Origin of the sequence: Pseudoalteromonas sp. S16_S37 (genome assembly GCF_014694405.1) — a bacterium.
GTDB lineage: Bacteria > Pseudomonadota > Gammaproteobacteria > Enterobacterales > Alteromonadaceae > Pseudoalteromonas.
Genome location: NZ_JAAUWV010000009.1, coordinates 57,672 through 115,342 on the forward strand (window position 1 = coordinate 57,672; position 57,671 = coordinate 115,342).

Annotated in this window: 44 protein-coding genes and 2 CRISPR repeat arrays (2 of these 46 cut by a window edge); of the genes, 27 read left to right on the top strand and 17 right to left on the bottom strand. The window is 43.5% G+C overall.

Annotated elements, in window-relative coordinates; all coding sequences use genetic code 11:
• The 3 genes in view from HC733_RS06615 to HC733_RS06625 are tightly spaced (at most 53 nt apart) and all read right to left on the bottom strand, a layout consistent with a single transcriptional unit that may run on beyond the window.
• A protein-coding gene (locus HC733_RS06615) for an AAA family ATPase (protein ID WP_190364265.1) crosses the window boundary here: on the bottom strand, positions 1–3,230 show its 5' portion. Its footprint begins 433 nt before the window's first position; 3,230 of the gene's 3,663 nt are visible here — the first part of the coding sequence; it begins with the start codon at positions 3,228–3,230; the stop codon falls past the left edge of the window.
• Positions 3,227–4,438, bottom strand: a complete 1,212-nt coding sequence (sbcD, locus tag HC733_RS06620; protein ID WP_190364266.1) for an exonuclease subunit SbcD — start codon at positions 4,436–4,438, stop codon at positions 3,227–3,229. Before sbcD ends, HC733_RS06615 begins: the two co-directional genes overlap by 4 nt.
• Before the next feature lie 53 nt (positions 4,439–4,491).
• Entirely contained in the window at positions 4,492–4,731 is a 240-nt protein-coding gene (locus HC733_RS06625) for a hypothetical protein (RefSeq protein WP_190364267.1), read from the bottom strand.
• Between the two features lie 460 nt (positions 4,732–5,191).
• Here HC733_RS06625 and HC733_RS06630 point away from each other — a divergent pair, with 460 nt between their 5' ends.
• The 3 genes from HC733_RS06630 (at position 5,192) to HC733_RS06640 (ending at position 7,064) form a co-directional block, all read left to right on the top strand.
• On the top strand, positions 5,192–5,827 hold the full coding sequence (locus HC733_RS06630) for an HAD family hydrolase (protein WP_446727618.1): 636 nt from the start codon (positions 5,192–5,194) through the stop codon (positions 5,825–5,827).
• Positions 5,828–5,918: 91 nt separating this feature from the next.
• On the top strand, positions 5,919–6,644 hold the full coding sequence (locus HC733_RS06635) for a YebC/PmpR family DNA-binding transcriptional regulator (protein ID WP_190364268.1): 726 nt from the start codon (positions 5,919–5,921) through the stop codon (positions 6,642–6,644).
• Positions 6,645–6,713: 69 nt separating this feature from the next.
• On the top strand, positions 6,714–7,064 hold the full coding sequence (locus HC733_RS06640; protein WP_190364269.1) for a cupin domain-containing protein: 351 nt from the start codon (positions 6,714–6,716) through the stop codon (positions 7,062–7,064).
• 8 nt (positions 7,065–7,072) lie between these two features.
• On the opposite strand, the gene HC733_RS06645 is transcribed toward HC733_RS06640, so the two are convergent.
• The 7 genes from HC733_RS06645 to HC733_RS06675 form a co-directional block, all read right to left on the bottom strand.
• On the bottom strand, positions 7,073–7,807 hold the full coding sequence (locus HC733_RS06645) for a 5-oxoprolinase subunit PxpA (protein WP_190364270.1): 735 nt from the start codon (positions 7,805–7,807) through the stop codon (positions 7,073–7,075).
• Between the two features lie 8 nt (positions 7,808–7,815).
• Entirely contained in the window at positions 7,816–9,609 is a 1,794-nt protein-coding gene (locus HC733_RS06650) for a glycoside hydrolase family 3 N-terminal domain-containing protein (RefSeq protein ID WP_446727621.1), read from the bottom strand.
• A gap of 128 nt (positions 9,610–9,737) precedes the next feature.
• The gene (locus HC733_RS06655) at positions 9,738–11,066 is read right to left on the bottom strand and encodes a sensor histidine kinase (protein WP_190364271.1); all 1,329 of its coding nucleotides are present in this window, start codon (positions 11,064–11,066) and stop codon (positions 9,738–9,740) included.
• A gap of 22 nt (positions 11,067–11,088) precedes the next feature.
• The gene (locus HC733_RS06660; RefSeq protein WP_190364272.1) at positions 11,089–12,468 is read right to left on the bottom strand and encodes a sigma-54-dependent transcriptional regulator; all 1,380 of its coding nucleotides are present in this window, start codon (positions 12,466–12,468) and stop codon (positions 11,089–11,091) included.
• 99 nt (positions 12,469–12,567) lie between these two features.
• Positions 12,568–15,003 carry an ABC transporter permease gene (locus tag HC733_RS06665; RefSeq protein ID WP_190364273.1) on the bottom strand — a complete coding sequence of 812 codons (2,436 nt, stop codon included), beginning with the start codon at positions 15,001–15,003 and terminating at the stop codon, positions 12,568–12,570.
• Between the two features lie 10 nt (positions 15,004–15,013).
• Entirely contained in the window at positions 15,014–15,742 is a 729-nt protein-coding gene (locus tag HC733_RS06670) for an ABC transporter ATP-binding protein (protein ID WP_190364274.1), read from the bottom strand.
• Positions 15,743–15,751: 9 nt separating this feature from the next.
• Complete coding sequence (locus HC733_RS06675; RefSeq protein WP_190364275.1) at positions 15,752–17,002, bottom strand: efflux RND transporter periplasmic adaptor subunit; 1,251 nt, start codon at positions 17,000–17,002, stop codon at positions 15,752–15,754.
• Between the two features lie 264 nt (positions 17,003–17,266).
• Here HC733_RS06675 and HC733_RS06680 point away from each other — a divergent pair, with 264 nt between their 5' ends.
• Complete coding sequence (locus HC733_RS06680) at positions 17,267–18,157, top strand: hypothetical protein (protein WP_190364276.1); 891 nt, start codon at positions 17,267–17,269, stop codon at positions 18,155–18,157.
• A 30-nt stretch (positions 18,158–18,187) separates the two neighbouring features.
• Here the strand turns inward: HC733_RS06680 and HC733_RS06685 are convergent, their stop codons facing one another.
• The gene (locus HC733_RS06685) at positions 18,188–18,628 is read right to left on the bottom strand and encodes a DoxX family protein (RefSeq protein WP_190364277.1); all 441 of its coding nucleotides are present in this window, start codon (positions 18,626–18,628) and stop codon (positions 18,188–18,190) included.
• A 216-nt stretch (positions 18,629–18,844) separates the two neighbouring features.
• Between HC733_RS06685 and HC733_RS06690 the strand changes: the two genes are divergently transcribed.
• The 11 genes from HC733_RS06690 to cas2e all read left to right on the top strand — a co-directional run bounded on the left by HC733_RS06690 (position 18,845) and on the right by cas2e (position 30,946).
• Positions 18,845–19,711 carry a GyrI-like domain-containing protein gene (locus HC733_RS06690; protein ID WP_190364278.1) on the top strand — a complete coding sequence of 289 codons (867 nt, stop codon included), beginning with the start codon at positions 18,845–18,847 and terminating at the stop codon, positions 19,709–19,711.
• Positions 19,712–19,920: 209 nt separating this feature from the next.
• Positions 19,921–20,194: a CRISPR direct-repeat array (repeat unit 29 nt; unit sequence GTGTTCCCCGTACACACGGGGCTGAACCG).
• Positions 20,195–20,285: 91 nt separating this feature from the next.
• Positions 20,286–20,876: a Uma2 family endonuclease gene (locus tag HC733_RS06695; RefSeq protein ID WP_190364279.1), complete on the top strand. Its 591-nt coding sequence runs from the start codon at positions 20,286–20,288 to the stop codon at positions 20,874–20,876.
• Between the two features lie 140 nt (positions 20,877–21,016).
• The gene (locus tag HC733_RS06700; RefSeq protein WP_190364280.1) at positions 21,017–21,850 is read left to right on the top strand and encodes a helix-turn-helix transcriptional regulator; all 834 of its coding nucleotides are present in this window, start codon (positions 21,017–21,019) and stop codon (positions 21,848–21,850) included.
• Between the two features lie 112 nt (positions 21,851–21,962).
• Positions 21,963–24,815, top strand: coding sequence for a CRISPR-associated helicase Cas3' (cas3, locus tag HC733_RS06705; RefSeq protein WP_190364281.1), 2,853 nt, complete (start codon positions 21,963–21,965; stop codon positions 24,813–24,815).
• A 43-nt stretch (positions 24,816–24,858) separates the two neighbouring features.
• Positions 24,859–26,448, top strand: a complete 1,590-nt coding sequence (gene casA, locus HC733_RS06710) for a type I-E CRISPR-associated protein Cse1/CasA (RefSeq protein ID WP_190364282.1) — start codon at positions 24,859–24,861, stop codon at positions 26,446–26,448.
• Positions 26,432–27,040 carry a type I-E CRISPR-associated protein Cse2/CasB gene (casB, locus tag HC733_RS06715; RefSeq protein ID WP_190364283.1) on the top strand — a complete coding sequence of 203 codons (609 nt, stop codon included), beginning with the start codon at positions 26,432–26,434 and terminating at the stop codon, positions 27,038–27,040. Before casA ends, casB begins: the two co-directional genes overlap by 17 nt.
• Before the next feature lie 14 nt (positions 27,041–27,054).
• The gene (gene cas7e / locus HC733_RS06720; protein WP_190364284.1) at positions 27,055–28,101 is read left to right on the top strand and encodes a type I-E CRISPR-associated protein Cas7/Cse4/CasC; all 1,047 of its coding nucleotides are present in this window, start codon (positions 27,055–27,057) and stop codon (positions 28,099–28,101) included.
• 10 nt (positions 28,102–28,111) lie between these two features.
• Positions 28,112–28,861, top strand: a complete 750-nt coding sequence (gene cas5e, locus HC733_RS06725) for a type I-E CRISPR-associated protein Cas5/CasD (protein WP_190364285.1) — start codon at positions 28,112–28,114, stop codon at positions 28,859–28,861.
• A gap of 10 nt (positions 28,862–28,871) precedes the next feature.
• Positions 28,872–29,654: a type I-E CRISPR-associated protein Cas6/Cse3/CasE gene (gene cas6e / locus HC733_RS06730; protein ID WP_190364286.1), complete on the top strand. Its 783-nt coding sequence runs from the start codon at positions 28,872–28,874 to the stop codon at positions 29,652–29,654.
• A 60-nt stretch (positions 29,655–29,714) separates the two neighbouring features.
• Positions 29,715–30,641: a type I-E CRISPR-associated endonuclease Cas1e gene (gene cas1e / locus HC733_RS06735; protein WP_190364287.1), complete on the top strand. Its 927-nt coding sequence runs from the start codon at positions 29,715–29,717 to the stop codon at positions 30,639–30,641.
• On the top strand, positions 30,638–30,946 hold the full coding sequence (gene cas2e, locus HC733_RS06740) for a type I-E CRISPR-associated endoribonuclease Cas2e (protein WP_446727619.1): 309 nt from the start codon (positions 30,638–30,640) through the stop codon (positions 30,944–30,946). The genes cas1e and cas2e overlap by 4 nt, the downstream gene beginning before the upstream one ends.
• A gap of 148 nt (positions 30,947–31,094) precedes the next feature.
• Positions 31,095–33,806: direct repeats of the CRISPR family, unit length 29 nt; unit sequence GTGTTCCCCGTACCCACGGGGCTAAACCG.
• A gap of 40 nt (positions 33,807–33,846) precedes the next feature.
• Here the strand turns inward: cas2e and HC733_RS06745 are convergent.
• Positions 33,847–34,656 (bottom strand): sulfite exporter TauE/SafE family protein, encoded by an 810-nt coding sequence (locus HC733_RS06745; RefSeq protein WP_190364288.1) that lies wholly within the window; start codon positions 34,654–34,656, stop codon positions 33,847–33,849.
• Positions 34,657–35,115: 459 nt separating this feature from the next.
• On the opposite strand from HC733_RS06745, the gene HC733_RS06750 reads away from it, so the two are divergent.
• Complete coding sequence (locus HC733_RS06750) at positions 35,116–36,093, top strand: DUF1852 domain-containing protein (RefSeq protein ID WP_190364289.1); 978 nt, start codon at positions 35,116–35,118, stop codon at positions 36,091–36,093.
• Positions 36,094–36,119: 26 nt separating this feature from the next.
• Positions 36,120–37,148, top strand: a complete 1,029-nt coding sequence (locus HC733_RS06755; protein WP_190364290.1) for a methionine synthase — start codon at positions 36,120–36,122, stop codon at positions 37,146–37,148.
• Positions 37,149–37,260: 112 nt separating this feature from the next.
• Here the strand turns inward: HC733_RS06755 and HC733_RS06760 are convergent, their stop codons facing one another.
• The 3 genes from HC733_RS06760 to HC733_RS06770 form a co-directional block, all read right to left on the bottom strand.
• Entirely contained in the window at positions 37,261–38,838 is a 1,578-nt protein-coding gene (locus HC733_RS06760; protein WP_190364291.1) for an ATP-binding cassette domain-containing protein, read from the bottom strand.
• A gap of 273 nt (positions 38,839–39,111) precedes the next feature.
• The gene (locus HC733_RS06765; RefSeq protein WP_190364292.1) at positions 39,112–40,134 is read right to left on the bottom strand and encodes a hypothetical protein; all 1,023 of its coding nucleotides are present in this window, start codon (positions 40,132–40,134) and stop codon (positions 39,112–39,114) included.
• 291 nt (positions 40,135–40,425) lie between these two features.
• Positions 40,426–40,815: a hypothetical protein gene (locus HC733_RS06770; protein WP_190364293.1), complete on the bottom strand. Its 390-nt coding sequence runs from the start codon at positions 40,813–40,815 to the stop codon at positions 40,426–40,428.
• Between the two features lie 541 nt (positions 40,816–41,356).
• Between HC733_RS06770 and HC733_RS06775 the strand changes: the two genes are divergently transcribed.
• The 9 genes from HC733_RS06775 to HC733_RS06815 all read left to right on the top strand — a co-directional run bounded on the left by HC733_RS06775 (position 41,357) and on the right by HC733_RS06815 (position 54,157).
• A complete protein-coding gene (locus HC733_RS06775; protein ID WP_190364294.1) occupies positions 41,357–41,809 on the top strand; it encodes a DUF3293 domain-containing protein in 453 nt (150 codons plus the stop codon).
• Positions 41,810–42,028: 219 nt separating this feature from the next.
• The gene (locus HC733_RS06780; RefSeq protein ID WP_190364295.1) at positions 42,029–44,419 is read left to right on the top strand and encodes a response regulator; all 2,391 of its coding nucleotides are present in this window, start codon (positions 42,029–42,031) and stop codon (positions 44,417–44,419) included.
• A 99-nt stretch (positions 44,420–44,518) separates the two neighbouring features.
• Positions 44,519–45,238, top strand: coding sequence for a glycoside hydrolase family 25 protein (locus tag HC733_RS06785; RefSeq protein ID WP_190364296.1), 720 nt, complete (start codon positions 44,519–44,521; stop codon positions 45,236–45,238).
• Complete coding sequence (locus HC733_RS06790) at positions 45,226–46,137, top strand: hypothetical protein (RefSeq protein WP_190364297.1); 912 nt, start codon at positions 45,226–45,228, stop codon at positions 46,135–46,137. Before HC733_RS06785 ends, HC733_RS06790 begins: the two co-directional genes overlap by 13 nt.
• 333 nt (positions 46,138–46,470) lie before the next feature.
• The gene (locus tag HC733_RS06795) at positions 46,471–49,092 is read left to right on the top strand and encodes a TonB-dependent receptor plug domain-containing protein (RefSeq protein ID WP_190364298.1); all 2,622 of its coding nucleotides are present in this window, start codon (positions 46,471–46,473) and stop codon (positions 49,090–49,092) included.
• A gap of 46 nt (positions 49,093–49,138) precedes the next feature.
• Positions 49,139–50,002 (top strand): substrate-binding periplasmic protein, encoded by an 864-nt coding sequence (locus HC733_RS06800; protein ID WP_190364299.1) that lies wholly within the window; start codon positions 49,139–49,141, stop codon positions 50,000–50,002.
• On the top strand, positions 49,999–51,663 hold the full coding sequence (locus HC733_RS06805; RefSeq protein WP_190364300.1) for a methyl-accepting chemotaxis protein: 1,665 nt from the start codon (positions 49,999–50,001) through the stop codon (positions 51,661–51,663). Before HC733_RS06800 ends, HC733_RS06805 begins: the two co-directional genes overlap by 4 nt.
• A 67-nt stretch (positions 51,664–51,730) precedes the next feature.
• On the top strand, positions 51,731–52,948 hold the full coding sequence (locus HC733_RS06810; RefSeq protein WP_190364301.1) for an Nramp family divalent metal transporter: 1,218 nt from the start codon (positions 51,731–51,733) through the stop codon (positions 52,946–52,948).
• Positions 52,949–53,047: 99 nt separating this feature from the next.
• Positions 53,048–54,157 (top strand): type 1 glutamine amidotransferase domain-containing protein, encoded by a 1,110-nt coding sequence (locus tag HC733_RS06815; protein WP_190364302.1) that lies wholly within the window; start codon positions 53,048–53,050, stop codon positions 54,155–54,157.
• A gap of 219 nt (positions 54,158–54,376) precedes the next feature.
• Here the strand turns inward: HC733_RS06815 and HC733_RS06820 are convergent, their stop codons facing one another.
• Positions 54,377–54,874 carry a pyridoxamine 5'-phosphate oxidase family protein gene (locus HC733_RS06820; protein ID WP_190364303.1) on the bottom strand — a complete coding sequence of 166 codons (498 nt, stop codon included), beginning with the start codon at positions 54,872–54,874 and terminating at the stop codon, positions 54,377–54,379.
• Positions 54,875–55,253: 379 nt separating this feature from the next.
• Complete coding sequence (locus tag HC733_RS06825) at positions 55,254–56,033, bottom strand: thioesterase II family protein (protein ID WP_190364304.1); 780 nt, start codon at positions 56,031–56,033, stop codon at positions 55,254–55,256.
• A 226-nt stretch (positions 56,034–56,259) separates the two neighbouring features.
• Between HC733_RS06825 and HC733_RS06830 the strand changes: the two genes are divergently transcribed.
• Positions 56,260–57,671 carry the 5' portion of a bifunctional 2',3'-cyclic-nucleotide 2'-phosphodiesterase/3'-nucleotidase gene (locus HC733_RS06830; RefSeq protein ID WP_190364305.1) on the top strand. Its footprint extends 631 nt past the window's final position, so 1,412 of the gene's 2,043 nt are visible here — the first part of the coding sequence; the start codon lies at positions 56,260–56,262; its stop codon lies beyond the right edge, outside the window.

Sequence of the window (57,671 nt, forward strand, 5' to 3'; positions counted from 1 at the left end):
TGGGTTTGGGCAATGTTACGCAGCTTCTTACCTGTTGCATCGCCAAGTAGTTTGTCTAGCAAATACCAATGTTCATACTTCGCTTGTAGTTGAGTGAGCTGCGTTTGTTGTTGCGCTCGCGAAGCAACGTTTTGCTGATGCTGCTTTAATTGACTGCTAAGCTCTAGCCATTGTGATTGGGTCAATTCAATTTGAGCATTCACTTTATCTAGTGACTCAACGAGCGCTTGTTTTGAAGCGCTGATGCGACAGAGCGCTTCATGCTGTTCAATCTCTTCAAGCAGGTGACTGTGTCGTGCTTGAGCTTGTGCATGGTGTTGTTGCAGCAAAAGGTGTGCATCTAGCACTTGTTTATACTGCTCAAACGGCACTGAGAGCAACTCACTGACTCGCTCAGCAGTGAGTTCAGGGTGATGCAGTTGTTGTACCTGCAGCCAGTTATCAAAGCGCTCAGTAACGTTATTTTGTAGCGTTTCATTTTCGCTTAACTGTGTTTGTAAGTGACTGAGTTTAAGAGCTTGCTGATGTTTTTCATGCTCTAGTTGAGCAAGTTTTTGCTTGGCCTCATTGAACTGTTGGTTGGCATGCTCTTGCTGGCGTTGTAGTGAGGTAAACCACTCATCTACATCCACTTCAAGTGCAAGTAGCTTACTGCGTTGCTGGTCTAAATCAGCTAAGGTACTGTGCAACTGTGTAAGCTGAGCCTGTTGTTGAGCAAACTGGTTGTTTTGCATAACAAGATTGTGCTCACAATTGGCTAGTGTTGATTGTAGTTGGCTTTGCGTTTGTGCCAGCTCTTGCGCTGTTTTTTGCCAAGTATCGTATTGCGCAACATCATCACGTAACGCATCAACAGCAGCTTGCGGGCTTTGTGCAAAGTTCAACCACCAGGCTTCATCATGATACAGCTGTTGTGCTTTTTGCTTGAGCTGTAATATGTTTTGCTGAATATCTCGTTGCTGCTGTTGGCTTGTTTCAATATTGCTTGATAAATGTTGCAGCTGTTGCTGCGCCTGCGCATATTGCTGCTCAGATTTACTAAGCGATTGCTGCGATGACTTTATTTGCGACCACAGTGTTTGCTGTTGTCTACTTAGCTCACTATAAAGTTTTAAATCTTGCTCAATAGTGCTTAATTGTTGTTGCGCAGCGTCTGCATTAGGTGGATTATCGTAGCCTAATGCACGTAATTGTGAGTCAATTTGAGCATGTTGCTCTTTAAGCTGAGCTTGGCGTTGCAAGGCGACCTGAAGCTGCGCGTTGACTTGTTCATGAGCAACCATCTGTTCATTGTGGCGCTGTTGTGATTGTTGCTGAGCTTGCATAGCGCTTTGCTGCTGTGCTGAAAAGTCGGCAATTAAAGTTTGCCAATGACTGTCAATGTGCTTAACCCCATATGGGTGCTCGGTTGCACCACATACCATGCATTCTTCACCCTCTTTAAGTTGCGCACGCAAGGCGCTAATGCTGTCACTGGCACGCAGCTTTACTTGTGTCAGATTCTCCTGAGTTACCAGTGCGCGTTGTTTGTGTAACTCCACTTGCTTGGCGGTATCTTGTAACTGAAGTTTGAGGGTCTGTTGCTGATGGCGGTGTTTGTCAATACCAGCACTAAGTTGCAGCAATTCATGCTCGCACTTCTGTGCTTCTAATGACAATTTAACGGCCGACTTTAAATCATAATGCTGTTTTTGTAGTGCCTCATAGTCTAATGGCGTAAGTTGCTTCTCAAGTTCTTGTTGGCGTAATTCAAGCGCTGCGAAGGACTGCTTTTGCTGCTGGATCTGTGTTTGCAACGGTACTATCTTTTGAATTAACTCACTATGCTGTGTTTGTTGTTCAATATGTTGCCGTTGGTATTGCTCAATACGCTGCGCATAGTCGTTGAGATTGTCGAATATGTTATCAAGGTGTGACCAGTGCTCATGGGCACCTGCAAGCTTACTGCCCTGCTCTAGCTGCAACCTAATATCTTGTTGCGCGGTTTTGTTGTCATTGAGCTTGCCAGCTGCGGCGTTAAGCTGTGATTGCAACTCATCAATGGCTTGCTGAATGATTAGCTGTTGTTTTTGGTTATCAGAAATTTGTTGTTGTGTAACGCTGCGCTGATTATCTAAGCTGCGTATTTGCTTAACCTTTGGTTCTTGCTCTTTTAGCTGCAAAGTGGCCTGTTGTTGCGCTTGCTGCGCAGATGACACGAGGCTTTGTTGGTTACTAAGTTGTAGATCGTAATCTTGTTTTGCCAGTTCAGTCTGTTGCGCATGGAGCTGACTGTGCTGCGCTTTTAGCGTATTTTCTTGGTGTCGGTTATCTGCAATTTGTTGTGTGAGTTGAGCGAGTTGCGCTTGTTTTACCGCAGATGCTTGGTCACTTAGTTGTGTCTCTATTTCAAGTAACTGCTGTTGATATTGTTGAAGTTTTTGTTGTTGCTGCTCACTGGTATTCAGCCATTGAATATCCCGCTGATATTGATCACTTTGCGTCTTAAGTTGTTTAAGCTCACTATCAAGGTTCGTTATTTGCAAGTTCAAAGCGGCTAGTTCATCATCCGATAGTATGCGATAGTGAGTTAGGCTCTGCTGCACTTGTTCAAGTTCAGTTTTTTTCTCTTTATGACGCTCAAAAATGGCTTGCCCTAAGCGGCTAAATTTGTCGGTGCCAGTTAAGCACTCAAGCAATTGTGCTCGTTCGTCAGCGCTGGCTTTCAAAAATGCTGCAAATTCGTGCTGGGCCAGTAATACGGCGCGAGTAAATTGTTCAAAGCTCAAACCAATTAACTGCTCGATTTTGCTAACGGTTGTGTTGCTTGATTGCGTCAGAATTGACTCGTCACTGACACGAATGAGTTGATGTTCAGGGCGTTTTAACTTGCCATCAGTTTTTTTTCGAGCGCGTTCTATCTTCCAACGTGCAATGTAACGCTCACCATCTTGGCCAACAAATACTACTTCGGCTTGCCCGTGAGCACATCCTCTGCGCAGTAAATTACGCGGATCATTAAGTTTTATATCGTCGCCATTAAATGCCACCGTGTTCTTCAAGTCATTTTTTAATCGCGCGGTTTTGCCATATAAAGCCAAACAGATACCATCGAGCAACGTACTCTTGCCCGCGCCCGTATCACCGGTTATCGCAAATAAGCCACTATGGCTAAGCGGAGGGGCTTCAAAGTCTACTTCTGCGTGAGTCAACGAAGCGAGGTTTTTGATCGACAAACTAAGTAATTTCATGAGTGTGATTCTTCATCCATTGAATTAATGACTTGTGCTAAGCATTCTTTTACTTGTTCGGGAAGCTCATCATCGGCACTCACTTGTTCGGCAAATGCTAACGAAAGTAGCGTCATCGGATCGAGTTGTTCGACTTTACCAAGGTCTTCAAAATAACTATCTTTGGTTTGTACAGCCGAGCTTACCCTTTCAATACCGCAAAAAAGTAGTGGTTTATCACTTATCGCTTCATCAATTGCTGAACGAAACTGGCTGCTTGTTTCACTGCTATTTAAGCGCAGACGAACATAACTAGGTGGCGCATCTGTATCAAGCTCTAGTGCATCGATAAGCTCGCATAAAGTAGTTAAATCGGCACCGCCTTGCTCCGGCAATAAAATAAGCTGCTGGTACCTTGGAACGTAAAGGGGCTTTACACTACTGAGTTGCTTACCTGAAAATTCAGCGATCAGCACTTGATGCTGATAATTTCTTTCTGAAAATGACATTGGCAATGGCGTACCGCTATAACGAATGTGCTCACTTTTTGCGACCGTTTGCGCTTTATGTAAATGTCCAAGCGCAACATAATCCGCATGCTGTTTGAAAATATTGGCATTAATGGCCTCAAAGCCACCGATGGAAATATTTCTTTCTGAATCACTAGAAATGTCGCCACCTTTGGCGTGTAGATGGCCGAGTAAAATAAGGGGCTCATGTTCGCTTAGTGGTAGCGCGTGTTCAAGTGCTTGCTGGTATGCCTCAGACACGGCTTGCTGGTAACTAATATCTGAGGTTATGGTGATATCCGCAGCCCTCAAAAATGGCATTGCTACAACGTGGGCTGTTCCGTTTTTTGTTACAATAGACTTTACAACGTTTTCTGGCGCATTTTTGTCGAAACGGCCAACAACGTGGGTATCAAAGAGTTGTAAAAGCGGCTTTGCGGTTTCTATGCGATTAGCGGAGTCATGATTGCCAGCAATAAGGACTATATGTAAGTCAGGGCAAAGTTGTTTTGCATGCTTGATGAAAGAATACAGCTGTTGCTCAGCACTGGCTGGCGGAGTTGCAGTATGGTAAATGTCGCCTGCAACAACAAGTAAATCAATAGCTTGTGTTTTAAGCGTGTTGGCAAGCCACTCCAAAAATACTTGCTGTTCTTGCGCACGACTATGTTCATAAAACTGTTGGCCCAAATGCCAATCAGAGGAATGCAATACTCTCATTCAGCGTTTCCTTGACGATAGAAACGCTAATATATCATTGTCAGTGTGCTTGGTTAACGGCTTATTTGCATCCAAGCGAAAAGAATTATAGGTAAAACAAGCAATAACAATAAAGCTGGTGTCTTGAATGCTTTTACTTGCTTAGCCTGAAGCCTTTTTAAAGCTGACTTTTCGTTACATGCCGCTACTTTATCGATATAAAAGTAGCCATCATCTAAATACTCTTTGCAATTTTGCTCATCCGCAGGAATGGCAACAAGCTTCTCTTGTTTTTTTAGGATGTAAAAATCCATACTGCTCACCACATTTTTTCTTGCTAAACGGGTTTATTTATACGAGCAAAAGTGAGGCCAACTTTTTGGGACATTTTTGCACGAAATAAAAAAGTGCGGGATTTTAAAGATAATTTCGGGTAAAGATCAATAAAAAAATTTGTTTTTTTAATTTATTTCCCAAATAGAGACAATAATTTCAAAAAATACAAGTTGGCATGCCGTTTTATTGGCGTCTGCGGAGGTTTGTTTGCAATTATGTATATAAATTATTTTATATCGTTATAAGAACAAACGTGCTTCAATGCAATAGATGCGAGATAATCTGCCGCCTATTCGGCTACAATTGTCATCACTATTGTTTTTATCAGTGCAATTAAATAACGTGAAAACTTTGAAGGGATGGTAACTTAGCGCTTTGCAAGATAGTGCTTGGTGGCCTATGGTTAAACAACATTCGCCACTAATGGCAGGGATAATAATGTTACAATTAAATGCACAGGCGTGCTCATACAGTAGTGCCATGATCCAACAGACAATAAAAGGTGTGATCTTTGACCTAGACGGCACCCTAGTTAGCTCCGATTTAGACTTTCAGTTGATCAAAGCACAAGTCGGTTGCTCGCCAGAGCAAGATTTGCTCGATTTTATCGCTCAACTTCCTTCACCCTACATGCGCCAAGAAGCAATGAACATCGTTCATCAACACGAAATGCTAGATGCGCAAAATGCGCAGCTTTTACCCGGCGTTGCCGATAGCATAAAGCGCTTAGAGCAAATGCAAATTCCAATGGCTATTGTGACCCGCAACTTTGGCCGCGCCGCAAAATTAAAGCTAGAACAATGTAATTTGCCTATCTCGTTGATATTGACTCGGGATGATGCCCCGGCAAAGCCAAATCCAAGCGCCCTTTTGCATATTGCGAAGCAATGGCAATTTTCAACACCTCATTGTATGTATGTGGGTGATTATTTGTATGATATACAAGCTGCGCACAATGCCAAAATGCGATCTTGCCTATATGCGCCAAACGATATGCCGCATTATGCAAGTCAAGCACACCATATACTCCGTCATTTTCAAGAGCTGCCTGAGCTTGTAAAAGCCTTTGCTTAGGTTTGCGTGTGACAATGCCTATCAAACACTAGCCCAATGGCGAGAGTCTTGTTAAAATCTCGCCAATTTAATCTATAAAACGAGAATTAAGATGGGCAGAGCATTTGAAGTCCGCAAGAACGCCATGGCAAAAACGGCGGCGGTAAAAACCAAAGTAAACTCAAAATATGGTAAAGAAATTTACGTTGTAGCAAAAAACGGCGGCCCTGATCCTGAAACCAACCTGTCATTACGTCGCCTAATTGATAAAGCTAAAAAAGACCAAGTACCTGCTCACGTTATTGAAAAAGCAATCGAAAAAGCAGCAGGCGGTGCAGGTGAAGATTACGCAGCAGCACGTTACGAAGGTTATGGTCCTGGTAACTGTATGGTGATTGTTGACTGTTTAACAGATAACCCAAACCGTACAATTAAAGATGTACGTTTACCATTTACTAAAACAGACTCAAAAATCGGTAGCCCTGGCTGTGTTGCGCACATGTTCGATCACTTAGCTATTCTAGGCTTTGATGGCGACGACGATGAAGCGGTATTAGAAGCGCTGATGATGGCTGATGTGGATGTGACAGACGTTGAAGTAGAAGATGGTAAAGTGTCGGTATTTGCACCACACACAGAGTACTACAAAGCGAAGACAGCATTGACAGAAACATTTGATGGTATCAATTTCGAGATTGATGAAATCACGTTTGTGCCACAAACGCATATCGAAATCACAGATCCAGATGATATCGCAAACTTCGAAAAGTTCATGGGTATGCTTGAAGATTGTGATGATGTGCAAAACATTTATCACAATGCAATCGTTAAAAACTAATTGCTGCAACCTGTTTAATAAAAGCCGAGCCTCTTGCTCGGCTTTTTAATATGTCATTTGGAATGAGCTATGAACAAAGTTATAAGTACCGAAAATGCTAAACACTACACCTGGGGCGAAGTGTGCGATGGCTGGCATCTAGCTGCAACCAAAGGGTTGAGCGTGATCCAAGAGCGAGTTCCTCCCGGTGCACAAGAGGTAAAGCATTTTCACCACGTTGCCGAGCAGTTTTTTTATATTCTACAAGGGCAAGCGTGCTTAGATGTGGATGGTGAGATATTAACACTACATAGCGGGCAGGGCGTCCATGTCAGTGCTAACACCCCACATCAGTTGAAGAACATCAGCTCTGAGGTGTTAACCATGCTGGTCATTTCAACCCCGCCAAGCCATGGCGACCGCACCCTCGTTAGCGAGTAATGGGCGATTTACGCTGATTGAGTTAGTAAAATACTGATCTCATTGATTTGTGCAATGCTGGCTTCATTATCACCATGGACACATAGCGTATCGGCTGTTAAAGCGAGCTGTTTGCCCGATTCTGTTGTTACACAACCGTGCGTTGCTAATTGACGAACCTGTGCCATCAGCGCCGTTTTGTCATGCACTGCGTTGGCCTGAGTGCGGGGGGTGAGCATGCCATTATCGGTGTAAAGCCTATCCGCAAATGCTTCAAACATAAGCTTAACGCCAAATGTATCTGCTAAAGCCTGATGCTCCTTTTGACGAGCGGTAGCTAGCACCATCAGTTTTAATTCTTTCGGGTAACTTGCAATCGCTTGGATCACGATATTAAGTAGTGGCTCATCGGCCATCATATCGTTGTAAAGAGCGCCGTGGGGCTTCACATACGCAAGCGTTAAGCCTTGGCATTGCGCCATGCCATCAAGCGCCGAAATTTGATAGTGCAGTGTATCGGTTAACTCCTGAGCACTCATTTTCATTGAACGGCGACCAAATCCTTGTAAATCAGGGTAGCTTGGGTGTGCACCAATCATCACTTGATGCTGTTTTGCTAATTTAAGCGTTTTGGCTATCACTGTAGGGTCGCCTGCATGAAACCCACAGGCAATATTGGCACAGTCTATTACAGCCATTGCTTGCTCATCTAAGCCCATTTTCCAAGCGCCAAAGCTCTCTCCTAAATCACAATTTAATAGCATAACGAGTCCTATTTAATGGTTACAGGCAATACGCCGTTTGCTGGTGCGACACCGAGTATCACTTTTGCCAGTGCGGTAAAAGCGGGGCCTGACACTTGCCTATCAGTCTCAACATCTATGTTATAAGCATAGCTTGCTAATACGGCGTCGCTTAGTGGCGCAAATTGTTTGATTTCATAAGGTGCACGCAAACTAATAAACACCGTGGGTTTATTTTGCTTTTTGGCCCAACGGAGCAGGGCTTCTAGTGCTTGTGGTTGTTGTTGACGAGACAGAGCATATTTCTCTAACTTCGCGACATCTTCCATCCCGCCAATTTCTACAGCACTTTGTTGAGGGCTTGCATGGCCTGCAATGACAACGTCAGCGTCTGAAATTTGCTGCTCAGCTAAGTTTGGAGCAAACCCTTGCAAGCTATTACAGGTGATCTGTAAAGGGGCTTTACTAAATGCCCTTAGTGCTTGTTGCATGGCTTCACACTTACGCATATCGGGCATGATAACGTGAATTTTTTTCTTAGTGTCTACATTTAAAGGCAATAACTGTTCATTTTTTACTTGCGTGATGGCCGCCAGAGCAAGCTCTGCTTCAAGTTTTCGATGTCCGGGGTTACCTAATGTCGCTTTTGCAATCGCACTAGAAGCAGGCGCGATATTTGATAAATAACGCTGTTTGAGTGTAATGATCCTGTTGGCTGATGCGCTTATCTCATCATGATTGAGAGTTTTATTTTTAACAGCTTGGGTAAGCGACTCAAGCAGCTGCTCTAGTTGCTTGATATCATCAGGTGTGCGAATCGCAAGGGGCATCAGGGCGATATCTACTCCCGCATTAAAGGTTTCAATGACCGCTGATGTACTATCAAAAAAGTCACTGATCCCCGCCATGTCTAAAGCATCTGTGATCACCACACCTTGGTAGCCAAGTTTGCTGCGCAGCAAGTCATGCATAATAGTACGCGACATGGTGGCGGGCTTTAGCATCTGTTGTCCATGCTTGTTTTTAAGCGTACTGCTATCAAGCGCTGGGTATTGAATATGGGCAGTCATGATCATACCCGGTGGGTTGCTATCAATCACAGATTTAAACGGGGCTAAGTCATTTTGCCAAATGGTGTCTGTATCATGGTCGACTCTTGGCAGCCCCGTGTGGCTATCAACGTGGGTATCGCCATGACCCGGAAAATGCTTTAGTGCTGAGATCACGCCTTGTTGTTCAAAGGCTTTGACTTGCGCAGCTCCTAGTTTGGCGACCAATTCAGGGTTTTCGGAAAAAGAACGGACATTGATCACCGGATTTTCGGCATTCATATTAACATCAACAGTGGGAGCAAAGTTGACGTTAATACCAAGGCTTGTAAGCTCCTTAGCGATAACTTCAGCAACTGCGCTGGCGTAATGCGTTCCATGCTTAGGGTAGGTGGCACCAATGCTCATATTACCGGTAAATGATGTTGCTTGCTCGCGGTTGATACGTGCTACGCGCCCACCTTCTTGGTCTATTGCGATAAACAGTGGAAGAGGGTATTTCGCCTTTTGAGCTGCAGCCTGCAGTTGGTTGTTTAGATTTACTATTTGCTGTGTGTCGTGGGTGTTCTCTGAAAACAGAATAACACCACCGATATGATAATTGGCGATCACTTGGGCGAGCTGTTCGGGCAACTGTGTCATTGGCTCTCGGCACGTCTTACTCTGCCCTTGAGCGCAAAAATAGCGAAAATCTAGCATTAACTTTTGCCCTAGTTGTACCTCAATCGGCAGCTCTGGCTTTGCAAAAACGGTTGATGGATTGCTCATGGTCATGGCGAAAATGATACCTAATGGTTTAATAAGCCTAGAAAACGTCATAAAAAATGAATAGTTATTTTCGTTATGATGGCTAATTTAGCATTAACCAAAGGTGATTGATAACTTAAGGCGATGATCTTTACTTAAGCTGCGGTGTAGGGCAAATCGAGTAGGGCACAACAGCCTGTTTTATCTACTCTGTTATGCAACGACAATCGGCCTTGATGGGCTTCGGCAATTTGTTGGCATAATACCAAGCCGATACCCGAGCCATGCTGTTTAGTGCTGTAAAAGGGCACAAATAGATTATCGCTGTTTTTAATGCCGCCTCCGTTGTCACAAATATGTACTCTTATTCGCTTGTTGCTGATTTGCCAATCAATATCAATTTGGCAGGTATGCTTGAGCTGTGCAGAGGCATCTTGTGCATTTTTGAATAGGTTGATAAATAACTGCTCAAATTGCCATGAATCAATAAGTAAGATGACATCGTCTTTTGGAATTATGTTAAATAAGCAGTCATTAAATGGCTTTTGACAGTTAGCTATTAATTCTTTGAGTGAGTGAGCTTGGCAGTTTGGTTCGGGTAATCTTGCTAATTGATGGTAGCTTTCAATAAATTTGCCTAAATCGCTGGCGCGTTTTTGAATGAACTCTAAGTTATCGGTGATGCTATTTTTTATCGGTGAATCAATTTGCTTATTCACTATTTTGACCAAGGTTTGTGAAATAGAGGCAATAGGCGACAAAGAGTTATTTATCTCATGACTCATCACCTTAATAAGTCGCTGCCATGCATGCCTTTGTTCACTGCGTAGTAAAGAATGAACGTCGGTAATAAATACCAGCTTATATGTTTTGCCCTCACGCATGTATTGTTCAACATGCAAGTTATAGCGCTTTGTTTGTAAAGCAATTGGCAGTTCTATGACCTGACTTTGGCCTTCTTCAAGCTGATTGACGATATGTAGCTCTTTGGGTAACGCATTAGCGATTTTGTGTGGGCTTAGAGAAAACAGCGTTTGTGCTGCTGGGTTAAAAAGGGCAATTTGCTGATTGTCGTCAATGGCTAAAATGGCAACATCAATGTGCTCTAATACCGTTTGTACTAGTTGTTGAGACTCTGCTGATTGCCAGCGCTGCGCACTAAGTTGTTGTGCTAAGCGGTTTATGGCGTTAAACAAGGGGGCGAGCTCTTGTTCGCCTTTTCCTGCACGTGCTCTTAAGGTGTAATCTCCTTGTGCAAGCGCCTCAATTAAATTAGTTTGCGTGCGTAATTGGTAGACTACTTTTTGCTTAACTCGAATGCAGCTCCATGTGATCACAATTGCGCCAAGTAGAGCGCATAATGCAATCAGCCACACCGAAACTTGGCTGTAGAGCATGGCGATGATAAGCATTAGCAGCAAAGGCAATGCGGTTGCCAAATATATGATGCTGAGTTGTTTTTCATACGGTGTGTGTTTTGGCATCTATATTCATCACTTTGATTACTTAGTTAGTTTTGTTTAAACGGCGGTAAAAGGTACTTCGGCTGAGACCAAGCGATTGTGCGGCAGTGACGGCATCGCCATTAAAGTGAGCAAGCCGCTGCGCTAAGGTTTGCTGTTCTATCTCACTTAAAGTTAGTAAGTGGGCACTATTTGTTTGTCCTTCGTTACTTATAGCCTGTACTTGCGGTGTCGGCGCTAAATTGAGGTGCTCAATATCAATATGTTCACTCGGTGCGAGAATATGTGCACGTTCCATTAAGTGCCCAAGCTCTCTAACATTACCCGGCCATTGATAATGCTGTAGTGCATGTTGTGCCTGAGGGGTTAACACCCGTCCTTGCGCTGCGTACTTTTCAATGGCGCGCTGCAAAAAATAATGGGCTAAAGGCAAAATGTCAGCAATACGTTCGCGCAAAGGAGGGATATGTATTTGCACGGTATTAATACGATATAGAAGGTCTTTTCGAAATGCGCCGCTTGCCACAGCATGATTAAGATCTGCATTGGTGGCACTGACCAAGCGCACATCCACCGATTGAGTTTTACTGGCACCGACCTTTTCAAACTGCTTTTCTTCTAACACTCTTAATAACTTAGCTTGTTGTGAGTAGGGGGTGTTGGCGATTTCGTCTAAAAATAACGTCCCTTCATCGGCCAGTTCAAAACGACCGATACGTTGCGACTTGGCATCGGTAAAGGCCCCTTTTACATGACCAAACATTTCGCTTTCAAACAAGCTCTCGCTGACCGCCCCCATATTAACACTGATCAACTGCTCATCTTTTCGCGCGGAAAGATCATGTAAATAACGCGCAAATAGGCTTTTTCCTGTGCCATTTTCGCCCGTAAGCAATACGCTAACATCACTTTTTGCAACTTGTGATAATGTGGCCAACACGCTTTTTATTTGCTCTGAATGGGCAATCAAGCCCGATACAAACCCCAGCTCGTTTTGCAGTAACTGGTTATGAATCGCCAGTTTTTGGGTGCGCTGCTTGGCTTTAGCCAGCTGTAATTGTGTGCGAATAATGTTCAAGAGCCGTTCGTTTTCCCATGGCTTTTGCACAAAATCATTGGCACCAAGCTGCATGGCTTTGACCGCAATTTCAATGCTGCCCCAACCTGTAATCGCTATGATGGGAGTTTGCTCATCATCAGCTCTTACGTGCTGGATAAAGGCCAAACCCTCTTCAGCGGATGTGGTGTCTTGGGTAAAGTTGAGATCGGTGATCACCAAGCCTATAGTATTACTTTTTAATAACTGTTTAGCCTCAGTAGGGCTATTGGCTTGTAAACACATATAACCCTCAGCCAGCAGCAATAGGCTCAGAGCATGTCTTATGCCCTCATCATCATCAATGATTAATATCGGATCGCTCATAAATATTTGTTAATCACACGCTTAAGTAAGTTCAGTGTACGACAAAGCGTAGTAAATATAAAAACTACGCTTTGTTATTGAGTGTTACTGCATTGGCCGTTACTGATTGTGCAGTGCGTATGCTGGCTCGTTGACCAAAGCTCGTTTGGTGGGCAAATAAGTTGCCAGTAATACCACCGCCGACAGTAACAGCGTTAATATTACGGCCGCAATGGCCACATCCATAAATTCCACCCCAATGGGGACCGACATTGTATATCCTAAGGCCAAACCAATGGCTAACCCCGGTACAGCACCTAGCAATAACTGCTTAGTACCTGAAGCAATAAATTCAGCGGTGATCCTTTGCTCACTCGCGCCTAACGCGCGTTTTACACCAATTTCTTGTGTGCGTTGAGAAATCGTATTTGCCATTACGCCATAGATCCCACTGGCGGCCAACAAGAATGAAGCTAAGCCAAACAACATCAATACACCACCCACAAATCTCAGTGGTGCAACACGTTGTGATAAACGCTCATCTAAGCTGCCAACGTCAAAAATAGGCAGTTCTGGGGCGATGTCATTAACCGCTTTGGTGAGCGCCATCTTAGCACTGGCCATATCGCTATTGATGTTTGCCGCAACGAACAAGGATGAACGTGGCGCTTGCGCAAATGGTAAATAAACTGAAGGCATTTTTATCTCTTTATCTCTGTTAGGCATATTCTGAACAATATGCTTAATTACCCCCACAATGGTAAACCAAGGACCTTTTGTGCCATTTTCACTGATGAACTGTATTCTTTGGCCGATTGGCTGGGTTGTTGTCATATATTGCTCTACAAAGCTGTCGGTCACAATTACGGTATGATTTTCGGCTTTGTTGTCAGAGTCGCTAAAGAAACGCCCCTCAACCAATTGTGCATCTAAATTACTTAAAGAGCCCGGTAATACCGCAATTTGGTTAGCTCGCGGGTAGCTAGATAAGTTCTGTTGGCTATATTCTTGAGTGGCAACGGCGATGGCTGGGCGTTGGTCGCTAAAGCCAGGAAGCCTCGACATAACCACCGTATCGTGCAGAGCATTTTGAGTGCTTAACTTAGTTTTAAGGGCCTGTACAAACTGTACCTTTTGCTCGTCTGTCGCATAGCTTTCTTGCGGCAGAGCAATCTGACCAATCAGTTTATTGCTGGTGTTTACGCCATAGTCGGCATACGTCGCTTTAAAGCTTGCTGTGATCATCACCGCAGCAACGATTAAAATCGTGATAGACAAAAACACCTCACCCACCACCAGTGCTTTATTGAGCTTACCGGCGTTTTTACCAAGTGCACCACGTGTGCCATCGCGCAGTACCGCATTAAAGTCGCCATTGATATTGCGCCAAGCGGGTAAAAATCCAGTAACAAAAATAGTCCCCACTAAAAAGGCAAAAAAGATTTTTAGCGTATACGCATCAATGCCAAAGTCCCACCAAAATGGTGGTCTATCGGTAAAAAACTGGTTTGTGACCGTTTGAGTTACTTCTAATCCCCAGCCCATCACAAGTAAGCCAATTAGGCCTCCTAGGCCACAGATAAAAATGCTTTCCCATAACAATTGACTTAATAAACGCCCAGTTGGTGCACCTAATGCCACTCTAATGGCAGTTTCTTGCGAGCGTTCTACAGCTCTTGATAGTAATAAATTGCCGACGTTAACAGAGGCGAGCACCAAAATTAAAACCGCGGCCAAATGCATCACATACACAACGGGCATGCCACCATCTGCGGTAGACATATGCATGGTTAACGCATAGGCGCTTAAGCCCGAATTGGTTTTAGGATAGCGCTCCGCGAGGCGCTGCATGATTAAGTTCAACTCTTGGTCTATCTGCTCAATGCTAACGCCTGGTTTTCGCAGTGCAAGCCCCGTTACCAAGCTATTTTGCTCTCTGGTGACTTGTTCAGTATTATCACGCAAAGGGCGCCATAACTGCGCACGACGCGGAAAATAATACCCCTCTGGCATAACCCCAATTACGCGATGGTTTAGACCATTAATTTTAATGCTTTGTGATAATACATCAGCTTGCCCAGCAAATTGGTTTTGCCATAAATCGTAGCCAATAACCGCGACATTCTCACCACCCACTTTGTCTTCTTCAGTGCTAAATGTTCTGCCCAGAATCGGCGCTGTGCGCGTAAGTGAGAAGATGTTTGCGCGCGCATCTGTGGCGCTGTATCTGCGAGCACCATCTCTACCTGATACGCTCACTGTTTCATTGCGATATGCACTAAATTCGCTGACACTGGTTAGATTAGCTTTAACCTGTGCAAAATCATGCAGATTAAACTCTCCAAAATGACGTTTGCCATTAATCGAAGTTGTTATTTCAATGATATGTTCACCGTCTTCAAACGGCAGGGGTTTAAACAGCATGGTGTTCATAAATGAAAATAAATAAACACTTAAACCAATGCCGGTTGCCATTACAAACACGGTTAAAGCGCTAAAGCTGGGCTTTTTGGCCAATAAACGCATGGCATATTTAATATCGTTGCGAATACTCATAACTTAGCCCTTATACATTGATGGCTTCAGCATCATGTGCTTTAGCAGTGTGGGTTTTGTGATCAGAGATAATCCGGCCGTCTAACACTTCGATATTACGCTGTGCACGCTCCGCTGAACGTGGATCGTGCGTAACCATACAAATGGTGGCACCTTCGCGATGCAGCTGATCAAGCAAGGCCAATACATCGTGAGCATTTTTAGAGTCGAGGTTACCAGTTGGCTCGTCCGCTAGAATTAGGCTGGGAGAGCCTGCAATTGCCCGCGCAATTGCGACACGTTGCTGCTGACCACCAGATAACTGAGACGGATAATGGTTAACTCTGTGGCTCATGTTAACTTTGGCTAAGGCTTCGGCAGCCATTTGCTTGATTTGCGATTTAGTTAAGTCTTTACGGTAGGTAAGTGGTAACTCCACATTTTCCATCACATCTAAATCGCTGATCAGATTAAACGACTGAAAGATAAAACCTATCTGTTTATTTCTGATCTGAGCACGCTGTGCTTTGCTGAGCTGACTCACCTCGTGGCCTGCTAACTGGTAGCTGCCTGACGTTGGCGTATCTAATAACCCCAACAAAGACAGCAAGGTTGACTTACCCGAGCCTGAAGGCCCTGATATCGCAATATATTCTTGTTTAAATACTTGCAGTGATATGTCGTTCAGCGCATGGGTTTCTAAGTCGTCAGAATAAAATACTTTGCTTAGGTTTTTCAGTTGTAATACACATTGAGTCATGATGCTTTCCTAATTGATTCTAAATTGAGTGTAGCTTTCAAAGCGGCTTGGATCAGAGGTGACAACCTGATCGCCCTCTTGAAGGCCTTGAATGATTTGTACATAACTGACAGACCCTAAACCTAGCTGTACTGCTGTGCGCTCAGCCATTAAACCATCTGAACTTAGTTTGTAAATACTGGATTGGGTCTGACTTTGTGAAAACAGGGGGCGTGACACGTATAAGGTATCGCTTAGCTGTGCAATGACTATCTCGCCGTTAACACTGAGCGCTGGACGTGCATCACTGGGCAGTGGTTGGGTAAACGCAACATCAACTTGAACATTGCCTTGCACAACCTCGGGGTCAATACGGGTAATGTGGCCAAGCACTTGATTGTTTTGAGTATCAATGGTGACCTTTTGGCCTACTGCGATTTGTTGAATTTGAATTTCTGGAATTTGTAGCTCAGCAATTAACGCATTTTGGTTGGCAAGCTTGGCAATATTACTGCCCATGCTCACGTGCTGACCGACCTCTACGGGGAGCGCTAAAATAATGCTATCGATAGAAGCGCGTACGGTGAGTTCGTTCACTTGTGTTTGAATGCGCGATACTCGGTTTTTTAATTGATTTAGCCGAGCAAAGCGGGCGTGTTGTTGTGCTTGCCAGCTTTTGGTTGATTCGGTCATTTGCACTTTGGCAGAGCGTAAAGCTTGCTGTGCTTGTTCAAGCGCAATTTTAGCGCGCTGAAAATCCAGTTTAGACACCGCACCTGTTGCAATTAACTCTTGGTGCGCTTGATATTCGTGCTCTGCGCCAGCGAGTGCCATTTGTGCGTTAAGTATGTCTGAGCGCTGCTTTGCGATTGCTGCTTGCTCTGCTAAGTCACTGGCTTTGTGCTCGGCTTCTAATGCAGAAAGTTCCCACTTGGCTTCACCCAGTTCTTGCTCTAAACGCGGGTTAGTGAGGCGTACTATCTCATCACCTTGGCGTACTTGTTGGCCTGGTTTGTATAGCAGTGCTTCAACCTTGGCGTCACCGCTGGCCGATAGCCACTGTACTTTTTCGGGCACTAATACACCGTTGCCACGTACAGTAACGGTAAAGTCACCTCGTTGAACTTGGCTGATCACCAAAGAGTCGGCTTTTAGCGTCAGCTCGGCGCGACCAAACTGCCAAAGCTGGTATGCAGCAAAAAGCATTATTACGATTGCGACACATGCCAAGATATATTTATGCATAGGCGTGGTCTTTTTTGCTGATATAGCAATGTCCATGAAAGCTCCTAATAAAATTCATGATGATGAGCTTTGATTGCAGACACTGTGCCAAACTTCAAGATATTGAAATTTAATGATTTATTTTTGTTTTTGTTTTTTGAATCCCAAAAGTGGGACTGGGAATGAGACAGATCCCAAAGTTGAGACTGATATCATGACCACGAGTAATGCCAAATAGGGTAGAGATCACTTGGCTTTCACGGTACAGTTGCGCTCATATGTATTAAGCATAAAAATTAGTGGCTCAGATAAGGGATTTTGGTGCGTTACCTCACTGTATTAAGTTATGTTCTAGTTGGGCTTTTTTGCTCATTGGCGAAAGCCACTGACACGGTGCGTTACAATATTGCACAGCATATGTACGACCCAAAGCAAGCGTACTACCTATCTGTGTTGCAATTAGCGTTAGAAAAAAGCGCGCATAAATATGGTGATTACCAACTTATACCGCTATCACTTGATGAGGCGCCTCAGGGCAGAACACTGGACTTGCTCGCAAACAAAGATATTTTAGATGTGCATTGGAGTGTTACTTCAATTGAGCGAGAACAACAGCTTGGTACGGTATATGTTCCTCTCATGCGTGGTTTAATGGGCGCGCGCTTGTTTTTGATCCACAAAGACAATGTACAGATTTTTGCCAACATACAGAACGCTCAGAAGCTAAAGCAATATTCGTTTGGTAGTGGTATTGATTGGCCCGACACCAAAATATATGAAAGGAACGATATTGATGTTGCCACCAGTGACGGCTCTCATTTGCATGACATGTTGGCACATAAGCGCTTTGATTTGTTTCCGCGTGCTTTGCACGAACCATGGAGCGAAATAGCCAATAGAGCAGATTTGGTTGTAGAAGCCAACTTTGCACTGTGTTATCCCACTGTGATGTATTTTTTTGTTAATAAAGACAATCATAGATTAAGAAAACGCCTTACCTATGGACTAGAAAAAGCGATAGAAGATGGCAGCTTTGAAAAGCGTTGGCAGGCTAACCCTATCATTGCACAGGCACTGTTGAAGAGTCATTTATCTGATCGCAAAGTGCTCAAAATCAACAATCCTTTTATGAGTATACGCACCCGAGACACCTTGCAAGTTGCCCGCTACCTCTACCAGCCGCTGCAACAATGCGTAATGCCCTCATTATGAGGGCTCTACTCTACACAACTCGGATAAACGTTAAGCAGCTTGTTTTTGTGTGCTTACTTTGTTGCTTAGCACCTGATCGATACTCCATTGACCCGCCCCATGCGCTGCTAGCATTAAAAAACCGCCCGCCATGGCAATATTTTTAAAGAACATAATAAATTGCATTTGGTCGGCCAAATTTGCATGAAATAGCACCGCGCTTACTACACTAAAACCTGCAAATGCCAGCGCCGTTACTCTGCTCAGTAGCCCTGTAAGAATAAACACACCACCAATAAGCTCAAAAGCAATCACTAATGGTAATAGCTCTGCAGGCAACCCTGCTGATGCCATGTATTGGGCATTGCCATCAAAATATTGGATTTTGTTTAAGCCAGCCAAAATGAAAATGGCCGATAAACCAAAACGTGCCAATAATACCGATGCGTTAGCAAAAAGGGTGTTGTTTACAAATGGATTAATGATGTTCATAGTCGTTCCTCAATAAGTAAGTTGTTAAGTCAGTTTTAGGTGACTGATGAAATAAGTTTATATTCTTATTGGTGGATTAAAATTAGTATATTCAGCAGTTATCATTCTTTTAAATAGAATTTTTATTTGAAAAAAGTATTACAGCAATTTCAATCAAGACATTTACAATCAACCTAACCATACTATGCGTTTTTGAAGAGCAGTGGGGGAAACAAAGTGTGTAAAGAGTCTTTAGAGCGCCGAATTAAAAGAGTATGCGATTACATTGCTCATCACTTAGATGGCCAGCTTGACTTAGCGCAACTCAGTGAGGTGGCGGCATTGTCTCGATACCACTTTCATCGCGTATTTTTAGCCTATACCGGTGTAAGCGTGATTAAGTTCTTACAATTAGCTCGGTTAAAAAGAGCCTCCTTTCAACTGGCGTTTGAGCTGGATATGAAAATTATCGACATCGCCTTAGAGGCGCAATTTGATAGCAGTGAAGCGTTCTCTCGCGCATTTAAACGCACCTTTTCGCAAACGCCAAGTCAGTTTAGACAAAATCCAGATTGGCCAAACTGGTATCGAGTCTATGAACTCACTTTGCCAGATAGCAAAGGTAGTTTAGATGTGTCGATAGTCGAATTTTCCCACACGCCCATTGCATACTTAACCCACTGTGGCGGTCCTCAACGCGTATACGAAAGTGCAGGCCAGTTTGTTGCTTGGCGTAGACAAAGCCAGTGCTCACCTATTGTGCACTGTCGTACCTTTGGCATTCCCAATGGCGACCCAAATACCATGGCTGAATCGGATTTTAGATTTAAAATATGCGGCTCTCTGCCCCATAACAGTACCACCATACCCGACAACGCATTTGGCGTAAAAGCAGGTGCCATCCCCGCCATGCGCTGCGCAAAAGCCACCCACATTGGTAGTCACGACTCTTTAGAAAACACCATTTACGCTTTATACGAAAAATGGTTACCGCAAAGCCAAGAAGCGCTTGGCGACCACCCCGTATTTTTTGAATACCTAAATCTTATTCATGAAGTAGACGAATGTGATTTACGCACCGAGGTGTATCTGCCATTGGTGTGATAAATAGGCTGGTTGTAAGTGGAGATAAGTGTAAAGGGGGGTTACAGTGTTTGTATTGCTACAATTTGTGGGTTTTAAATTTACACTTTATTTCCTTATTGATAAGGTTGAGTTTTAGGTTTTATAAAAACCTTAAATATGTTCTTTAAGAAGTTGGTACATTTCACAGACATATTTTTTACTATATAAAACAATCATGTATATTTAGAGTGTTCCCCGTACACACGGGGCTGAACCGAAAAATATTGCAATATAGATAATTATGGGAGGGTGTTCCCCGTACACACGGGGCTGAACCGTTTCGATCTGTTCTTCTAAATCCATATATTCTGTGTTCCCCGTACACACGGGGCTGAACCGACTCAACATCAAAGGCAGAGGTGTTTGCGCAAGTGTTCCCCGTACACACGGGGCTGAACCGCGGTAACGTTGAGCGCTATAGAGACGGACTAAAGTGTTCCCCGTACCCACGGGGTTAAATCGTTTCCAATGGGAACGCTATGGGTATAATATAAACGTATCGTAAGTACAGGGTTTAATCGCAATAACTCATAACAGAACCTTAGGAGTTTGCATGCCAATTGCTAAAAATAATGATGCTTTGTCCCCAGAAGCCTACTTACTTGGAGAACTGAAGAGCGCTGTTAAACATGAGCTGATCGATGGGCAAGTGTATGCAATGGCAGGTGCCAGTGCTAATCATGAGCGGATTTGTCAAAATATGGCAAGAAAGCTGGGTAATCACCTTGAAGGGTCACCGTGTGAACCTTTCGGTTCAGATATGAAAGTGCGCGTACGTGATAATTTTTACTACCCCGATGTGTCGGTGGATTGTCATTTTGATGAATCAGAGCCTTATTTCACAACCACTCCGATTGTTATTGTGGAAGTAATTTCCCGTTCAACCCGAAAAATGGACGAAAAAGTTAAATTACTTGAGTACATCAATATTCCCACGTTAGAAGAATACGTAGTGATCGAACAAGATGTTGCAGATATCACCGTATATAGAAAGAGTGATGACTGGCGCTCTACACACTATTTTTTAGGTGAAGTGTTTACCTTAAACTCAATAGACTGCGAAATCTCTGTAGCCGATCTATATCGCCGTGTTCAAAATGAGGACGTTTTATTATTTTTAGAGCAGCAGAAAACGAGCTCCTAACTAGGTTACAAGTTCAATATTTAGCTTGTCATTCAAAGCCTCACCAGAACATTTCAAACCCCTAAAACCCTAAAGTGATATAAATCAAGAAAACAAAATACGTTTATGCTACATTAAATTAACTTTTGATGGAGCATAGTATGGCAACCAAGGAAGACGACTATTTTCGCTATTTCGAAGCGCTATTGCTTTGGGAAGGGCAGATTCAAACAGGATTATTTCAACATAAATTTGGACTTTCTCGCCCTAGTGCGAGTAAATATTTAAATCGGTTTATAGATGAACAAGCGCTAGATCTATATTACGATGAGTCTGAAAAAGCACATTGTTTGGCAAGCCCCTTTACACCCCAATTAATTTCCGAAAACTTTACCGAGTACACGCAGCGCGTTGCTGAACCACATGTGCATCAACTTACGCAAAATCATTTAAGCGTATTACCCCTGCCAAATCGCAAACTTGAGCCACAGTTACTGCGGCCAATCCTCACTGCGTGCCGTAAACTATCCGCCCTTGATATACGCTATCAATCAATTAAGCATAATAGCGAAACCGAGCGCATCATTCGCCCGCACAGTCTGGTCAATACAGGATTGCGTTTTCATTTACGTGCTTATTGTGAGGCTTCAGACTCATATAGAGATTTTTCGTTATCGCGTATTTTATCAGCTGAATTGGATTACAAGTGTAAAGCTAAAATGAGCCAGCAAGACGATGTGAGTTGGCAAACACCTGTTGAATTAGTAATTATGCCAGATCCGCGTTTATCGCATTATGCACAGCAAGTGATTGCCCGCGATTTTAATATGCAAAACCAACGAGCCACCATTGTCACCAATGCAGCACTTATCAACTATTTAATCTCCATCTTACGTCTTGATTTTCAACACCCAAATCCAGAAGCACAGCAAATCGTGATAGTCCCAGAATGCTACCGAGAATTAAGCGCAAGGGGGCATTTGTGGAATGGGTGAAAAATTAGAAATGGGCGAACCTGCTAAATTTTTTACTGGTTGTAATCGCAGGATTGTCGGTAAGTTATTCAAAGCGTAATCTGAGTTTATTGGAAGCAAGGACTAGAGCAACATGACAGATTTAAACAGTTTAATGTTCAAATACTGGGGTAAAGCCAGAAAGCCACTCGAAGTTGATTACTGTATGAGTGAGATAAATGGTGAACCGTTACAAAATATCGTTGAGCGGTATAAAGGCGTTAAATCTGTCGAACACCTACAGGCGCTTGCAAACAAAAAAAGTTGGCAAATTGTCAGGCCGAGCGAAACTTTTCACCGTTATCATCTACTTGTATTTCATAGCCTTGATGTAGCAGCGGTTGCGTTGACCTATTTAGACCTAAACAAACAATTTACTCAAGATTTGTCCGAGTTTCTGGGGTTATCTATTCCACAGCTTAAGTCACTCGTTGGTTTCTTTGTTTCCATTCATGATTTAGGTAAGTTTTCTGCTGCATTTCAAAATTTGGCTGAGTTTCAAGGCAGTGAATTGAGCCAGAAAAAGTCGAAAGAACCCTACTGTGCAAAGGACGCCCGACATGATGGTTTGGGACATCATTTTTGGAAAACCTGCGCCAAGCAAATTAAAGGCGCAGCGGACGAGGTAACGCAAGCCTTTAAAAAGATAGATTCGCTTCGCGTTATGCTAAATTGCGTTTTTGGTCATCACGGTGAGCCGGTTGTTGCCAACAAGTTTGGCAGCAAAGTTGAAGACTACTGTGTCGAAGAAAATTACCTAGCTTGTACAGAGTTTATCGCGTGTTGCATTGAGCTATTCGCTATTGATCTGCCAACAGAAAAGTTTTCGGATAGAGTGTGGCGTGATCACCTAAGATATGCCAGTTGGCACCTTGCTGGTTTGTGTACTCTGGCTGACTGGCTGGGTTCTGACACGCAGTATTTTGCATATCACTCTGAGCCGATGGCTTTACAAACTTACTGGTTTGAAGCTACAAAACAGGCGCATAAAGCTCTTTCAGACAGGCAGCTGACTGGGCAAGTTGAGGTTTTCCCTTATGAGTCAACCGCTAAACATTTTGGCTTCAGTACACCAACTCCGTTGCAGTCGTTTGCTGAGCAAGTGCCTGTTGGCTCTTCACCACAGTTATTTATTCTGGAAGATGTAACAGGCGCGGGCAAAACCGAGGCGGCGCTTATCTTGCTACATCGTTTAATGCAGGCAAAGGCCGCAGATGGTTTCTATTTTGGCTTACCGACTATGGCTACCTCTAGCGCCATGTACCATCGTATTGCACAGCATTACGGGCAAATGATGTCCGTTGACGGCAAAAAAGCCAGTCTGGTATTAGCGCATGGCGCGAGCATGATGGACGATACCTATCAGGATTCGCTGGTCACAGAGCAATTACCCGATCTTGAGTATGGCCAAGCCGATGAAACGGCAAGTCAGGCTTGCCATGCTTGGTATGCTGACTCTAAAAAGAAGGCGTTGCTCGCTCATGCTGGCGTTGGCACGATTGATCAGCCTTTGCTGTCAGTTTTAGCCTCTAAACACAGCACGCTACGTTTTCATGGCTTGTTTCGTAAAGTATTGATACTGGATGAAGTGCATGCCGCAGATCAGTATATGTTCACTCTGCTGGAAGATTTGCTACGTATTCATTTACGATTTGGAGGCAGTGTGATCCTGCTTACCGCAACCTTGCCGCTGGAAAGGCGCAACAGACTCTGTCAGATCTGGCAAGAAGAGCTTGGTCTTGAATCTCCCGAGTACACTCAACAAACAGGCTTTCCATTAGCAACTTGGATAAATGAACAAGGCAAATTAAACGAGCAACTAGTTGCAAGTTTGCCAAGAAATCACAAATCTGTGCAGGTTGAGTTTATCCACTGCGAGCAGGCCTGTATTGAAGAGATACTGTTGAGAGCATCACGCGGCGAGACCGTTGTTTGGGTGCGTAATACGGTTGCAGATGCGCAGCAAGCATATGCTTTACTCGCAGAACGCTACCCGCAAACACATATTACTTTGTTTCATAGTCGCTTTACTTTATACGACAGAAAGCAAAAGGAAAAAGAGGTACTTGGCAGGCTAGGTAAGCAAAGCTCTACGCAGCAAAGGCAGGGGCAAATATTAATTTCCACTCAGGTATTCCAAGAATCAATCGATGCGGACTGTGATTTTATGCTCAGTGATATTTGCCCCATTGACGATTTAATTCAGCGTGCAGGCCGACTTAGACGCCATATCCGCGATGAACACGGCAATTACCAACCCGCGCTGTCAGAAGATAAACGTTCCCCAGCTGTTTTGAAGGTGTTTTGCCCTGAGTGGCAAAACGAGCCCGAAAAGGACTGGCTACACAAAACCCATTCCGGGACGGCTGCTGTTTATCGAAGCCCTGCCATTATTTGGTTAACGCAAAAAGTACTAAAAGAGAAAGGCGGGTTGTATTTGCCGGGCGATGCGCGTGATCTTGTTGAAAGTGTCTACAGTCAGGCAGCGCTAAAAACTCGGCCAGCCAACCTTGACTGTTACCACAGTGAATATCAAGCGCAAACACGAGCGATGGAAAATCAGGCGACTTTGCAGAAACAGGATTGGCAAAAGGGGTATTGTCGCCAAGCTGGTAATGTTTGGATGGGTGAAGAACTAGAGATCAACACCAGATACAGTGACAGAGTGAGCGTTCAAATTGTGGTGTTAAAGCGCACAAGCGATGGACGACTTGCATTTTATGCAGAGGGTTTAACTAAGAAGCACCTGCTACAGCATAGTGAAATTCGGGTCGATCAAAACAGCATCGCAAAAAAGCTGGTGCCTGTACCGAGTGAGTATGATGAACAGTTGGTAGAGTTGATAGAGAGCAACCCTTCACTCAAATACAAGCAATGTTGGTTGCAAGGAAGTGATGAGAAGTTTTTGTACGATAATTTCAAAGGACTTATCGAGGTTAGTGAGTGACACCTTTCAGGTGCTTCCCTCCATTTCAATTAGGGAAAGTGATATGAATAATTTAGTACAGGACCCCTGGCTATATTACCGGCTTAGGGATAATTCCGTTAAGCAGTTACCTTTGTCGGCGATAGCCAATCCAGATGTGGTTGACTTTGCTTTGCCACGCGCCGATTTTTATGGAGCCGCGTATCAGTTTGCTATTGGTTTATTACAGACCTGCTGCTCTCCGAAGGAGAGTGAAGACTGGTACAACTGGTATGAATCGCCACCTTCGGAGCAAGAGCTTGCCCAGTCATTCGATAAAGCAGTACATGCGTTTAATTTGTTTGGTGACGGTCCACTATTTATGCAGGACTTAGATCCGCTACAAAGTGCAGGCACACAGAACATCAATACATTGTTGATAGAAACACCGGGTGACAACACGCTTAAGAATAATGTGGATCATTTTATAAAACGAGGTCAGGTTGAAGCAATGAGCCCTGAAATGGCGGCGCTTGCATTATTCACCTTACAAATTAACGCCCCTACAGGTGGTCAGGGCTATAGGACTGGACTTCGAGGTGGTGGACCACTGACAACCTTGTTGTTGCCCAATGAAGAGTCAGCGAGTTTGTGGCACAAACTATGGCTTAATGTTTGTATTGAGCCTCAAGTGAGTGATGCACAGTTGCAATCAGGGATTATTTTCCCTTGGCTTGAAGGCACCAAAGTCAGTAAAGAAAAAGGAACAGAAGTGCTCTTTAAAGATGCACACTTTCTTACGCACTTTTGGGCAATGCCCAGACGCATACGCTTGCTGCCAGAGAAGTTAGCTGGCACTTGCTCACTGACGGGGCATCAAAGTGAGGTGCTGGTTAAATCTTTTGCCACCACGAACTATGGCAACAACTATGCGGGGAGTTGGTGGCATCCACTCACACATTATCGTAATGACCCGAAAAAACCTAATGAAGACAATTTGTCCAGTAAAGGGCAGCCTGGTGGTATTCAATACAAGCAGTGGCATGCATTGTGTTTCGCTAATGAAAGTGAAGGAAACCACCCAGCCCAAGTCATTCAAGAATTTTACGACATAAAAATGGAATACCTTGAGCAGCAGCCAAGACTATGGGCGTTCGGCTTTGATATGGACAATATGAAAGCCCGCTGCTGGTATGACAGCCAATTTCCAGTATTTTTGTTGGACGAAAGTAAACGTAAAAATGTTATCCATGACTTAAATCAAGCGCTGCAAATTGCGATGGAGTTTAGCAGCATGATGCGTACGTTGATTAAAGAGGCGCTGTTTGACAGGCCCAAAGATGTTAAAGCTGATTTGGCGCAACATGTATTAAGTTACTGGCAGCGCACAGAGCGTGATTACTTTATTGCAGCTCAGGCCATTTGTCTTCAAGGTGAGCTACGCAGTGAGGATGCAAAGCGCTGGTTCTATCAGGCCCTCAATACGGCGTTAGATATTTTCGACGAGGTGGTATTGAGCACTTCGATGGACAATAAAGCAATCGCTAGGAAAGTTGCAGCGAGGCAAAAATTGACTGCTTGGTTGCATAGTAAGAAGACCAGCAAAGACTTTAAACATCGCTATGACATAAAGATACAAAACAAGGAGGCACAAGCCAATGAAGCTGGAGTATAAACCGCAAAGCCAGTTGTTTAAATCAGTAAGCTGGGATGCATTTCACACGCTGTTTCGCTGGTGGATAGCCATGTCGGATGATGAAGTCACACAAGCTGAGCTGAATATTCGACCTGCACCTACGGTGTTTCGTGCTCAGCTCAAACGAGCTGCAAGGTTGGATGATGTCTACCTGACACAAGGTTTTTCTGCATTGTGGCAGGCGCTACCGAGTGAAATACACGCTAACCGAAAACCATGGCTTATGCCTTGTTTTGCAGTGATTGCAAAAAGCCTTAGTTTGGTGAGAAGTCATCATGAGCATGGCTCTTTTGCTCGTGATCTAGGTCACCTTGAAGAGGGTACTGATAAACCTGTGGTGAGTGAATTAAGATTTCAAAACCTTCAGGCAGCAAAAAATGAGCAGGAGTTTGTTACACAACTCAGTCGTCTTCTGGCCCAACTAAAGCATAAAACCAATATCTTAAGTTTGGCGGATGACATCGCCTGTTGGTTTGAAGAGCATTACCATCAAGCTCCGAGACGAGCAGACAAGCGGATCGCCGTACGCTGGGCGATGGACTATTACAAAGATGCAGCGAGCAAGGCATAAATAAGGAAAATATCATGAGCAAATTTATTCAGATCCACACATTGACTTCATACGCACCTGCAAATCTGAACAGGGAAGAGACTGGCCGGCCAAAAACAGCCAAATTTGGTGGCTTTGAACGTCTGCGAGTCAGCTCGCAAAGCTCCAAGCGTAATTGGCGGGTAAGTGATGTGTTTCAATCAAGCTTGGCAGAACATATCGGTACTCGAACGAAGAAGCTTGGTACAGAAGTATTTAACTATCTACTAGAAAAAGAAATAAAGGAAAAAGATGCAAAAAGCTGGGCAGTTGAGATAGCCGGTGTGTTTGGTAAGGGTAAAAAAGATTCACTAGAGATTGAGCAACTAGCACATATTAGCCCCAGTGAAAAAGCAGCGGTATTTGCATTGGCTGACCAACTAGCTGCAGAGAATCGCGGACCTGAAAAAGAAGAACTTAAGTTACTCAAAGCAGAAAACCAAGCTGCGGATATTGCTTTGTTTGGCCGCATGTTGGCTTCAAGCCCTGAATTTAATGTTGAAGCGGCCTGTCAGGTTGCACATGCCATTAGCGTGGAAAACGTGACGGTTGAAAGTGACTATTTCACGGCGGTGGATGACCTGAATGCAGGTAAAGGAGAGCAAGGTGCTGCGCATATAGGTGACAGCGGTTTTGCTTCTGCGGTTTTGTATAACTATATCTGCATTGATAAAGAGCAGCTAGTTGACAATCTCTCTGGTGACTTAGAGCTTGCCAATAAAACCATTGCTTCGTTGCTTGAGTGTATCGCTAAGATCTCTCCAAAAGGTAAACAAAATAGTTTTGCTTCTCATGCTTACGCCTCTTACATTCTGGTAGAAAAAGGGGAGCAGCAGCCTCGTTCACTGGCAAGTGCTTTTGTAAGCCCTGTAAAGGCCCTTGACGAGAGTGAGAACGTGACGCAGATAGCAGTGCAGCGATTAGAAAGCCAAATCAAGAACTTTGATTCTGTTTATGAACCTTGTGCAGACAGTCGCCAGTCTATTAATGTGTTAACCGGTGAAGGCAACTTTAAGTCTTTGCAGGCTTTTGCTGCTGATTAATGGAGTTGCTATGAAAACCAGTAACTACTTGGTGTTCAGACTGTATGGCCCGTTAGCGAGTTGGGGTGATGCGGCCGTGGGGGGCGATAGGCCCACTCATGTTCGCCCAACACGCGGAGCCTTGCTCGGTCTGGTTGCTGCTGCACTTGGAATTAAGCGTGAAGACAAAGCCGAGCTAACTGCGTTGAATGAAGCGTTAAGCTGTCATGTTAAGCAATACAACGTGGGCAGTTTACTTAGAGATTTTCATACAGCACAGGTGCCGAGTGAAGATAAAAAAACGCAGTTATATACTCGGCGTGATGAGTTATACAAGTCGAAGAAAGTAAATACAGTACTTTCAAACCGTGATTATCGAGAAAGTGGTTTGTGGGTTGTTGCACTGGAGTCACGTTCGTCACAGTATTCGCTTGATGTGATCCGCTCGGCGTTATTACGGCCTAAGTACATGTTGTATCTTGGACGAAAGTCTTGCCCATTGGCTGCGCCTTTGTGCCCGACCTTGGTTGAAAACGTGTCACTAAAAGCTGCATTAGACCATGAGTTTCCACCAATATTGGGTACTGAGCAGGCCGATTCAATTTGGCTCAAACCGGATAAAACAGTCAGTTATTACTGGCAGGGAGGTAGGGAAGATCTACTACCTGAACATGCTGAGCGTGTGCACACTCAGAGTGTGCGGGATAACCCGATAGACAGAAAAGAGTGGCTGTTTGAATTGCGAACTGAGCATCAGCTGGTGGTTGAATATCAAAGATAAGGAGGTACCTGTGTTTTTAAGTCAGGTAAAATTGTCGGATAGTGCTTCGGCTAGGGAAGAGCGACGAAAGCTTGCTGTAAATGGCTGCTACGCAAGTCATCAATTGCTCTGGAAGCTGTTTAGCGGGGAACAAAAACGAGCGTTTTTGTATTGCACAAACAATGATGCGCTTGATCAGTTTTTGGTGCTCTCAGCAACGGAGCCCCAAAATTATGAAGGTGTGTTTGCTGTCCAAACCAAACGCTTCAACCCTATATTACACGCTGGGCAAAAGCTAGGGTATCAAATCACGATTAACCCAACGGTATGCAAAAGTAATCGCCGCCATGATGTAGTAATGAACACGCAGCAAAGTTTATTGCTGAGCGAGCTTACAAAGTTAGGTGTTAATCCTAAAGGGGATAAAAAATCACGATTAAAAAGCCAGCTGTTAGATTTTGCTGATGATGTGATGGTCGCAAATTGGAAAGCGGAGCTACAGTTATCTGAGCAAATCGCACGCAGTGAGCTACTTGAAATGTGGTTAAGGTTTAAAACAGATTTGGTGTTGCGCCAGTGGTGGGCCGATCGCCTATCTAAATTAGGTGCTAAAACCGAGCTGGCTGAGTGTGATATCTATGCTTATCAGCAACATCAGGTAGCGAAAGGCAAGAACCAAATTCGATTCTCAACGGTGGATATCACCGGTCAGCTTGAAGTGACCGACCCTGAAAAATTCACTGAGGCGCTGTTTAACGGCATTGGCCGTTCTAAAGCGTTTGGCTGTGGGTTATTGCTAATAAAACCACTGTAAATTAATCAATAAGGCGGGGTGACTCGCCTTTTTTATTTTTAAAAAACAGGAGTGCAGGGAATGGCATTTCTTCCTTTAAAACCGATTCCGATAAAAGATCGTAACTCGATGATTTTTATTGGCATGGGGCGTATTGACGTACGGGATGGCGCGTTTGCTGTGATTGACGAGGTAAACGGTGAGCGAATGCTTATTCCTGTGGGCTCTGTGGTGTGTATTATGCTGGAGCCGGGTACTCGGGTGAGTCATGCAGCGGTGAAGCTGGCAGCAACCACCGGCACTTTGCTGATATGGGTGGGTGAAGCAGGTGTACGCTTGTATTCCGCAGGGCAACCCGGTGGTGCGCGCTCAGATAAGTTGCTGTATCAGGCCAAATTAGCGTTGGACGAAGATTTACGGCTCAAAGTGGTGCGTAAAATGTTCGAGTTACGTTTTGGCGAGCCGGCACCCGAGCGCAGATCTGTTGACCAATTACGTGGTATTGAAGGTACGCGCGTGCGCAAGACCTACGAATTACTGGCTAAACAGTATCAAGTAAGTTGGCAGGGTAGGCGCTACGACCCTAAAGATTGGGCTAAAGGTGATGTTATTAATCAGTGCATTAGTGCCGCAACGTCGTGTTTGTATGGCGTAACCGAAGCGGCGGTGTTAGCGGCGGGTTATGCGCCCGCCATAGGTTTTTTGCATACCGGTAAGCCACTATCGTTTGTGTATGATATTGCAGACATTATTAAGTTCGATACTGTAGTACCTGTGGCATTTAAAGTTGCTAAACGTCGCACGCAATCGCCAGATCGCGAGGTACGTATTGCATGTCGTGAAGCCTTTCGCAAAGAAAAAGTATTACAACGTCTTATTCCTCTTATTGAAGAAGTACTTGCCGCGGGTGAGATCACCCCACCAGAGCCTTATGCCGATGCACAACCTCCCGCTATTCCAGAACCTGAATCAATAGGTGACGAAGGCCATCGAAGTGGTGGTTCATGATGAGTATGTGTGTGGTAGTGACTGAAACGGTTCCGCCAAGGCTGCGTGGGCGGCTTGCAGTTTGGCTGCTTGAAATTAGAGCAGGCGTGTATGTTGGTGATGTTAGTCGCCGCATTCGCGAAATGATTTGGTTTCAGGTCAGTGAACTGGCCGAAGACGGTAATGTGGTTATGGCTTGGGCAACCAATACCGAATCGGGTTTTGATTTTATTACTTATGGCGAAAACGCCCGAATGCCCGTCGATTTTCAAGGATTGAGATTGGTGAAATATACGCCCAAAAGTGACGAAAGTACCCAGTCGTAGTTTTTTAGTTTTCGTCTATTATTTGTTCTTTAATAATTTGGAAATAGTCGTTTTTAGAAGCATAAAAAATAGAAGGTTTGTACCTAATATTTTTGGTGGATTTTGAATGCGCATTTTTCTTTAATAAAAACAAGTGTATACTTTTAGAGTGTTCCCCGTACCCACGGGGCTAAACCGGCCTACATCATGCAGGCCTGTGTTGTAATGATGTGTTCCCCGTACCCACGGGGCTAAACCGCAATATGATGAAGACATAAACGGCTATATTCGGTGTTCCCCGTACCCACGGGGCTAAACCGGTGGTGGTAATTCCAATTTTAATTATGGTGGGGTGTTCCCCGTACCCACGGGGCTAAACCGTACGGTTGGTTTAGCTTTAAGGTTGTTAGCCCGTGTTCCCCGTACCCACGGGGCTAAACCGGTGTTTTACAACGCTGGAATGAGAAAGCTAAAGTGTTCCCCGTACCCACGGGGCTAAACCGGAAATAAAGCACTTAGGCCGCACGTTGCGTCAGTGTTCCCCGTACCCACGGGGCTAAACCGCGTTGTTATTGCATCCCAAGTTTCTGAGCTAGGTGTTCCCCGTACCCACGGGGCTAAACCGGAGAGCAAATAGGCCGTCTTTATATACCTTGAGTGTTCCCCGTACCCACGGGGCTAAACCGGGTTATTTAATGAGCGCAAAGTATACGTTTTTGTGTTCCCCGTACCCACGGGGCTAAACCGGCATTTGGATAAAATGAAAGACATGGCAAAGCGTGTTCCCCGTACCCACGGGGCTAAACCGTCAATGCCCGCAGTTTTGCACATACTTATAAAGTGTTCCCCGTACCCACGGGGCTAAACCGAGTTACCACTCCCCAAGTACTCGATAATTGAAGTGTTCCCCGTACCCACGGGGCTAAACCGCATTCTTAGCGGCTAACGGAGCTGAGTTTGTAGTGTTCCCCGTACCCACGGGGCTAAACCGATATGGGGATTTTAACAGTTGAAAGGAGAGCAGTGTTCCCCGTACCCACGGGGCTAAACCGGGTCTGTATTCAGTCATGGAGCGACAAAAGGAGTGTTCCCCGTACCCACGGGGCTAAACCGCTTGTGCTAGCGCGCATTAAAAAGCGCATGCAGTGTTCCCCGTACCCACGGGGCTAAACCGTATTGGTACAGAATCATTGATAAATGTTGAGGGTGTTCCCCGTACCCACGGGGCTAAACCGGGTGACATTCAACCAGCTAATAGCAATAGGCGGTGTTCCCCGTACCCACGGGGCTAAACCGGCTTACGTGTATCGCTCAATTGATGGCACAGGGTGTTCCCCGTACCCACGGGGCTAAACCGAGGTTTTATTGACGGCCAAGACTGAGGACGAGGTGTTCCCCGTACCCACGGGGCTAAACCGCTTTTACAGTTTAGTAATGGTGCAGCATACACGTGTTCCCCGTACCCACGGGGCTAAACCGGCAGTTGATGATTTTAACGATAACTTTAATTCGTGTTCCCCGTACCCACGGGGCTAAACCGTTCGTGCGGTTCAATTGGAAGGTCTTGCAGCTGTGTTCCCCGTACCCACGGGGCTAAACCGTCACTACTGGCAGCGCAAACAAACGGCGATAAGTGTTCCCCGTACCCACGGGGCTAAACCGGTTGTTAGCCCTAACTTTAGAGGTGCGCCAGAGTGTTCCCCGTACCCACGGGGCTAAACCGTTAATGGCAGAGTACAGAATCAGAGTTTTTCAGTGTTCCCCGTACCCACGGGGCTAAACCGCTCTACAGCAGAATGCTACTTTACTGTAACAAGTGTTCCCCGTACCCACGGGGCTAAACCGAAATTAGACAGGAAGGCGGGGCGGAATCAGAAGTGTTCCCCGTACCCACGGGGCTAAACCGTCATTGCGACAGTACAGGCGTAATTCATCACGGTGTTCCCCGTACCCACGGGGCTAAACCGCCATATTTACCAATACGGCTTTTCGGGCAGGGTGTTCCCCGTACCCACGGGGCTAAACCGCCTTCAGATTCTGTTGACTCGCTAAAATCACCGTGTTCCCCGTACCCACGGGGCTAAACCGATTAATGGAGATTAAAAATCATCTTCTAGTTCGTGTTCCCCGTACCCACGGGGCTAAACCGTCATTGCGACAGTACAGGCGTAATTCATCACGGTGTTCCCCGTACCCACGGGGCTAAACCGTCTTTTCGCTTTGCTCAGGTTCGACCTCTGGCGTGTTCCCCGTACCCACGGGGCTAAACCGCCATATTTACCAATACGGCTTTTCGGGCAGGGTGTTCCCCGTACCCACGGGGCTAAACCGGTTAGGTGATATTATCTCGTTGCTATTAACGTGTGTTCCCCGTACCCACGGGGCTAAACCGAGAGAGAACCTAGAACAAGGGACAGCCAATTAGTGTTCCCCGTACCCACGGGGCTAAACCGCGTGGCAAATAGTATTGAGATCCAGATACTGTGTGTTCCCCGTACCCACGGGGCTAAACCGCGTGGCAAATAGTATTGAGATCCAGATACTGTGTGTTCCCCGTACCCACGGGGCTAAACCGTGTAGTTAGTGTGAGATCGTGTGATCATTGTTGTGTTCCCCGTACCCACGGGGCTAAACCGTTCACAGAGGTAACGGGGCTTGGCTTTTACTGGTGTTCCCCGTACCCACGGGGCTAAATCGGAACGACTGACAAGGGCGGAGATTAAAAAATGGTGTTCCCCGTACCCACGGGGCTAAACCGTGTGATAATGAGGCCGAAACCCCAAGTAAACGCGTGTTCCCCGTACCCACGGGGCTAAACCGATTTTTTTAATTCACAGGGAAACGTATTTGAAGTGTTCCCCGTACACACGGGGCTAAACCATTTTTAACCATTAACTAAAACACGCTAACACAGCGTTTTATCATTTCATAATCATATTTACAGCCATGACCACCAACAGTACGGCGAAGATTTTTTTGATGGTTGAAACGGGGAGGTGGTGTGTGGCTTTTGCGCCAAGTGGGGCGGTAAACCATGAGGTGCACACAATTCCAGCCAGAGCGGGTAAGTATACAAAGCCTGCAAAGCCGTCAGCTAGGTCAAACTGGGTGCTGCCTGAGCTGATATAGCCAACGGTGCCAAACAAGGCGATAACTATGCCGCATGCAGAGGCGCAGCCGATGGCTTTTTTCATATCGATTGAAAAAAACGTCAGTAGCGGTACCAACAAAGCGCCACCGCCAATGCCTATCATGGCTGACAGTCCGCCCGTCAGGGTGGTAAATAAAGTTAATACCCCTTTATTTGGAAGCTCTCGCACCACGGAAGCGGCATTTTTGCCACTTAAAAACATTTTGATTGCGATAAGCAACACCGTTGCGGCAAATATCATGCGTACCATATTTTCAGGTAGGAAGGCTGCCATAAAGCCGCTGACAAGCGCGCCTAGCGCCACGCCTGCCATGATCCAAGGAGCGATTGACCAAGGCACATTGCCATTTTTATGATGAGCAAGCGCTGAAGAGGTTGACGTGAATAATATCGACGCCAATGATGTCGCAATGGCTGCAATAACCACTTGCTCAGCAGGTAATATCGCAAAATAAAGTAATATGCTGCTTAGAATAGGCACTATTACCAACCCACCACCAATGCCTAACAAGCCTGCCAAAAACCCCACGCCACTGCCAAGTATTGCGCAGTAAAAAAACAAGATGATGAGTTCATTCATTTGTTTTATCTCTACTTATCTTATTGAAATATTAATCGTTTGGTTACAGAGCCTTTTGTCTGGCTTATGACCTCACGCGCTACATGGTTGGCGAGTATATCAACATAACGTCAGCTTTAAGCCTTGTAAGCACTGAATAATCCTCATGTTTTAAATGAAGTAAATTCAATTTGGGTGTTTGGATGTCTAGATGTTTTGATTTCTATTAGTGCGGTTTGCTATTTTTCTCGCACATTTACGAATAAGGGCTGATTTAGTGTGCTAAATCATGAGAGAGACTCAAGTTTGAAGTGAATTAATACCGTTTTTCTTCACGCGGTTATCCACGTATAAATTCTGCATCGCCTAACTTAGAGCGCGATGATTACTCGGCTCTAAAGATTATTTTAGCTATAGCTCACTGGCTAAAAACAAAGCGCAGTGAGATTTATACACACATTTTTTGGATACCAGCGCACCATGAACAAAGACATTACATTTACCATTAAAAGCATACGTCTGGATGAAAATTATCAGCCATCAGACAGCACACGTATTACCACCAATTTTGCGAATTTAGCTCGTGGAGAATGCCGCAAGCAGAATTTAACTAATGCCCTAACCATGATTGACAATCGCTTTAACGCATTGGCAAGTTGGGATAACCCAAAGGCTGACCGTTATAGTGTTGAGCTTGAAATCATTTCTGTTGATTTAGATATTGCGGGCGGTGGCCAAACCTTTCCATCTATTGAAGTGTTAAAAACCAATATTGTTGACCATCAAAGCGGTGAGCGTATTGAGGGTATTGTAGGCAATAACTTTTCATCCTACGTACGTGATTACGACTTTAGCATTTTGTTGCTAGAGCATAATAAAGATAAACCGCAGTTTAGTATTCCAGATAATTTTGGTGAGCTACACGGTAAGCTGTTTAAATACTTTGTTGACTCGGCTACATACAAAGCGCATTTCAAAAAGCCGCCAATGATCTGCTTAAGTGTTTCTGATAATAAAACTTATCATAGAACTGAAAATCTGCACCCAGTTTTGGGCTTTGAATATCAGCCCAATGAGTCGTCATTAACCGAGCAATATTTCAAAAAGATGGGCTTAGCGGTGCGCTATTTTATGCCGCCTAATAGTGTTGCACCGCTGGCGTTTTACTTTTTTGGTGACTTGCTAAACGATTACACAAATATAGAGCTAATTAGCACCATCGCCACAATGGAAACGTTCCAAAAAATCTACCGTCCAGAAATTTACAATGCCAATGCGGTGGCGGGCAGGCTGTATCAACCTAACTTAAAAAACTCTGACCACTCAGTAACGCAAATTGTGTATGACCGAGAAGAGCGCAGCAAATTAGCGGTGAAACAAGGCAAGTTTGCCCAAGAGTACTTTATTAAGCCATACCAAAGCTTTCTTGAGCAGTTTTCTGCCAATTACGTTTTATAGTCAACGGGAACATCAAAGAGTTTATTATGAAAACACTATTACCAACATCAACGGCAGGCAGTTTACCAAAGCCTGCTTGGCTTGCTCAGCCTGAAACTCTGTGGTCGCCATGGAAGTTGCAAGGCAACGAACTTATTGATGGCAAACAAGATGCGTTGCGTGTGTCATTGCAAGAGCAACAGTTAGCAGGCATTGATATCGTCAGCGACGGTGAGCAAACGCGCCAGCACTTTGTAACCACCTTTATTGAACACTTAGATGGCGTTGATTTTACTAAGCGGCAAACCGTTAAAATTCGTGACCGTTATGATGCCAGCGTACCAACCGTGGTGGGGCCCGTATCTCGCCAAAAACCGGTGTTTGTTGACGATGCCAAGTTTTTACGCAAGCAAACCAAACAGCCTATCAAGTGGGCGCTGCCAGGGCCAATGACCATGGTAGATACCTTGTATGATGCGTATTATGAAAACCGTGAAAAGCTGGCGTGGGAATTTGCCAAAATTCTGAACCAAGAGGCCAAAGAGCTTGAAGCCGCTGGGGTTGATATTATCCAGTTTGACGAGCCTGCATTTAACGTGTTCTTCGATGAAGTGAACGAATGGGGGATTGCTGCATTAGAGCGGGCCATTGAAGGGCTTAAGTGCGAGACTGCGGTACATATTTGCTATGGCTATGGCATTAAAGCCAATACTGATTGGAAGAAAACCCTAGGCTCTGAGTGGCGACAATACGAAGAAGCGTTTCCAAAACTACAAAAGTCGAATATCGATATTATCTCTTTGGAGTGTCATAACTCACAGGTGCCTATCGAACTGCTTGAGCTTATTCGTGGTAAAAAAGTGATGGTGGGTGCCATTGATGTGGCCAGCAACACTATAGAAACACCAGAAGAAGTGGCCAATACGCTGCGCGCTGCGCTTAAATATGTTGATGCCGATAAGCTTTATCCTTGTACTAACTGTGGTATGGCTCCGCTATCTAGAGCTGTGGCAAACGCAAAGTTACAAGCCCTTACCGCAGGGGCTGATATTGTGCGCCAAGAGCTGTTAAGTTAACACAGCAGATATGTTGTCTGCCTTGCTCAAGTTTTGACTATGCCTAAGCTTGAGCAAGGCTTTAACTGGTAGGGGTAATTCGTCAACCCCCTTTACACTTCATTTTTAGCCCTTACATAGCTAGCGTATGGGCCACACCAACTTGCTTAACAAAATAATCGTCATGGCTTATCAGCAAAAAACTCCCTTGATAGCGGTTAAGCGCCTTAGCAAGTTGCTGCTTTGATATTAAATCTAAGTGGTTGTCTGGTTCGTCAAGAAGTAGCAAAGGCGTGGGTAACTGGTGGCTTGCGCATAACAAGGTTAATTTCATTTTTTCTCCGCCACTGAGTGAGCTTATGGGTTGCTCAACTTTTTTGTGTTTTAAACCAATGCTAGCAAGCAGTGTGTAACGATCGCTACGGGTGACTGTTGGGCAGTACTGTTCAACAACTTCAGTTGCATTAAGCAGCGACGGCAATTGACTAAAATGCTGATCAACATAGCTCAGCGAGGTATTTACTTTGAGCTCTCCTGATAGGGGCTTCAAAGTGTTTTGCAAAACCTTTAGCAAGGTAGACTTGCCACAGCCATTACCGCCTTTTATATGCCATTTTTGCGACGTTTTTACCTGTAAATTAAGTGCTGAAGCGTTGCCAAATGGAAGCTGTAAATTGACTAAAGAGACGAGTGTCTTTTTTACTTTCCCACACTCGGAAGGCTCACTTAAGTAAAACTGTATGGCATTATTGTGCTGACTTTTTAACTGTAATTGCTCATTTTTGTTGTGCAGTTTTTGATTGCGCTGTTGCTGGTTTTTTTGTTTTGCGGCCAAGTTAGCGCCGGCTTTGTCTTTTTGACTGTTAAGCAGTACCCTTGCTTGGCTGCCTTGCACGCGCAGCTTTTTACCTTGCGCTGCACGTTGCTGAGCTTTTTCTCTGTCTTTTTGTGCTGCTAATTTCAGTTGTGTTTGCTGGCGTTTTACTTCTTGTAACTGCTTATTAATTGCTTGTTGCTCTTGGTGCTTTTGCTGCAAATAATAACAGATATTACCGCCGCACTGCTTTAACCCTATGTTGCTTAGCTCCCATATATGTGCGACATGCTGAAGCAGTTGTTGGTCGTGACTTATCAACAATACGTAACCGCTAAATTGATTGAGTTGCTCAATCAGCCATGCACGCCCGTTGCTATCTAAGTGATTACTTGGTTCATCCAAAATAAGCACCTTGGCGCTACTAGTAAACAACTGCCATAACCTTAATTTGGCAAGCTGCCCCCCGCTGAGTGAACAACACAGGGCATGAGGGTCACTCGTTAAACCTAGCTCTATAAGTTGTGCGGATAGCTGTTCAGGGAGTTGCCACTGCTCAGCGACCGCGTCAAACAGCGTTTGCTCATATTCTCCCCGCGCAATAGCTTCAAGCGCTGCTAGGGCTTTATCAACGCCGAGAAACTGGGCGATAGTGATATCACTGCTCATCAGCGGCTGCGTCTCTTGGCTAAACAGCGCCACTTGTTCACACTGCTCAACTGAGCCTTGACTCGGTGTGAGTTGTTTTGCCAACAGTTTGCCCAAAACTGATTTACCTACACCATTATCACCCACCAATGCAGTGCGTTGATGTGAAAGGGTGCAGCTTAAATCTTTAAATAGCGTGTCACCATTGCCAAATTGGTAACTTAAATTATATGCGTGTAAAACACTCATAGGTGCCTCCTAAAAACTAGGGGCAGCAAACGGGCAAAGAGGTTAATTCGCAGTAATAGCGAATAAAATATTGATAGGAGATATAAACGCAAAGCCACGTTCACTAACCCTGTAGATCCAAAAAATAAACTGATAAAAATGGATAACAGGACTTAGTTGTTCATGATGGCGTTTACTCCAATGCGTAAGATAGGGTTAGTCTAATAACTCAATACACAAAAATAAAGAGCAAGCAGGTGGTTATCTTGCTCTTTTTATTTTTTTAACAAAGCGCTATTGCTTAACTTTTACACCTTGTTTAATTTTATCAACATGCAGGCCACCTGAAGTATCACTTTCAATGGCAAGGCTCTGTGCGCCATCAATGTAAATATCACCAGCATCATCGTTTATCGTTACATTACCTTGGGTGTTATTAACGCGAAGATCGCCACTGCCATCGTTAATGCTTACATCGCCTTTTGCATCCGTAACTTGAATATTGCCTGCTTCGTCAACAATGGTGATATTTTCACCGCCTTTAATATTTAAATTACCAGGGCCATCAATGATTGAAATCTCGCCATGCACTTGAGTAATGTCGATATTGCCTGCGTCATCAAGAAGTGCCAGATTTTGACCTCCGACGATTTTGATGTCACCTGAGTCATCTTTAATTTCCATATCGCCAGTTATGCCTGAAATGCTGATGTCACCAGCGTCATCGGTTAACGTTAGGCTTTTTCCGCCAACAATTGAGATATCGCCTGAGTCATCCTCTATGTCTAGTTTTCCAGTCACATTATTTAAATTTATGCTGCCCGAGCCGTCATTTAAGGTGATATTGGCTCCTCCATTAATGGCGATATCTCCAGAGTCATCTTTAACACTAATATCTGCATTTAAGCCGTTGATTGTAATATCACCCGAAGAGTCTTCAAGCGCTAACGCTAGGTGACTTGGCATGGTGATGGTCATGTCGATACGTGGTGCTGAAGTAACAAACCCAAAAGATACGTGTGAATCAACTTCTGCGATAAGCACTGCGGAATCTCCTTGCTGCGCTAACGTAAACACGAATTGGTTTGGCTCATGGGTGTAAATATCCGCGTTGGCGGTTATTTCTGATGTAGTTGAACTACCAATAATTTTAATATCTCCCGCGTTTGCACGCGCAGACAGAGATTTTAAACTACTGGCAGATAACTGAAGTTGACGTTGTACATGTACGTTTGCATCTGCTGAGGCGGTATTAATATGTACAACACAGCCGCTTAATATAACTGCAGATAATAGAGGTGTAATGTGTTTTAGCATGAAATATCCCAAGGTATTTTTATAATTTTCGAACAAGAGTGAGCAAGCGCAATGCCAATGTTTTAGTGTTTGATTTATATGTTATTTTTATTCTAATGAATTTTTTAATACTGTGATTTTAATCACAAACACTAATTATTGGTTAACTTAACCACCTATAAGACGGTTTTACTAACGAAAAGGTTGGAAGGAAAAAATATTTATTACAGAGGCTAAAAGTGACTCAGAGTATGTGAGGCGACGCTGTGCACCTCACATTATTATTGTAGTAATGTAGCTTACTTAATTTGCTTAGTAAGCGGTAAAGTAACTCACGTTAACATTACCTTCATGATATAAGAAATTAACTTGATGATAGTGGATATCTACAACAACGGTTGCATAATCTGTGCGAAATGCATATTTGCTCGGATCTTTTGGAATGGAGTAGTAACACTCAGCCTGAGCAAACAGATATACTTCCTCACTTGGTGGGGCAAAGTAATACACTGGGTTTTGCTCACACCCTTGAAGTTCATATCCAGCGTTATTTAACTGCTCTTTTACCACTTGATACGTACGACCATATTCTAATACTTCTTGCGGAGAAAAATAGCCAGATGCAAGGTCTGGTGTCGCTAAAGATGAAAAGCTAGCAGATGAAATTAGACCTAAAATCGTGGTTAACAGTAATTTTTTCACAAAAGAATTCCTTCTAAATTAAAAGTGATAATTGCCTCAGTGGCGGGAGTATCCTAGCGTTAAAATTTAACTTTGCACGTTAAATTTTGATGACATTTTAGGTTGCGCTTTAATTTAAAAAATTGATTTAAATCAATTGGTAATGTTTTATTTTCCCGTAAATTTTTTATTCCACGTGTAAAAATAACGACGTTTTTTTAGCAATGAGTATATTATTTTTAAAGGTGGAATTTGTCACAAATGCGCACTATGCTTGCTGGTTTTTTTATTTGTATTTACAAATTTTAATGTATTAAATTTGCTCAGTTTATTGTGTGGTGTGTGCTAGTTAAAAAGTATTAATTTAATTTTTGTTAGATGATGACTTAAGAAGATAGCGTGGCTTTGCTAACGAATTTGGCATTATAGTGGTTTAAGTCAATATGTTAGTAGTGAGGCAGAAACTTTGATAACTCAACGCCTTTGGCAAGTGTACCGGCAAGTTTATTTTCAGCCTTGTGATTTGTGCAATGTGAAGCGGCATAAGCCGAACGTCATTCAAATGCCGAAAAACAGTGCAGTAATAAGCCTTTGGAACCCTTTGGGTAGAAAGCACACTAAGAAAAGAAATAATTTAATGGCGATGAGTTCATTAAATGAGCTAAATCGAGCTGGTTTTAGCTACGTTGGTCTTTGGGGTGGCAACAAATCATTTAGTTACAGAGAACTCAGTGTAATGGTTAAAGTGTCACTTGATACGGCCTGTAAACTTGCTAAGCGATTAAATCAATTGGCTTTTTATTACATAGATACAAGTAGCTGCTTATGGCTTGTGGAAGTATCAGCAAACAAGCGTAAGCGTATTGTATGTACTGATATTAGGGCTAGATTTGTGCAAGTTCCTTTGCCTGTAAACAATCTTGCACTAAAAAAACTCAGTGATGTACATAAAAAGGCAGCGCGCATTGAAAACGACTCGTTTAAGGTGCGAGATTCTAAAACAAGTTCAGAATGAAAAAACACTTATTTTCATCTAGGCACAACTATCGTCGTGCTGACAAAATTCAGGCTCTCTTAGCAAACGTTACCTACTCATCTTAGTTACTTCTTTGTGAGTTAACTAATCTTGTTGTAAGGACACTTCAAAGCTTAATAAAGCAAATCGTTTAGATTTGCCTATGGCTCCTGTATTTAGACTAAACTCTAAAGCACCATCATCATTCAATTGGTTAATATGCGTTTAAAACATCGTTTGATAAGTGTGTTGTTATTTTGTTCGTTATTGCCTTTACTGTTGGTTTTTGCACTAACCGTGACGCATACCAGTGAACTGACTAAACAGCTCAGTATTAAAGCGATACAAGCACAGCTGGGTAATGGGGCTATGGTGTTTGACCGATACTTTAGTCAGCGCAAAGCTGAACTGGCAGTAATGGTGAACGATCAGCGTGTGCAAAGCATGCAATTTAGCCAAATGCTGCACTATTTACAAAATGAAAAAAACCGCAGTAATGGCATATATGAGAAGTTCATTGTTGGTGAGCTTGACGGCAGTTTTTATAACACTGAAGGTGGCAACCCCGCTCAGGGACTACGTCGTACATTCAATGATTTAGACCCAAACGCTCGTAAAAAAAGCCTTGTTCAGCGTGATTATTGGCAAATAGCCATCGGACAAAATACCGAGCAGCAGCCTATTATTTACGTGTCCGAGCCCATGATCTCCTACACTACGGGCATTAAACAATTGGTTATTAGTGCCAGTATCATCAATGAGCAAGATACACTTGTGGGTCTATTAGCTGGCAGTATTCCCTGGCAAGAAATCGATAGGCTAACCACAATAGTAAAAGAGAAAATGGAACACTCATTCACAAATAAAGCTCGGGTGATGGTAGTATCTGCCCACGGGGCTTTTATTTATCATTGGGATAAAGACAAAGTGATCCATTTACGCCGCAGCAACGGGGAGCTTGTTGTTAATGATATGGGCGAGCATGAGGCGAAAATACAATATATTACTGAGCAAAATAACGCTGAGCTCAAAGCCATTGGGTTAAGAATGTTAGCAGGGCATAGCGGTTATGAGACGTTAACTAATGTGGAGCATGGGCAGGTTGAGCACATATTTTTTGCGCCCATTGAGTCTGCTGATTACAGCATTGCAATGATATTGCCCGACGAGCTGATGTTTGCTCAAGTGCAGTCGCTTCAACACCTTTTATGGGCAGTACTTGCAGGCGTATTTGTAATGGTGCTATTTATCGCTTGGTGGTTAACTGCAAAATTATATGCACCTATTAAAGAGTTAACTACCGCTGCTCAAAAGCTCTCATCGGGCCATTATGACTATCCAATAAATTCTACTGGTAAAGATGAACTAGGCGATTTAGCTCGGGCGTTTAAGCACATGCGCAAAGAGTTGGAGCAACGAGAGCATAACCTAGAAAAACGCGTGTTAGTTCGTACTGAAAAGTTAAAAGAAGCAGAGCAGCAGGCACAAAGAAGTAGCCATGCAAAAAGCCGCTTTTTAGCCAATATGAGTCATGAAATTCGCACACCGCTTAATGGCATATTAGGCACAATAGAGCTGTTGAAAGAAAGCGAAGATCTTAGCAACGAACAAACGCAGTTGCTGCATATATGCAGTCAATCAAGTAATCACTTACTTAATATGATCAATAACATACTCGATTTGTCAAAATTAGAAGAAGGGCAAGCAGAGGCTCAAATTAGCTGCTTTTCGGTGATGGATTTGGTTGATAGTAGTATGAATATGGTAAAGCCATTAGCAGCTGAAAAAGGCTTGGAGCTAAATACCAATATCTCACCAACAGTGCCCCAATTTGTACGCAGTGATATTGCACGGCTACAGCAGATTTTAATCAATGTGCTGGGGAACGCCATCAAGTTTACTGATAAAGGCCATGTGCGTTTAGATATAGAGCTGCAAAGTTACAAATCTCAAGATATCTTGAAGATAACGGTTTGTGATACGGGGATTGGTATTTCTGAACAAGACTTAGAGCGTGTATTTGAACCTTTTAAACAGGCTCAGGGAACTTCTCTTAATCGATATGCTGGTACTGGGCTTGGGCTTAGCTTGTGTAAAGAGTTACTGGCATTACTGGGGGGCTCTATTTATATGGAGTCGCAACTAGGGACTGGCACTAAAGTATTTATTACGTTACCTGTCGAAGTTGCAGATGATGGTTCAGAGCAAGAGATAGGCACAGTAAAACAACTCCCTGAGCTATTAACGGGGCATGTGTTACTTGCAGAAGACAACGATGTGAATCTTGTGGTTGTAAGTGCAATGCTGGTGAAACTTGGTTTAGAGGTGAGCACAGCCAAAGATGGATTACTCGCTCTTGAGTTACTTAAACAAAGACACTTTGATTTAGTACTTATGGATGTGAATATGCCGAATTTAGATGGTTTAGAGACTGCTAAACGTATTCGGCAAATGAATGAATTCCGCCATTTACCCATCATTGCCTTTACTGCCAATATTTTTTCTGAAGACATCAACACATGCTTTAATGCCGGAATGGATGACTTTATCAGTAAACCCGTGAAACTCGAAAAGCTAAAAGAAGTATTGGCACGTTGGTTGGTATGTTAATTTTTTGTATTTAACGTCTGTACTTTTGAGCGGTTTTATAATTAAATTGCTGAATAAATTAATATAATTTCCATTTGCGAAACGTTTCAAGGAAATGAGATGAGTTATAGATTGTTAACTCAGATAGCCGTGTTGCTGATCATCGCTATACTATGTATCACCAGACCTATGCTGTTTGAGACGTTTTTATCAGCACAGCCAACCGCTGATTTTACACAAGGTACTCACGGTATAGATGTATCTCATGATCAAGGTCAGGTTGATTGGCAAAAAGTTGCGCAAAGTGGCATTAAGTTTGTTTATTTGAAAGCGACAGATGGCATTACTTATACAGATCCAAAATACTTTCAAAACCTTGAAGGCGTAAAAGCAACCAACTTAGCGGTGGGAGCCTATCACTTTTTTGAACCAGAAGATGATCCGCAAGCACAGTTAGACAATTTTTTAAATCACATTGAAGGTAAGTCGCTTAGCCTAACACCTATGATAGATGTTGAGTTACAGCGCTCGCAAAGTGCCGCACAAATTAAAGCTCGGCTACAACAATTTTTAACTGCACTGGAGCAGCGAACTGGATGCAAACCGCTAATTTATAGTTATGGTAGTTTTTGGCAAGCAAATATAGGCGTTGAGTTTAATGACTATCCATTTTGGTTTGCAGAATATAATCAAACCATGCAACCACCTGCAAAGCTCAAGAATATTCAGATTTGGCAATATTCGCAAAAGGGCTCGGTACCTGGGGTTGATACTCCAGTTGATTTAGACAAAGTCCTTAATGAGCAACAAGGATTGGAGGCGCTAAAATGCAATTACTAACATCACTGAGGCAATTGGTTGTAAAGCAGCAATACCGATTGATGGCGACCGTGCTTGGTGTTTTGGGAGTTTGGGTACTAGTAGCTATCGTGCAAGGGCATTTTGCTAAAAGCACTTTAATTAATGATAACAAACAGTTATATCAATCAAATCAACATTATTTACAACAAGTCGAGCAGCAAATACTCAAAGATCTAGCTGATGTAAATACACTTAATGCTGCGCTCAACGTTGCCAAAAGTAGCCAGTTTGGCATTTCTTTTATTGTTGATTTCAATGTGGAAATAGGGAGTCTGCTGACAGACTTATCAAACCTGCTTGAAAAAACCAGCCATTATTTGTTTTGGTCTTTGGCGTTGGTTGGCGCAATACAGGCATTTACTTTTTTGGCTGAACAGCTTTCACCATGGCTATTTCAGGCAATGCTGATGTATGTAAGCTTATGGGCGCTTTTGTGTGTGTTTGAGCCTAAATTACGTCATCGCCCTAGCTTGCAGTGGTTAGCAAAAGCGTTTGCTATGGTTTTTGTGCTTTGCCATATGATAATTCCATACAGTATTCATGTGAGTGCTCAAACCTCTACGCTTGTGGCTGCTGAGCTTGGCCATAAAGCGGATATTGGTTATTTCAGCGATGTCGCTCAGGAGATGCACACAGAATTATCTAGTACCGATCTCAAAGAGAATGCTAAACATGGAGTTAAGGTATTACATAAGGCGCTAGCGGTTAAACTCTCAGACAAAGTACTAAAAGGTAACAGCGTTGTAACTCATAACCTTGCGCACAAATTTATTGCCTTCGTTTTACTACCTTTGCTGTTTGCAGGACTGCTTTACTTAACGATCAGGCGCTGTTTACAGAGTTTATTGAAAAGCTCGCAGCAAGCGACACAAAATTAACCTCATGGTAAGGCATTCGCCGAGGCATTCGCCGAGGCATTCGCCAAGGCATTCGCCAAGGCATTCGCCAAGGCATTTATTGTAAATGCCTTGACTTGCATTAAATATGCCTATTTTTTGTTTCTTAACTTGGTTTTACTTGTCATCTCTTTTTTAAACCCTCCTCTATTGAATAATTCATCCCTTTCTTTTTGAAAAATAGCAAACCGAAATCGCTTATTTGTGACTTTTAAAAATACCAGACTATGCTTGATCTAGTTGTTTTGTTTTACGCGCTCTTGACACATGGAGGTGGCTGAAAGCTCTATATTAAAGTGAAACTTAAGCGAGGAAATGATGAGTAATTATAAACCTCACCTGCTTTGGTGCTTGAGCATACTCTCTATACCTACAGGTGCTTATGCCGAGTCAAATGAAGATGTGCAAGCTCAAAACTCAATTGAAACAATTACGGTAACTGGTTCGCGAATAAGGCGTTCGATACAAGCTGAAAGCTCATCACCAATCTCTAGCACTGAACTGAGTGACTTAACTGACATAGGTGCTAATGATGTGCGTGATTTAATTGAAGTACTCCCCTTCAATGCAGGCTCACAAAATAATTCTGACAATTTGTCGCAAAACTTTACGGTAGGTACGTCAAACGTCAACCTTAGAGGGTTGGGGGTGTCTTCTACTTTAGTATTGCTCAATGGTATTAGGCAAGTCACATCGGCAGTTGTGACGGATCAAGGTGCGAGTTTTGTTGATACCGCTTCGTTAGTGCCAGCGCTTGCTATCAAACGCGTTGAAATTCTTAAAGATGGTGCATCTGCTATCTATGGTTCGGATGCCGTTGCGGGGGTAGTTAACTTTATTACCCGTGATGATTTAGAAGGTGGCGAAGTTCAATATGAATATCGCAGTCGCTGGAGTGAAGGTAGTCAAGATGATACCAAAATTGACTTTGCCTATGGCGGATACGTCGGAGACTCCGCCCACATGTTGCTGGCTATCAGTTACTTAGAACGTTCTAGCTTATTATTAGACGAAGTTGATTGGTTAAAGCCTGCAACAAGTAGCTTTGGCAATCCTGGTAGTTTTGTTATTCCCTCGTTAGCCGATGAAAATAATCCTAGTGGCTTAACGGTTGCCGACCCCAACTGTGTTGCCAATGGTGGCAGTTTGTCACAAGGCTCAAATGGCAACTCATTTTGCTTGTTTGACTTTGGTCCTCAAATTACCGCTGTGCCAGACGAAGACAGACTTCAAGCATACGCTCGCGCCACGTGGGACTGGAATGATAATACGCGGATGTGGGCAGAGCTTGGCTATGCCAGAAATAAAATCACCCGTGAGGTATCACCGAGTTTTCCGGTTTTAAATGCGCCCAGTATTTTGGCCTCACACCCAGATAACCCTTATGGCGAAGACATTTTCTTCCGTGGCAGACCATATGGTGTTGGTAAACCAACAGAAACAAATTACTACGATCACACCACAACAAGAGTCGCGTTTGGTGCAGATGGTGAGATAACTGAAGGTATCTATTGGCAGGCGTCTTTTGTTGCTGCAGCTAATGACGCCATTTTAAATCCAAGAGACGTTATCACAGATAACTTCCAAGCGGCTTTACACGGATTTGGAGGCAACAAATGTAGCGGTGCTGCAACGTCAGAGGCTGGAGTGGGTGAGTGTTATTACTTCAATCCATTTGACCCACAAGACCCAGACAATGAACTCTTAAGACACTACATTATCGGTGACTATATGGGTGATGCTGAGTCAGAAATGCGCGTGTATGAAGCCGTTATCACCGGAGACTCATTATTTGAGTTAGATGGGGGAGACGTAGGCTTTGCCATCGGCATTCAGTATCGTGATGAGTCTATCAATAATGTATACGACTCATTTACACAGCAAGATAGTTTTGCTTTTTTAATTGGTAACCAAAATTTCACTGGCGAGCGCGACGTTAAAGCTTTATTTGCAGAAGTACTATTACCGGTGAGCGAAAACTTAGAGTTAGGCGCAGCCGTTAGGTATGAGGATTACGGCGAATTTGGTGGAGACACTACTAACCCCAAAGTCTCATTTTTATGGTTAGCTACTGAAGAGCTTTCTTTTAGAGGTACCTTTAGTACTTCGTTTAGAGCACCTTCTGTTCATCAATTGCAAGGTGTGCAAACGAACTTTGCCAACATCACAGACCCAGAAGATGGTTCAACGACCTTCGGCGGCAATCGCACCATTGGCGATCCAAACCTAGTTCCTGAAACCTCCGAGGCACTCAATTTAGGTGTGTCTTATGCCTATGATGATTTCACGTTTGATATGGATTATTGGGATTTCTCCTTTGAAGATGTACTTACAAGAGAAAGTCATCAAGCGGTTGTAAATGCTAATCCGAACGACCCTTCACGTGTTATTAGAACATCAGCAGGCACGATTTCCATCGTCAATACCAAATTTATCAATGCAGAAGCCATTGATACCTCAGGCATTGATATCAGTGCTTCGACAATTTACCGAACTGATTATGGCGATTTTTCTCCACAGCTTAAAGCAACGTATTTACTTAGCTATGACCTAATGGACGCCAGTGGTAAAACCACAGACGGGTTAGGTAAGTTGAACCTAAATACTGTAGGAAATCCATCTCCTCGTCTGCGTGGCAGCATAGGCCTTAATTGGTCAAATGGCATGCACAGAGCAAACATCTATGCTCGACATGTTGCCAGCTACACCAATGATATCAGTGGCGCAAATATCGAATCGTTCAATACACTTGACTTGCAGTACAGTGTGAACTTAGGGCAAGTTTTAAAAGAAGACTCTGAAACTAACTTAATTGTTGGCGTGGTCAATGCCACCGACGAGGCACCGCCTTATGTTGCTGTTGCGGGAAGTTACGATCCTCGCACTGGTGACCCAAGGGGACGACGCGCCTATATCAAGTTTCAGTTTAGTTTTTAATCGTTAAACGGATGGTCATCTTGAATACTGAAAAAGAATAGCAAAAATGGGGTGTAAATTAATTATTGTTGCACTGTTGTTTGTAAGCTCACTATTGGCTTCTAACGTGCATGCTCGCATTATCAATCTGGCTACGCTTGAGTACCCGCCTTATGAATTTCAAGGGGCTCAAGACGCCAGTGGTATTGCAGTTGAAATTGTGCAAGAAGCTTTTTCACGTATAGATCAACCTATTAATATCGTATTTATGCCTTGGGGAAGAGCGATAAGAGAGGTTAAAGCAGGTCGTGTGGACGGTATTTTTACTATCTACAAAACGCCTGAAAGAGAAACCTTCATGGACTATTCCCAAGAGGTATTAATTGAGCAGTCAATTAGTTTTTTTGCCCTAAAAAGCCACCCCATTTACTTTAGTGGTCGTATCGCTTCTTTATCTCCCTATCGCATCGGTATTGTGCGAAAGGTGAGTTATGGTGAGGAGATAGATAATGCCATTCAATCTGGCACGTTAGAAAACTTAGTAACCACCGACACCGGCATAAATAGCTTTAAATTGCTGCTTGCCGACAGAGTGGATGTCGTTATAAGCAATCAATTAGGCGGTTTTGAAATTCTAAAACGTTTGGGAATTGAAGACAAAGTGCAGCCAATCCCTTCTTATGCTTATGACATTCCCAGTTATATTGCCTTTTCGAAGAGCAAAAAGCTTGAATCGATTAAAAAACGTGTAGACGTTGCAATTCGAGACATGAAAGAAGATGGCACGTATCAAAAAATCGTAGATGAGTATTTAAAGCATTACAGAGAGCATCAACCAAAGCCGCTCAGCAGCCCACAGATAGGTGCTGATATGGTTGATAGTGAACTCAAAGCAACACAGGCGTTGCTGGTAAGAGGAACCAGAGAATGAAACTGAAGATTAAGTCTAGGCTGATATTGCTATCTTTAATTCCCGTTATCATTATCTCCTCCGTCGTGATCACGCTTACCTATGTTGAGGCAAAAAAGCTCAGTGAAGCGCAAGAAGAATTAAGCAAAAAAGAAATGATGCGTATGAAACGCGTTGAACTAAAAGCCTACTTAGAGATTGCACAAAGTGCGTTATTTGATTTAAAGCGCAACAATAGCCCTGAGTCGGAAGTTATTAAGCTATTACGCAATATTAAATTTGGTCAGTCAGGCTACTTATTTGCTTTTAAACCAGATGGCACACGAGTTATGCAAGGAGATAGTAGCCAAGGCATAGGTAAAAACTTCATAGACTTAAAAGACAAAAGAGGTAATTACCTAGTTAAGGATATTATTGATTCTGCTAAAAGTGGAGAGGGTTACTCCGTTTACTATTTTCCAAAACCCGATCAGAGCGAAGCTATCCCCAAATTGGCATACAGCATCTACTTGCCAGACTGGGACCTTATTGTGGGCACGGGGTTTTACACAGAAGATGTTGATGCTTTGCTTAAATCAATGCGCGAGAAGAACAATAAGCAAGTGGTAGACAGCATTCGCGGCATTCTTTTATTCACCCTTGTAATTTCGATTGTTGTCGCTATTTTTGGCTTGATCATCAGTAAGAGTATTACCGTACCGCTACAAAAATTTGAAGAAACCATCGATATATTTGCCGCACGGGATGCGGATTTAACCGCACGTATTCCTGACTTTACTTTGCCCGAATTTGATAGCTTAAGTCGAAACTTCAATATCTTCTTAGGGCAGTTACATGAGTTGATCATCAAAGTTGCCAAATTGACCAATGAAGTGGTTGCAGAGACTCAGCAGATTGCATCAGCATCGTCAGAAATAAACGCTATTTTGCTACGCCAGCAATCTGAAACAGAAATGATAGCAACATCTATGACGCAGCTGACGGCATCGGCTGAAGAAATATCGCGTAATGCCAATGAAGCAGCAAACTCCGCACAAAATGCCAATAAAAGTGCGCAAAAAACGCAAACGTCTGTGGATGAAGCGACCGAATCAGTTAACACCTTGGCCAAAAAGCTTGATGAGGCAAGCAACGTTATCTCAAAGCTAGAAGGTGATGTTCGTAATATTTCTGGGTCTTTGTCCATTATCCAAGAAATTGCTGAACAAACTAATCTATTAGCACTCAACGCCGCCATAGAAGCTGCAAGAGCGGGGGATCAAGGCCGCGGATTTGCGGTGGTGGCTGATGAGGTTAGAGAGCTTGCAACAAGAACACAAAAGAGTGCAGCACAAATATTATGTGTGATTAATACCCTAACCGATGGTTCTAAGGATGCTGTTAACGCAATGGATTCGAGTAAAAGTTTCAGTTCACTTACGGTAGAAAAAGCAGCTTCAGCCTCTGAATCTTTGCAGCATATTGTGCAGTTTATTCATGAGATCTTAAACGTGAATGAGCACATAGCGGGTGCGACAAAAGAGCAAGACATTGTTGATAAGGAAATTTCACAGCGTACCGAGTCGATTTCAGAGCACAGTAAAGAATCAGCCGCAATCGGCGAACGCAATTTAGAGATCAGCTCTAATTTGAGTAAAAAGGCAGGTGAACTGGCTGCTATTGTTAATCGATTTAAAATTTAGTCCTGAGCAAAGGCTTGAGTTTTAAATAGCTTTTGGCCAAATACTCTCTGAAAACAGGATGGCATATATGCTCGTTAAATTAAAAAATTTTGGCCCTGGCGTGATTGTAACCGCGGCATTCATTGGCCCTGGTACAATAACAGCCTGCACGTTAGCAGGTGCCAACTTCGGATATGCGTTACTGTGGGCTTTGCTATTTGCAACGGTGGCAACGATTATTCTGCAGGAGATGTCGGCGCGTGTTGGCATTGTTACGCAAAAAGGCCTCGGTGAAGTCATCAATCAATCTCTATCCCATTCATTTTGGAAGTGGCCTTTGTTTGCGCTAATAATCATAGCCATTTGCATTGGCAACGCGGCTTATGAAGCGGGTAATTTAGTGGGGGCCGCGCTGGGTATTGAAGCGATAACCAATCCAAATAAGTGGATTTTTAGAGGCTCTATTATTGCCTTGACTGCTATTGGAGCGATTATTTTGATGCAAGGCACGTATCGGCAAATAGAGCGTATATTAATTACCTTAGTCTCTATTATGGCATTGGCTTTTATCATTACCTTTTTCCTCGTTAAGCCTGACTTTGCGTTGTTATTTAAAGGGCTGGTTTCACCTGCGATCCCAGAGGGCAGTTTGCTTACGGTGATAGCACTGATTGGGACGACCGTAGTACCTTATAACCTCTTTTTACACGCATCAACGGCCAAATCTCATTGGTCAACGCCAGAGGACATTCCAAAAGCGCGCTCTGACACCATAGTATCAATTGGCTTGGGCGGGTTAATCGCCATTCTAGTTACCGCTACGGCGGCGGCCAGTATTTTTACTATGGGTTTGAGTGTTAATAATGCGCTTGATATGGCGATAATTTTTGAGCCTACTTTTGGCAGTTTATCTAAATATTTACTGGGTATTGGGCTGTTTTCAGCAGGGTTGAGTAGTGTTATCACCGCACCGCTTGCCACAGCATATGTGATCTCTGAATTGCTTGATCTTAAAGGCGACGTTAATTCAAAATCATTTCGACTGATTTCAATCAGTATTATCATCATTGGGGCACTGCTCTCTATGGCAAATGTTCAGCCGATCCAAATCATTATTTTGGCGCAATTTGCCAATGGCTTATTGTTACCTATCATTGCGGGCTTCTTACTGTATGTCATGAACAACCGCAGTATGCTAGGGGTGCATGCTAATACTAAGTGGTCAAACTTTTTGGGCTTTTCGGTGTTGCTATTTACGGCGTTTTTAGGGGTGAGATTGATAGCAAAATCACTGGGTTTGTATTAAAGCGCGCAATTTTTTGCTTTTCACGGTTATTTCACATCTCTTCCTTTAGCTTGGGTGAACATCTTAGATATTCAAACTACAAGTTAAAGGAAGCCTCTCATGTACAAATTGATATTACCCACGATTCTAATTGCAGCAAGTTTTACGACTTACGCAGGTGATGCGCCAAATGTGGTTATGGTGCTCAGTAGCCATGGTCAACTCAATGCTGATGGCGAGTTAGTTCAACCTGGCTATGAATTTGACGAGCTAAGTAAAGCTTATCGTGTTTTTAAGGCAAATGGCTTAGACATAACGTTTGCAAGCCCTGCGGGTGGTAAGCCAGTTGCTGACGAATTTGATAAGCAAAAACCATATAACCAAGCGTTTTTGCAAGACACTAAAGCGGTGACTGCGCTAAATACGACATACAAAATAAGCGAGCTTGATGCAGATAATATCGATGCTGTGTTTGTGGTTGGCGGTAAAGGTCCTATGTTTGATTTACACCAGTACAAGCCGCTGCAAACTTTGATAGCAAATGTATACGAGCAAAAAGGTGTTGTTTCTGCTGTGTGCCACGGCCCCGCCGCATTTGTAGATGTAAAGCTCAGTAATGGTCAATACTTAGTTGCTAATAAGCGAGTCAATGGTTTTACCAATGAAGAAGAAATGGCGTTTGGTAAAAAGTGGCGACCACACTTTGCGTTTTTGCTAGAAGATAAACTCAAAGAGCGCGGTGCGCAGTTTACCCAAGCAGGACTGATGCTAAATCATGTACAAATAGATGGCAATTTAATTACCGGTCAAAACCCATTCTCAACTGCTGATACAGCAACTGAAGTGGTGCGAGCTTTGGGGTTAAAACCGGTCGCGCTGACTCCTAATAAAGACGATAAAACCATGGCCTTGGTTGCAAAAATGATGGCAGGAGAACAGCAGGCGATAACAACCTATGAGCAAAACAAACAAGACTATGACACTATGCTCGTGGCAATGTCGGGTATTTATCAGTTACAGTTTGCCAATCAAGAGCAAACAGTCGATAGCGCCGTTAAGCTACTGGAACTGACCCAAAAACAAGTAAACCATCCAATGCTTGATTTAAATTTAGCGCAGGGCTACATCAAACAAAATAAACAGCAGCAAGCCAAAGCTGTGGTAGAGGCGGTGATCAAATCACATCCAGACAATCAAAAAGCAAAAGAACTGCTGCTGTCTCTACAGTGATACTTGTTGACGCAAGTTGTTAATTAACATGAGCTATGGATAATAAATCTATCTCCAGCGACTACTTTCAACGCTAACGGCGTTGAATTTACTTGCAATAGGCCAGCTATTGACGCGTAAATTCGCCTTGTTATCCCTGAAAGTTTCCGGCTGCAGATTTGAAAAACATTTACCAATTCAATATCAGTATGTTAGTAAATCTCTTAACCAAAGCTCAGGTTAATCAACTTGCGTCATTTTGCCAATTTTCACTGGTTTTATCTCAGTGACTGTGACGTCTCGTACATGGCTCATCGAACGCCACATTAATCGATGGCCTTTGCTAAAGCTAAGTGGTTTTACCCGTTTTTGCCAACGCTGTATTTCTGCGTCGCTTGCTTTGCGTAAAGGTCCTACTTGCGCCAATAAGCGCACTGCGGGAGGCGCATAAAATCGGCCTTTTATTAAAGACTGTAGCCAAAACCACTTGCTGCTATTTACCGCAAGAATACACACGGTGCTGTTGTGGTCAATATTACTAGACATGTTCTTAGTGAACATTTCAAAATAACACCCATGCCCCTGACCTTCGGCTAAATGGCCTAACATAAGAGAGCCAATAGGGGTGATATGGGGCAATCCATGTTTATCTACAGAGGCAATTGAAAAGTGTAATGACGATTGTAATGTCGCTTTACAGAGCTGTTTAACCTCATTCCACTGTTGTTCTGATATCATGTGTTTTCCTTAACTTAACAGTGTCGATATTGGCTTATTCGATGAATGTCCAGCTGTCAGCACCATCGAAGTCGCGTATTTGTAGTTGTTCACTCTCACTTGCTGGCAACATTCTGAAGTTAACCGCCTGCGTTGTTGGTTGCCTTTATCGGTAGGGAGATAATGAGTAACACACCCGCACTGTGTGCAATGATAAAAGCGAATGTACTTATTGCCATGTTGATATGAAGCCGGCTCCTTGTGAAGCCAGTTAATCTGCACTGCACTTGGATCATAGTATCCCCACAAGGCGCCTAACCGATAGCAAATAGAGCAATTACATCGTGTTAGTGGTGAATCTGGCTTTGCAATGGTTATTTGAACATTGCCACAGTGACAGTTAGCCTGCATGACTCAATACTTTATCTTCGTATATATCTCTTAAGATAGTGCAAACTTCATCGCCGACTTGCTTGTTATGACTGTCGATAAAAAAATGGTCGCCCGCAAAGTTTTTAAAGGTGAACTTACCTGAAAAATAATTTTGCCAGTCGCGTTGTTCTTGCTCGGTTATTTCGTCTTTTTCCCCAGCAAATACAGTAAGATCACATGGAAATTGCTCAGAACCAGTATATCTATAGGTATCAGCCAGTTTAAAGTCGGCACGTAGGACAGGCATAAATAGGGTCATCAGCTCTTCGTTTTCAAGAACTGCTGGCGGAGTACCATTAAGGTCTTTGAGTTTTTTGATAAAGGCATCATCATCAAGCAAATGCGTGTTATTGCTACTGCGATCTTTGTTTGGGTTAGCACTACCTGAGGCAACAAAATGACATGGGGTTGCTAAGCCTCTTAGATGCATTTTTCTTAGCATTTCAAAAGACACTCTTGCACCCAAACTATGACCATAAAAAATGAAATCGCAGTTTAAATGAGGGGTTAATACGTCAATGAGTGTATCGGTTAAGGTATCCATACAATCTGCTGGAGGCTCACTAAAGCGACTGCCTCGCCCAGGCATTGAAACCATGATTTGTTCGACGTATTGAGGAAGCGTGTTTTGCCAGTCGCTAAACGATCTTGTGCTACCTCCGGCATAGGGGAAACAGATCAGCTTTAACGTCGCTTGTGGATTTGGGTTGGGAATGTGTAACCATGGTGTTGTTGGCAAGTGACTCATTTGAATGCTCTTTTTTAATTCTTGGTCATTATTTGGTATATAAGTTCGAGTGTATCTCGTTAGTGTCCAAAAATAAACCTGTCAAATATCTGTACCAAAACACACAATTATCTTGTACCTAAAAGTCATAATTCTGGCATCAATTTGACATGAATAATTCGCTTAATTGTCTTTTTTCCTCTCTATAGTACTTGCTCTATTTTAGATAAAACAAAGAGCACGGATTATGAAAACAAAGTTATTACCATTAGCAATATTGTGTGGCTCAAGCGCATTATTTGCTGGCTGTTCAGATTCAGACAATAGCAAAGCTGTTAAAAAAGTAGAGGTACAAAAGCCAGCTGGTGTAAGTGAAGGAACAAAGATAGAAGTACGTTTATTAGAAACAACCGACTTACACGCTAATCTTCTAAACTTTAACTACTTTGCTGATAAGCAAGACGATAAAGTGGGCCTTGTTAAAACGGCAGCCCTTATTCGCCAAGCTAGAGAGCAAGCCACTAACTCAGTGTTGGTTGATAATGGCGACTTAATCCAAGGCAGCCCACTGGGTGATTACATGGCCAAGATTAAAAACTTGGCTGATGGCGACGTACACCCTGTGTATGCGGCTATGAATACGCTAAATTATGACGTGGCAAACATTGGTAACCACGAATTTAACTTTGGCTTAGAGTTTTTAAATGAAGCGATTGACGATGCTAACTTCCCATACATTTCGGCCAACGTATTTAAAGACGATGGTGATAATGATGCCAGCAATGATGTCCCTCTATTTTCACCTTACGTTATCCAAGAAAAGTCCTTTAAAGATACACAAGGTAAAGTTCACACGATTAAAGTGGGCTTTATTGGTTTTGTGCCGCCGCAAATCATGCAGTGGGATAAAGCGAATTTAGAAGGTAAAGTCATCGCCAAAGATATCGTGGAAATGGCGAACAAATACGTACCAAAAATGAAAGAAGAAGGGGCGGATTTAATCGTTGCTATTCCACACTCAGGCTTAGATGTTGGTGCACAAAAGCCATTGGCTGAAAACGCCAGCTACTACTTATCTAAAGTTGAAGGCATCGATGCCATCATGTTTGGTCACGCGCATGCTAACTTCCCAGGTTCTCGTTATGAAGGGTTAGCAGAGCAAGGTGTCGACATTGAAAAAGGCACGATTAACGGCGTTGCAGCGGTAATGCCTGGCTTTTGGGGTAATAACCTAGGTGTGATTGATTTAACGCTTGAGTATAAATCAGGTGCTTGGCAGGTGAGCGATTCGCAGTCTTCGCTTCAGCCGATTTATAAAACAGATGAAAACCGTGTCACAACTGCGTTGGTTGAAAATGATGCGCAAGTTGAGTCTGCGGTAACACAAGCACACCAAGAGACGCGTAATTGGGTTAATGCACCTTTTGCTAAAATTACGGCGCCAGTAAACAGCTATTTTGCGCTGGTAAATGATGACCCTTCTATCCAAATCGTCACAGACGCACAAATTTGGTATACCCAAAAAATCGTTCAAGGTACTGAATTAGACGGTTTACCGATTTTATCAGCGGGCGCACCGTTTAGAGCGGGTCGCGGTGGTGCTGATGATTACACCTCTATTGCAACGGGTGATATTGCTTATCGTAACGTAGCAGACCT

What these genes read in the sequence shown, in the direction of transcription:
- HC733_RS06800 (WP_190364299.1), top strand. Translation starts at nt 49,139, where the DNA reads ATGGGGTGTAAATTAATTATTGTTGCACTGTTGTTTGTAAGCTCACTA.
- HC733_RS06755 (WP_190364290.1), top strand. Translation starts at nt 36,120, where the DNA reads ATGAAAACACTATTACCAACATCAACGGCAGGCAGTTTACCAAAGCCT.
- HC733_RS06745 (WP_190364288.1), bottom strand. Translation starts at nt 34,656, where the DNA reads ATGAATGAACTCATCATCTTGTTTTTTTACTGCGCAATACTTGGCAGT.
- HC733_RS06675 (WP_190364275.1), bottom strand. Translation starts at nt 17,002, where the DNA reads ATGGACATTGCTATATCAGCAAAAAAGACCACGCCTATGCATAAATAT.
- HC733_RS06670 (WP_190364274.1), bottom strand. Translation starts at nt 15,742, where the DNA reads ATGACTCAATGTGTATTACAACTGAAAAACCTAAGCAAAGTATTTTAT.
- HC733_RS06780 (WP_190364295.1), top strand. Translation starts at nt 42,029, where the DNA reads ATGCGTTTAAAACATCGTTTGATAAGTGTGTTGTTATTTTGTTCGTTA.
- HC733_RS06660 (WP_190364272.1), bottom strand. Translation starts at nt 12,468, where the DNA reads ATGAGCGATCCGATATTAATCATTGATGATGATGAGGGCATAAGACAT.
- HC733_RS06700 (WP_190364280.1), top strand. Translation starts at nt 21,017, where the DNA reads ATGGCAACCAAGGAAGACGACTATTTTCGCTATTTCGAAGCGCTATTG.
- HC733_RS06775 (WP_190364294.1), top strand. Translation starts at nt 41,357, where the DNA reads ATGCCGAAAAACAGTGCAGTAATAAGCCTTTGGAACCCTTTGGGTAGA.
- casA (WP_190364282.1), top strand. Translation starts at nt 24,859, where the DNA reads ATGAATAATTTAGTACAGGACCCCTGGCTATATTACCGGCTTAGGGAT.
- cas3 (WP_190364281.1), top strand. Translation starts at nt 21,963, where the DNA reads ATGACAGATTTAAACAGTTTAATGTTCAAATACTGGGGTAAAGCCAGA.
- HC733_RS06795 (WP_190364298.1), top strand. Translation starts at nt 46,471, where the DNA reads ATGATGAGTAATTATAAACCTCACCTGCTTTGGTGCTTGAGCATACTC.
- casB (WP_190364283.1), top strand. Translation starts at nt 26,432, where the DNA reads ATGAAGCTGGAGTATAAACCGCAAAGCCAGTTGTTTAAATCAGTAAGC.
- cas7e (WP_190364284.1), top strand. Translation starts at nt 27,055, where the DNA reads ATGAGCAAATTTATTCAGATCCACACATTGACTTCATACGCACCTGCA.
- HC733_RS06825 (WP_190364304.1), bottom strand. Translation starts at nt 56,033, where the DNA reads ATGAGTCACTTGCCAACAACACCATGGTTACACATTCCCAACCCAAAT.
- cas5e (WP_190364285.1), top strand. Translation starts at nt 28,112, where the DNA reads ATGAAAACCAGTAACTACTTGGTGTTCAGACTGTATGGCCCGTTAGCG.
- HC733_RS06765 (WP_190364292.1), bottom strand. Translation starts at nt 40,134, where the DNA reads ATGCTAAAACACATTACACCTCTATTATCTGCAGTTATATTAAGCGGC.
- HC733_RS06695 (WP_190364279.1), top strand. Translation starts at nt 20,286, where the DNA reads ATGCCAATTGCTAAAAATAATGATGCTTTGTCCCCAGAAGCCTACTTA.
- cas2e (WP_446727619.1), top strand. Translation starts at nt 30,638, where the DNA reads ATGATGAGTATGTGTGTGGTAGTGACTGAAACGGTTCCGCCAAGGCTG.
- HC733_RS06640 (WP_190364269.1), top strand. Translation starts at nt 6,714, where the DNA reads ATGAACAAAGTTATAAGTACCGAAAATGCTAAACACTACACCTGGGGC.
- HC733_RS06810 (WP_190364301.1), top strand. Translation starts at nt 51,731, where the DNA reads ATGCTCGTTAAATTAAAAAATTTTGGCCCTGGCGTGATTGTAACCGCG.
- HC733_RS06665 (WP_190364273.1), bottom strand. Translation starts at nt 15,003, where the DNA reads ATGAGTATTCGCAACGATATTAAATATGCCATGCGTTTATTGGCCAAA.
- HC733_RS06785 (WP_190364296.1), top strand. Translation starts at nt 44,519, where the DNA reads ATGAGTTATAGATTGTTAACTCAGATAGCCGTGTTGCTGATCATCGCT.
- HC733_RS06760 (WP_190364291.1), bottom strand. Translation starts at nt 38,838, where the DNA reads ATGAGTGTTTTACACGCATATAATTTAAGTTACCAATTTGGCAATGGT.
- HC733_RS06820 (WP_190364303.1), bottom strand. Translation starts at nt 54,874, where the DNA reads ATGATATCAGAACAACAGTGGAATGAGGTTAAACAGCTCTGTAAAGCG.
- cas1e (WP_190364287.1), top strand. Translation starts at nt 29,715, where the DNA reads ATGGCATTTCTTCCTTTAAAACCGATTCCGATAAAAGATCGTAACTCG.
- HC733_RS06685 (WP_190364277.1), bottom strand. Translation starts at nt 18,628, where the DNA reads ATGAACATCATTAATCCATTTGTAAACAACACCCTTTTTGCTAACGCA.
- HC733_RS06625 (WP_190364267.1), bottom strand. Translation starts at nt 4,731, where the DNA reads ATGGATTTTTACATCCTAAAAAAACAAGAGAAGCTTGTTGCCATTCCT.
- sbcD (WP_190364266.1), bottom strand. Translation starts at nt 4,438, where the DNA reads ATGAGAGTATTGCATTCCTCTGATTGGCATTTGGGCCAACAGTTTTAT.
- HC733_RS06645 (WP_190364270.1), bottom strand. Translation starts at nt 7,807, where the DNA reads ATGCTATTAAATTGTGATTTAGGAGAGAGCTTTGGCGCTTGGAAAATG.
- HC733_RS06750 (WP_190364289.1), top strand. Translation starts at nt 35,116, where the DNA reads ATGAACAAAGACATTACATTTACCATTAAAAGCATACGTCTGGATGAA.
- HC733_RS06655 (WP_190364271.1), bottom strand. Translation starts at nt 11,066, where the DNA reads ATGCCAAAACACACACCGTATGAAAAACAACTCAGCATCATATATTTG.
- HC733_RS06630 (WP_446727618.1), top strand. Translation starts at nt 5,192, where the DNA reads ATGTTACAATTAAATGCACAGGCGTGCTCATACAGTAGTGCCATGATC.
- HC733_RS06815 (WP_190364302.1), top strand. Translation starts at nt 53,048, where the DNA reads ATGTACAAATTGATATTACCCACGATTCTAATTGCAGCAAGTTTTACG.
- HC733_RS06805 (WP_190364300.1), top strand. Translation starts at nt 49,999, where the DNA reads ATGAAACTGAAGATTAAGTCTAGGCTGATATTGCTATCTTTAATTCCC.
- HC733_RS06650 (WP_446727621.1), bottom strand. Translation starts at nt 9,609, where the DNA reads ATGACCATGAGCAATCCATCAACCGTTTTTGCAAAGCCAGAGCTGCCG.
- HC733_RS06635 (WP_190364268.1), top strand. Translation starts at nt 5,919, where the DNA reads ATGGGCAGAGCATTTGAAGTCCGCAAGAACGCCATGGCAAAAACGGCG.
- HC733_RS06790 (WP_190364297.1), top strand. Translation starts at nt 45,226, where the DNA reads ATGCAATTACTAACATCACTGAGGCAATTGGTTGTAAAGCAGCAATAC.